Here is a 57671-nt window from a genome sequence, read left to right as displayed (position 1 = left end):
GCACTTCGATTCTTGGTTGTTGTTGTATGGATAGGAGTTGTTGTCGCAGAAGTCGGCCGAGTCGCCGAAGTTGCCGCCGCCGCTGAAGGCCGCGTGGCCGGTGACGCCGCTGTAGCTGTACGATTGATTTACGTTAGCGATGGCTTGGGCAACGTCTGCCAATTCGGTCACGACGGAGTCGCGGACGCTCTTCAGGCCGACGATGACGCCGAGCACCAAAATGGTCGCGATGAGCATGATTTCCGCCGACACGATGGCACCGACTTCTTCGTTCCACAAACGTGCGAATGCAATCTTCATAACGTAAATCCCCGGTTGTTTTCATCTTCCGGACCGAAGCCTTTTCCGATGTTCGGAATATGAAGGCGTTGCGGCGTGAGAACCGGTTGATGACGGAAGAGACTAAAAGCAGAAGGTGTGCCGAAGTCCGTGCCGGAATCTGAGAAGTCGCGTGAAATGCCCTGTTTTACGGCGTTTTATGCTCTGCCGCCCGCTGCGAAAAATCGTGCGGTCTGTGTATTGCCACATTCGGCGTTGCTCTGCGGCAACATGCGCCGTTGCCGCGTGTTGCCGGTTGGCATCGTCAGGGCTCGTACGCCGCATCCTACAATCGTTACCACGCGCATTCCCGCGGGCTCGATCGTCGATAGTCGACCGTGATGCCGACGAAAACGTAAGGTAACTTTGTAGGCCCGATTGTTTTCGTCGGGCTCATGCTTCAGAGAGTTCTCGAGCGACGTCTCGCTATGTGTACCGACGCGATCGGAAGTGTCGTTCAAGCGAAGGCCGATATGGTGTCGAACCAAATCGGCATCGCCGTGGCGCGCAAGTCGCTCGACGCGCAGCAATTGCAAGGAGACGCTGCCGTAGAGCTCCTGCAAACCGCGACCGAGATCGCGAAGCAACTCGGCAAGGGCCTCGAGTTCGATGCTCGCGCTTGAGCTCCGACAACCATTCGCTTCTCGCGCGACGTTATGAAGCTCGTCTGCTTTCCTCCGCTCGATGAAGCTCGCCGGCAGCGCGTCGCAGATGTGCTGACGAGCTCGACGTTCGTCAACGCCGCGACTCAGGACGAAGCGGTTACCTCGATCGTCGAGGCCGATGCCTTTTTCGGCAAGCTTACGCCGCCGCTGCTAGCCGCGGCTCGACAACTCCGTTGGGTCCAATCCCCGACGGCAAGCCTCGAGCATTACGTGTTCGACGAGTTGGTCCGTCATCCCTGCACGCTCACGAACATGCGCGGGATCTTCTCCGACGTCATTGCGGATCATGTGCTGGGCTACATTCTCTGCTTCGCGCGCAACCTGCATCTGTATTTGCGGCAACAGCAAGCGGGGCGTTGGCAACCGATCGGCGGCGAGCAGACTCGGCCCGACTTCGCCGTCGGACCGGGAATCGTCAGCTCGATGGATCGGGCACATCTGCACTTGGCCGATTGCACGCTGGGAATCGTCGGCCTCGGGGCGATCGGCGAGGAGACGGCTCGACGCGCCGCGGCGTTCGGAATGCGCGTCGTCGCGGTCGATCCGCAGCGAACCGCTCGGCCGGATTGCGTCGAGCGTTTGGATTCCTTGAACGGGCTCGACGCGCTGTTGGCGACGAGCGATTTCGTCGTCGTCGCCGCTCCCCACACGCCGGAGAGCGTACGGATGTTCGAGCGCCGTCGGTTTCAACAGATGAAACCGACAAGCTACTTCATCAATATCGGGCGAGGTGCGATCGTCGACTTGGCGGACCTCACCGCGGCGCTCGAGGCCGGCAAGATCGCCGGAGCGGCGTTGGATGTGTTCGAGATCGAGCCGCTGCCGGCGGAGCATCCGCTCTGGCGCATGCCGAACGTCTTACTCACGCCGCACGTTGCCGCATGCTCGCCGAGAATCGCCGAGCGCCATTTGGAAGTGCTGCTCGACAACTTGCGCCGCTTCGAAGCAGACGAGCCGCTGCGGAACGTCGTCGATAAGAAAGCTTGGTTTTAAAACCAGAAATCAGAAACTAGAAACCAGAACAGCCGCATTCCTCTTCTGGTTTCTAGTTTTTGGTTTCTGCTTTTCTAAACACTGCGCCTTGGTCGACTTCGTTGAAGCCGAGCTTCTTATAGAGCCCGAGTGCCGGAGCGTTGTGAACCATTGTCTGGGTCTCGACGAGCGAGACACCGTAGTTGCGCAACTGTTGGAACGCTTCTCCGAGGAGAAACATTGCCATCCCTTGCCGCTGAAACTCCGGCTTCGTCTGCAACTCGATCAGCCCTGCGGCGTGGACACCCCAAGCGGCCGAGATCGTCTCCATCATCCAGAACGTAACGGTTGCGACCGCTTGCAGAGCCGGTTGCTTCAAGTCGAGCTCGAAGCGAAGTTGTGCGAAGTCTCCTTGTGCGCCGGCTTGCCACCAAGATGCCGGCGCAGGATCGTTGATCGTGCGGATCGAAGCGTTGCGGCGCAGCTGCATGAGCCGGCGGTCGACCGGCGGGCGAAAGCTGCCGGTTTCTCGGTGTAGAACCAACGTCCGATCGATCTCGCGGTAACCCGCCGAGCGAAACAGGCATTGCGCGGCGTGGGAAGAATCGAGCACGCCGCCGAGTTCGCTGCCGCCGTACATGCCGAGGTAGAAGCCGTTGAGGGGGCCGATTCCGCCGGCGTAGAGCAGCTCCGCGCCGTTGCGCCGCAGGTATTCTTCGGAGTGCGTCAGGAGCTCGCTGCCGATGCCGCGGCGTTGGTAGTGCGGTCGGGTCATCACCAGATGCGTCACGCCGAGCTGTGTATCGACGCCGGAGCCATCGGCCGTCGGGCCGAACGCAGCATGCGAGAAACCGACCGGAAGATCACCGTCCCAAGCGATCGTGAGCCCGGCAGGATCGAAGTACTGTTTCGCTAAGACCAGCTGATCGAACAGCGCCACCGACATCGGCTGCACCAGCGCTCGCTCGGGAGGCTGCGAGCGCCAGATGTCGACTAAGTGCGGCGGATCGGAATTGCGAAACGTACGGTAACGGATCGGCAAGCTAAGGCCTCGGCGGAGCGAAAGACTTCTGCAAATCTCGGGGGGTGCGATCCTGAGATTATCCGCAGAAGCGCGTCGGCAGCAAGGCGCGGGGTAAGTGAGAAGTCAAAATGCAAAATGCAAAAGTGAAGGCCAACTGTGCGCACTTTTGCATTTTGCACTTTGACTCTTGCGTTTCAGACGTCGACTTGAACTTCTTCTCCCATCACGCGCACCTGCAAGCACGGCTGCACTAAGCTGGGGCGTGTTTGGAATTCGCCATTCGTTACGTCGAACTGCCAGCCGTGCCACGGGCAGACGACGATGCAACCGCGGAGCGCTCCTTTGCCGAGCGGGCCCCCTTGGTGTGGGCAGACGCCGTCGAGCGCGTGAAATTCCCCGGCGACGTTGAACAACGCCACGATCTGATCGCCGGCGACGACTTCGCGCGAGCTGCCCGGCGGACAATCGGCGACTTTAGCAACCGTGGTCCACATCGGTTACTTGGCGACCTTGAGCTTGCGCGCGTTCAAGGTCGGGTCTTTTTCGAGCGGCAAGTAAACCGGCTTGCCCGACTCGGCGGCTTTGTAGATGCCGAGAATGATCTCGACCGAGCGACGTCCTTCGCGGCCGTCGACGCTCGGCGTCTTGTTCTTCTTCACGGCATCGAGCAAATCCTCGAACTGCCGCGAGTGACCGTGATGGCCAATCGCCGTCGGATCCGCCGCTCCGCCGCCGGTGCTCTTGTGAGAATTCATCGCTTCGAGAATCATCTTGTCGCGCTTGTCGGCCTTGGCGAAGTCCCATTTGACGAGGTCTTCTTCCTCCATGCAGGCCGAGCCTTCGGCGCCGTGAATCTCGATGCGCTTCAAGTAGCCGGGATACGCGGCCGTGGTCGCCTCGACGACGCCGAGCGCTCCGTTGGCGAATTTCAACGTGGCGACGGCCGTGTCTTCCACAGCGATCCGCTCGTGCGCGAGCGTGGCGACTTGGGCCCGAATCTCGACGACCGGGCCCATCAACCATGTCAGCAAATCGACGCAGTGGATCGCTTGGTTCATCAGCGCTCCGCCGCCGTCGAGCTCCCAGGTGCCGCGCCATTTTCCGGCGTCGTAGTATTGCTGCGTGCGAAACCATTTCACGTAGGCATCTCCCATCGTGAGCTTGCCGAAGCGCTCGGCTTCGATCGCTTTTTTGATCTCGCGGCTCGAATCGTGGAAGCGCGACGGAAAGATGGCCGAGAGCTTCACCTTGTTCCGGTCGCACGCCTCGATGATGGCATCGCAGCGTTTGAGCGTGATCTCGAGCGGCTTCTCGACGATCACATGCTTACCGGCCTCGGCGGCCATGATGGCCGGCTCCATGTGCGCTCCGCTCGGAGTGCCGACGGTGACGACGTTCACGGCCGGATCGGCGAGCATGTCTTCGAGCTTCGCGTAGGCCTTACACTTGTACGTCGCCGCCAGCTTCTCGGCCGCGGCCGGATAGTTGTCGAAGCAGGCGACGAGCTTGGCTCCCTTAATGTCGGCGATCGCTTTGGCGTGGAAGTTCGCGATCATCCCGCAACCGATAATGCCGAAGCCGAATGCCATACGAGAAAGCCCTTGGTAGTAGTTTCAAGTGGTGCGGAGAAACGTCGAAGCGCCGCCCTGGATGCGGACGGAGCGATTATAGGACCGCCGAGTCGGCGCAGCAACGAAGCAACCGCCGCGGTCGGATAATCCGACGGTCGCAAGCAATAGCCCTTTGCCGCTTGGGCCGAGCGCGCTAGAATTCCGCACCATGAACGCCGTCGCCGACACGCAAGCCGGTGCGGCCGAGAGATTACGATCGCTCGCACGCCGGTTGGACGCAGAACAAGGTTTCGACGACGTGATCGCCAGCCTGAAAGCAGGGCATGGCGCAACGCTCGACGGAGTCCGAGGGTCGAGCTGCGCGCTCGTCGTGGGAGGCTTGGTCGAACATAGCCCTGGGCCGTTGTGCGTGGTCTGCCCGCACCCGGCCGATATCGATGAATTTTGCGACGAACTCGCGCTCTTCACTTCGCGGCGCACGGAAAAGTTTCCGGCGTGGGAAACGCTGCCGGCCGAGCTCGTCGTGCGCGACGAGATCTACGGCGACCGAATGCGGCTGCTCAAGAAGTTCGGCGACGATGCCGTGTCGCGACAGGCTGGGCCGGAACTGATCGTCACCAGTATTCAGAGTTTGCTGCAACCGGTGCCGCCGCCGGAGTTGCTGGCCCGACAGACGCGCAAGATCGTCGCCGGCGAAACGATCGACCCGGAACTGTTGGCGCGGTGGTTGGTCGAGCAAGGGTTCGAGCATACGGGAGCCGTGCAGTTGCCGGGCGAGTTCTCGCTGCGCGGCGGGATCATCGACTTGTTCGCTCCCGACTGGTACGACCCGGTGCGCGTGGAGTTCTTCGGCGATCAGGTCGAGTCGATTCGCAGGTTCGATCTCGCGACGCAACGAAGCCTCGCGCCGCTGGCGATGATCGACGTCACGGTGCTCAAGCCCGAGAACGCGCGCGGCGATCATCTCACGACGTACCTCCCGGCGAACACTTGGGTGTTGCTGATCGAGCCGGGGGAGCTCGAAGAGGAAGGACGCCATTATCTGTCGCGGCTCGATAAGACCGACGGCTTGTTTACGGTCAACGAGACTCTGTCGCGACTTTATAAGTTCCCGTCGGTCACGGCTTCGGCGATCTCGACGGCCTCGCTCGAAACGACATGTCACTTGCGGATCGAATCGGTCGAACGGTTCAGCGGCGACATCGGCAAGGTGCGGGGCGAGTTGGAGAGCGTGGCGGAAAATCAGGAGTTGTTCATCGTTTGCCAGACGGAAGCGGAAGCGACGAGGCTCTCGGATGTGTTCGCCGGCACGAAGCCCGCGGCGGCAGGCAAGCTGCACTATTGCCTCGGCTTTCTGCGAACCGGTTTTCGGTTGCTCAAAGAACGGATGACGCTGCTCAGTGGCGGCGAGTTGTTCCATCGTGAAGAGGTGCGCAGGCCGTCGCGCCGCCGGCTCGGCCGGGTGATCGATAGCTTTCTCGATCTGCGCGAGGGGGACTACGTCGTCCATATCGGCCACGGCATCGGCAAATATCGCGGCATGCGGCTGCTCGAGAAAGACGATCGGGCCGAAGAGCATTTAGAGCTGGAGTTCGACGGCGGCACAAAGATCTTCGTACCCGCGACGAAGATCGATCTCGTGCAGAAGTACGTCGGCGGTCAGAAGACTCGGCCGGCGCTGGCGAAGATCGGCAGCCCTTCGTGGGCGAAGAAGAAAGCGTCGGTGCAAGAAGCGGTGCTCGACATGGCCGGCGACATGCTCGACCTGCAGGCCGCGCGCTCGGTGCGGCAGGGAATCTCGTTCCCGCCCGATACCGAATGGTGCCGCGAGTTCGATGCTTCTTTTCCTTATACCGAAACGCCCGATCAAGCCGTCGCGATTCGGGCCGTGAAGGAAGATATGAGCCTGCCGCGGCCGATGGATCGGCTGATCTGCGGCGACGTCGGCTATGGGAAAACCGAAGTCGCGATGCGCGCGGCGTTCAAGGCGGTCGACTCCGGTTATCAGGTCGCGGTGCTCGTGCCGACGACCGTGCTCGCCGATCAGCATGGCCGGACGTTTCGCAAACGAATGGCGGAGTTTCCTTATAAGATCGGCGTGCTGAGTCGCTTCTGTACCGGTAAGGAAGAACGGGAGATCCTGCAAGGCATGGCCGACGGCTCGCTCGATATCGTCGTCGGGACGCATCGACTCGCTTCGCAAGACGTCAAGTTTCATAACATCGGTCTGTTGGTGATCGACGAAGAGCAGCGCTTCGGCGTCGGCGTGAAGGAGCGCTTGAAGGCGTTTCGCCATGTGGTCGACGTGATGACGCTCAGCGCCACGCCTATTCCGCGCACGCTGCATATGTCGCTCTTAGGGCTGCGCGATATCTCGAACCTCGAAACGCCTCCGGCCGATCGGATTGCGATCGAAACGCGCGTGACTCGTTTCACGCCCGACATTTTCCGCTCGGCCGCGCTGCGCGAGCTGAATCGCAACGGGCAGATGTTCTTCGTTCACAACCGGGTTCACGACATCAAGCAGGTCGCCGATAAGCTCCAGTCGATCGTGCCGGAGATGCGCATCTGCATCGGCCACGGACAGATGCCGGAAGGGGAGCTCGAAGAGGTGATGCTCGACTTCATCGCGCACAAATACGATTGCTTGCTCGCGACGACGATCATCGAATCCGGCCTCGACATCCCGAACGCGAACACGATGTTCATCGACGATGCCGACCATTACGGGCTCGCCGACTTGCATCAGCTGCGCGGACGGGTCGGCCGCTACAAGCATCGCGCGTACTGCTATCTGCTCTTGGATCCGAACAAGCCGCTGACGACGACCGCCGCGAAGCGCTTGGCCGCGATCGAAGAGTTCAGCGAGATGGGGGCCGGCTTTGCCATCGCGATGCGCGATCTGGAAATCCGCGGCGCCGGAAACATTCTCGGCACCGAGCAGAGCGGCAATATCGCGTCGGTCGGCTATGAGCTGTATTGCGAGTTGTTGGAGAAGACGGTTCGTCAGTTGCAAAAGCTGCCGCCGAAAGAGCACGTCGAAGTGAATCTCGACTTGCCGGGCGAAGCGTATCTGCCGCGACGTTACGTGCCCGACCAGCGGCATAAGATCGATCTCTATCGACGGCTCTCGCGTGTGTCGACATTTCAAGAGTTGGATGAATTAGGAACTGAGATGCTCGACCGGTTCGGGCCTCGGCCGGAAGTGGTCGATCGTTTGTTGCGGCGCATGCAGTTGAGAGTGCTGGCGCACCGCTGGGGCGTGGAGTCGATTCATTTGGAAGATGCGTATGTCGCGTTCGGCTACAACGACAGCGCTAAAATGGACCGGTTAGGCAAAATTCTCAAGGGTCGATTACGAATCGCCGATAGGAAAAGCGCCTACGTGACGATGCCTCCGAAGACGAAAGACCCTGACGTGATTGCGGAGTTCATCAAATCACTGTTGCAGCCGGAATAGGGTCTCCTTATACTCCGCCGCGGTGAGGCCTTAGGAAAACTCCGACGCTCCGCAAGCGTGCGACTTTTCCCGGCCCGACGACGTTTGCACGAGGCAAACGGATGCGGAGTTCCGAACTCGCGGACACATGGAAGTGCCCGGTGACTAGAATCTTTTATCTTGTGATGGCGAGTCTTACGCTGACGGCTGCCGCTGCGCAGTGGTTGCCGCACGAAGGCTTATCTTCGACCGACCTGAACTTCGTCGGGCTGGAGCGCGCACGCGCTCAATCCCCTTCGCCGTTCCCGTCCACGAGCGCTGCGAGCGCTTCGTTTCCCACGACGGCATCGCCCGCTGCCGCACAGCCCGGCGGTTATTCGCAGCCGCCGGTTTATGCACAACCGCCTGCACAATCCACTATTCAGTCCATCGCTCAATCGCCGATCGCTCCCGTCGCTCCGGTGGCGTCTTCGCCCTATCAAACACAAGCCACGTCGTACGTCGCTCCGGGAGCCGCTACCGCTCCGGCAATCGCAGGTCCGGCGTTCGGCGCTGCGCCGGCTGCTTCGATGAGCTCGGTGCTGGCTCCTTCGGCCGACACGACGGGACTACAGTTTCCGACGCAAGAGCTCGAAGGAACGAAAGTGTTGGCGCGCGTCGGCGGCGATGTGATCTTCGCCGGCGAGGTGCTTTGCTCCGTGAACAGCTATTTGGCGCGCAACGGCGTCGATTTCAAAGATCCCGAAGTGATTCAACAGCGCGAACAGTTGGTGAAGATGCGTCTTCAACAACTGATCGACACGCGGATCATCGTCAATGAAGCGAAGCGCAAGATTCCCGAAGCGGGCTTCGCCAAAGCGATGGAGAAGTTCGACGAAGAGTTCGACAAAACGGTCGTTCCGCAAATGCTCAGCGATCGTAAGGCGAGCGATCTACAGCAACTCGAAGCGATGCTGCGCCGCGACGGCACGACTTTGGAACGTGAGAAGAAAGCCTTTGCCGAGTCGGTGTTGCGCAGTTCGTGGATTTCGCAGAACGTGAAGGTTACGCAAGAAGTGACGCACGAGCAGATGCTCGCTTACTACCAGTCGCACTTGGCGGAGTTTGAATTCACGGGGGCTTCTCGGTGGGAACAAATCTCGATGAAGTTCGAGAACTTTCCCACGAAGCAAGCCGCTTACGCCGAAGCGGCGAAGGCCGGCAACCTCGTCGTCGATGGCCGTCCCTTCGAGCAAGTGGCGAAAACGATGTCGCAAGGTTCGACCGCGGCCCAAGGGGGCGAAGTGAATTGGACGAAGCGAGGGAGCCTCGTTTCGCAGCCGCTTGATACGGCCGTATTCACGCTGCCGATCGGCACGCTCAGCCCGATCATCGAAGACGAACGAGGCTTTCATATCGTCCGCGTCATCGATCGCCGCGATGCGGGCCGGAAGCCGTTTACGGAGGTGCAGGGAGAGATCAGAAAGAAAATCACCGAAGAACGAACCGTGGTCGCGAAAGTGAAGTACGTCGAAGAGATAAAAAAGAAGACCACGGTCTGGACCGTGTTCGATGATGAGAAGCCGAAGGGGATCGCCGGCGCAGGGGGCGCGTCCGCCGCCGAGAGCGCTCGGTATCCGACCCCGACGATTCGCTAAGCCGAACGGCTACGCAACTCCGACCGTCACGGCTACAATCTCGAAGCGTTTCTTGTTCGCTTCGAGTTTTTCTTGAGCTTCGCGCTCGCCCGGTCTCCCGCAATGTCGCACGCTGCGCGCAATATCGAACTCAAGGCGCGGCTCTCCGACCCGAGCGGAGCGATCAAGATCGCACAGTCGCTCTCGACCGAGCCGCCCGAGAAGCAGCACCAGATCGACACCTATTTCAAGTCGCCGTACGGACGCTTGAAACTTCGCGAGGTGTTCGGGCAGACGGCGCAGCTCGTCTGGTATGCCCGTGCCGATCAAGCAAGCGCCAAAGGGAGCGACTATCGGCTGGTGCCGGTCGGCGAACCTGAATCGCTTAAGCGAGCCTTAGCGTCTGCGATGGGGGTGCTCGTCGTCGTCGATAAGCAACGTTTGGTTTTCCTGTACGGCAATGTCAGGATCCATATCGACGAAGTCGCCGAACTGGGGAGCTTCATCGAATTCGAAGCGGTTCTCGGGCCCACGATCGACGACGCGGCGGGGCGAGCGCAAGTCGAATTTTTGCAAACCGCATTTCAGCTTCATGCGGCTGATCTCATCGAGCATTCGTACTCGGATATGATGCCGCGATAATTTGCAAGACCTTGCGGATTCGCAAGATTTTCCGGTGCGCATCCTCACCCCTGCAAACGGTTTGAAGAAACGCATCCCGACCGTTACACTGCTAGCTTCTGTTGCGGTAGGACGTTCGTATGCGTTCGACCGGTCGGTCGGTATTTCGTCGTCAGAAGGAGAAGCCTCGATGGGCGAGGTCGCTAAGTTACGCGTCGAAGGAAAAGAGATCGAATTTCCTACCTTGGAAGGAACCGAGGGAGAAAAGGCGATCGACATCTCGGCTCTTCGCGCGCAGACGGGCTACATCACGCTCGACGAAGGCTTCGTCAACACGGGCTCGACGCAAAGCGCCATCTGCTTCCTCGACGGCGAGGAAGGAATTCTGCGTTATCGCGGCTACCCGATCGAGCAGCTGTGCGAGAAGTGCGATTTCGTCGAAGTGAGCTACTTGCTCATCTACGGCGAACTGCCGAATACGGAGCAGTTGGCGAATTTCCGCGCATCGCTCGGTCGGCACACGATGCTGCACGAAGATATGCGGATGTTCTACAACGGCTTCCCGCGCGATGCCCATCCGATGGCGATCCTGAGCTCGGTCGTCGGCGCGCTTTCGACGTTCTATCAAGATTCGCTCGACCCGAAGAATGCGGTCGAGGTCGAAATGTCGATCTTCCGGCTGATGGCGAAGCTCCCGACCATCGCGGCGTTGAGCCATAAGAAGTCGGTCGGCCAGCCGTCGATCTACCCGAAGAATTCACTCGGCTACGTCGACAACTTCCTGCACATGATGTTCGCGGTCCCCAGCGAAGAATATCAGGTCGATCAAGACTTCGTCGACGCGTTGAACCTGCTGTTCATCGTGCACGCCGATCACGAACAAAACTGCAGCACGTCGACCGTCCGCATGGTCGGCTCGAGCGATGCGAACCTCTTCGCTTCGATCTCGGCCGGCATTTGCGCTTTGTGGGGCCCGCTGCACGGCGGGGCGAACCAAGCCTGCGTCGAAATGCTCGAAGCGATCAAGGCCGACGGCGGCAACAGTAAGAAATACATCGACATGGCGAAGGACAAGAAGTCCGGCTTCCGTCTGATGGGCTTCGGCCACCGCGTTTATAAGAACTACGATCCGCGCGCCACGATCATCAAGCGCACCTGCGATAAGCTCTTGAAGAAGCTCGCGATCAAGGACCCGATTTTCGATATCGCGCAAGAGCTCGAGCAAGCCGCGCTGAGCGATTCGTACTTCATCGAACGGAAGCTCTACCCGAACGTCGACTTCTACTCGGGCATCATCTATCGCGCGATGGGCTTCCCGGTGGAAATGTTCACGGTGCTGTTCGCGCTCGGTCGGCTGCCGGGCTGGATCGCCCATTGGCGAGAAATGCAGATGTCGCCGTCGAAGAAGATCTGTCGTCCGCGGCAGATCTACAACGGCAAGACGAAACGCGATTTCGTACCGCTTGCGGAACGGAAATAGATCGTAGGGTTCAACGGCCGGTTTACACCGGCCGCTCGCCTCGGGCAGAAGTTGCCGTCGCTAGGCCGGTTTGCTGATGGCGAAGAGGTGGTCGCAGAGTTCGCGTTCGGCTTGCGGCCAGCGCGACTTCACGACGGCCGATAGCGGCACGTAGAGCGCTTGCGAGCGGATCGACTGGAGAAATTGTTGCAGCACCGTGCGCCGTTCGGGCTCGGTGTTGAGCAGCCAATGGACCCAGGCCCAGCTTTCGGCGTAGTCTTCTTGGCGCATGTCGCCGACCGACGTCAGGTTCTCCAGCCTTGCCATGTCGGGCCGGCGGGCCTGGGTGATGAGGAGCGTGAGCAACTGTTGGGCGTGCGGTGGGTTGAGCCCCCCTGCTCCGCGCGGCACCTCGAAGTATTCGGCTAAGCCTTCGTCGATCCAAAGCGGAATGTGGCGGACGACCGAATGCAGGTAGCCGTGCGCCGTCTCATGGCGCAGGTCTTCCGCTACCCGATCGCCCCAGAAGGCAAACACGGAGAGCTTCGTATCGCTTTCGACGAAGAACGCGCGGCGGGTCGGAAAGTTCGGATGCTTGCGGCGCATGAACTCGTCGAACGCTTGCTCCGTCTCGAACAGATAGACGTGGATCGGCTCGTCGGAAGCGGGCAGAGCCAAGGTCTGGAGCAAGTCGACGCGCAAGATGCGCAGGTCTTCCAGCAGGCGATGTTGTTCGGGAAGGTCGACGTTCGAGTGGATGACGAGCTGATCGTAGGTCTTCGCGTTACGCTCCGGGAGCACTTCGCGCCGGTCGCCGACCGTGGAGCAGCCCCACACGGCCGTGGTGACGAGTCCGCCGAGAAGCGAGCGACGCGTGATGAGCGGCCTACCGATCAAACTGCGCTCCTCCTGACCGTGCGGAACTTCGTAACCCAATTCGATGAGTGCCGGCGGAGCATATCAGGATCGCCGAAAGCGGGAAAGCCGAGCGCGCGAGCGAGAAAAAGGGCTCGAATCGCGAGCGACCGCCGGCAAGATGCGAGCAACGAAAGGTAACCATCATCGGGCTTCGGAAATGGGCCTCGAAGATGGGCCGCGGGGAATTCCGGTTGCGTCCGGTTGCGTGGGCGGGAAAATAACGGCTTCCGTTACCTTCGTAGCAATGTGACGTAATCCGTTCGTCCAGCGCCTGCTAGCGTCGCTGCGAGTCTCGTCCGGGATGTCCTGTTTTCGCTTCGAGTTAGGAATTGCACGATGTTCTTTGGTTCGATCTTGGGTTCGTTCGCCCCGACGAAGGCCTGCCGTATGTCACGGACGACGCGTTGGAAGCTCTGCGTTTTGCTGGTCGCCTTGCTGCCGGCATTTCTTAGCGAGACGGCACGCGCCGAGGTCGAGCTCGATGGCTTGTTTAGTCCCGGCGGGGTGCTGCAACGAGACGTGAAGGTGCCGATTTTCGGAACCGCGGACGACGGCGATACGATCACGATCGCGATTCAGAAGTTCAACGTTTCGACCGTCGCCAAGGACGGTAAGTGGAGCGTCGAGGTCGGGCCGCTCGAAGCCGGCGGGCCCTATACGATGTCTCTGTCGGGCACCAGTTCCCTCAACGTCAAGAACGTGTTCGTCGGAGATGTTTGGGTCTGCGCCGGCGAATCGAACATGCAGTCGACAGTGCAAAACTCGAGCGACTTCTCCGCCGCGATTCTCTCGCGCAAGAACCGCGAACTCCATTTCTTCAACGTCAAGCGGTCGGGCTCCGAGACCCCGCGCCAATCCAACGCGACGCGGTGGTCCGAAGGGGGTGCGGCTTCGGTCGGGGCCTTTTCCGCCGTGGGATATTATTTCGGGCGCGACATTCAAGCGGCGACGAAAGTGCCGATCGGTTTGATCGCCTGCAATCATTTCGCCTCGTCGGCCGAAGCGTGGACGACGCGCGAATCGATCCTCGCCGAACCGAAACTCCAGCGCCTCGTCGAGGATGCCCCGCCAGGAAGGCTCGACTCGCAAACGCCCGGTCGGCTCTTCAACGGCATGCTCAGCCCGATCTCGAGATATCCGATTCGAGGCGTGATCTTCTATCAAGGGGAAACGAACGTCGAGCGGGCGGAGGATTATCGCCTCTTGTTTCCGCTGTTGATCGCCGATTGGCGCAAGGCCTGGAACAATCCCGACCTGCCGTTTCTGTTCGTGCAGATCACGGGCTTCAAGCCGGGAAGCTTTAAGCCGAACGAAAGCAAGATGGCCGAACTGCGCGACGCGCAGCTCGCCACTTGGCAGCAAACTCCCAACACTGCGATGATCGTGTCGACCGATTTCGGCGACGCTTATAGCTCGGTGCCGAGGGTGAAGGAGCCGATCGGCAAGCGGCTGGCGTTTGCGGCGCGAGCACTGGTCTACGGCGAAAAGATCGGATACTCCGGACCGGTATTCAAAGATGCGACGCTCAGGAAAAACGTAGCGACCCTTACGTTCGACCATGTCGGCGACGGTCTGCTGGCCAAGGAAGGAAAGGAAGGAAAACTGACCGGCTTCTCGATTGCCGGAGCCGACAAAGAGTTCGTCGCTGCCGAAGCCGAGGTCGTGGAGAATAAGGTCGTCGTGAAGAATCCGGAGGTGAAAGCCCCGAAGTTCGTACGCTACAACTGGACCGATTTTCCGATCGGCAACCTCTGCAATAAAGACGGCTTCCCTGCCTCTCCGTTTCGAGTAACGCTCGGCGAACCGGAGCCCGAGCCGGTTGTAGTGGAGGAAAAGAAGCCCGAAGATAAATCGCCCGAAGAAAAGAAACCTGCCGAAAAGCCGGACGAAAAGAAACCCGAGTGATCAAGGCCTGCGGGCCTCGGATCGGCATGAAACTCGATGTTGTATCGAAGCGGTTTTCCAGCTAGCATGCAGATCAGGTAATACTGATGCGTTATTCCGGTCGATAGTTTGCTGTAAACGCACGCCTTCGATCCCCGCCCGCAACTCGCCCGCGCCTCCCTCCCTGGCGAAAAACGCTCGCTCCCGCACCCCTGACTTTCCCCGCTTCGCATCGGAGCCTTGCATGCTGACGATCTTCGGCCGTTCTCGTCGTCGCGAAGCCGGAAGTTGCGACCAATTCAGTCGCCGCAGTTTTCTCACGGTCGGCGGCATGGCGATGGGGGGCATCTGCCTGGCCGATACGCTACGGGCCGAATCGAAGCGGGCGACGAGCCGTTCGCACAAAGCGATCATCAACATTTACCTGCCCGGTGGTCCGTCGCATCTCGATCTTTGGGATCTTAAGCCCGACGCCCCGGCTGAGATTCGGGGCGAGTTCCGGCCGATCGCGACGAACGTACCGGGGATCGAGATTTGCGAATTGTTTCCGCGCATGGCGCAGATGATGGACAAGTTCATCCCGGTTCGTTCGATCTGCGATGCCGACGGCGCGCACGACGGTTACCAGTGCATGACCGGTCATAAGAAAGCCGAGCGCGTCCCGCCGGGAGGCTTCCCTGCGGCGGGAGCTTGGGTCAGCAAGCTCCAAGGCAAAGTCAACACGGCGATGCCCCCGCACGTGGCATTGATGTACAAGACAGGCAACGGCCCTTGGGGTCAGCCGGGCACGGGCGGATTCTTGGGCGTGCCGCACAGTCCGTTCAACCTCGTCGGCTCGACGGCCCGCAGCAAAGCCGAGAGCATGGTGCTGAACGGAATCAACCTGGAGCGCTTGCGCGACCGAGCGCAGCTGCGCGGCGCTCTCGATAAGCTTCGCCGCGACCTCGACATCACCGAAGCGATGTCGGGAGTCGACAATTATCTACAGCAGGCGCTCGACATCCTAACCGACAGCAAACTCGCCGACGCGCTCGATCTCTCCAAGGAAGATCCGCGCACCTTGGCGCGCTACGGCACGAGCGATGAGAAGTTTCAACGGGACGGCTCCCCGCGCATGATCGAAAACTTTTGCGTCGCCCGGCGGTTGGTCGAGGCCGGCGCTCGATTCGTTTCGCTCAACTACAGCCGCTGGGATTGGCACGGCGTCGATGGAATGAACTTTCCTTTGTCGCGCGAAGAATTTCCGCGGCTCGACCAAGGCTTGTCGGCGCTCGTAACCGATCTGCACGAGCGCGGGCTCGATCGCGATGTGTCGGTCGTCGTCTGGGGTGAGTTCGGCCGGACCCCGCGAATCAACAAGAACAACAGCCGGGATCACTGGCCGCAAGTCAGCTGCGCCATGCTCGCCGGCGGCGGCATGAAGGCCGGCCAGGTGATCGGCTCGACCAACCGCAACGGCGAGTACGCCGCCGACCGGCCGGTGAAGTTTCAAGAAGTGTTCGCCACGCTCTACCATAACATCGGGCTCGATGTGGAACGGATTCGGGAGTTCGACGTCAGCGGCACGCCCCGAAATCTGGTCGCAGACGGGATTCACCCGATCCGCGAGTTGGTGTGAGCTTAGGCCGAGGGACCATGCCCCGCCCCCCGGAATCCGCTCGCGTATGCAGGCGTTTTCTCGGTTTGCGAGCGGCCGACGCCGGTCGGAGTCGGAAACACGGTGCCGCCCCTATTTCGCAACTTTTCCGCTTGATCGGAGCGGATTCGCGATAAGTCGATACGGGCTCGGGCATTTGTGTTGATTTTTCTTTTCAAAACCGTGATAATTCTTCGTAGCTACGGTCTGCATTCGTAGCTCCCACCTAACACCCCACCGCTTGCTTGCTCTGTCTCTCTGGGAGGATCCCGCATGCCCCGCTTTGGCTTTGAAGCACCCTGCCGTCGTTTCGTTATCACGCTGCTCTCGATGCTCGGCATCGCCGGCATCGTTGCGCCGATGCAGGCAAGTGCGAACGCACCGGCCTCGGCGCAGCCTTCCGTTCCCGCTGCGAAGAACGACGATCACGGCCCGGTGACACAGCTCTCGATTATGGCCGCCGGCGACGGCACGAAGGCCGCTCCGCTTCGCGGACAAGACGCTCAGGCGCAGCTCGTCGTCACCGCGGTTTATGCCGACGGCGTCGAGCGAGACCTGACCCGCACGGTGAAGTTCACCGCCGCGCCGGCCGGCATCGTGGGTGTCGATGCGACGGGACTCGTCGTGGCTTTGGCCGACGGCACCGCCACGATCACCGCGACCGAAGCCTCGGGCAAGACTGCTTCGCTGCCGATGACGGTCGAACATTATAAGAACTCACCGCTCGTCAACTTCCCGAATCAAATCACGCCGCTGTTCACGAAGTTCGGCTGCAACGGCGGCGGTTGCCACGGCAAGGCCGGCGGTCAAAACGGATTCAAACTCTCGTTGCTCGGCTTCGAGCCTACGGAAGATTTCGAACATCTCGTGAAGGAAGGTCGCGGTCGCCGGCTCTCGCCTGCCTCGCCCGACACCAGCTTGCTACTCACCAAGGCGGTGAACGCCGTTCCCCACGGCGGCGGCGCACGCATGGAAGCCGACTCGTTGGAGTTCCGCCTGTTGCGACGTTGGATCGTGCAAGGGATGCCGTATGGCAACGAGACCGATCCGCAGGTCACGAAGATCGAAGTCTTCCCGACCCGTCGCACGATGGCCCCGAACGGCGAGCAACAGATGATCGTCACGGCGCACTATAGCGACGGCTCGACGGCCGACGTCACGCGCATGGCGCAGTTCGATTCCAACAGCACGGAAATGGCCGAAGTCGCTCGCACCGGTTTGGTGAAGACCACGGACCTGGCCGGCGATGCGGCGATTATGACCCGTTTTCAAGGGCTCGTTTCGGTCTATCGCGCCACGGTGCCGATGGGTGCCAAGGTCGATCAACTGCCGCCGACGAAGAACTTCATCGACGACCTCGTGTTCGCCAAGTTGAAGCGGCTCGGCATGCCGCCGTCGGCGGTTTGCGACGACTCCAGCTTTATTCGCCGCACTTCGCTCGACATCGCCGGACGTTTGCCGACCGCGGCCGAAACCACGGCCTTCCTCGCCGACAAAGACCCGGCGAAGCGCGATCGCCTCGTCGATCGCCTCGCCGACAGCTCCGACTATGCCGACTACTTCGCAAACAAGTGGAGCGCCGTATTGCGCAACCGCCGCAAGGGCCCGACCTACATGCGCGGCACTTACGGCTTCCATGCCTGGATTCGCGAGAGCCTGTATGCGAACAAGCCGTACGACGAGTTCGTGCGGGAAGTGGTCGGGGCATCGGGCGAAATGAGCGAGAATCCGCCGGTCGCTTGGTATCGCGAAGTGAAGGATATCGATCAGCAAGTCGAAGACGCGGCGCAATTGTTCCTCGGTTTGCGGATTCAATGCGCCCGTTGCCACCATCATCCGTTCGAGGCTTGGAGCCAACGAGACTATTACGGCTTCTCGGCGTTCTTCTCCCAAGTCGGCCGCAAGCCGGGCGTGGATGCCGATGAAGAACGTGTGTTCCACAAGCGCGGCTTAGCGAAGGCGACGAATCCGAAGACGACGGAAGTCTTAGCTCCGAAGGGACTGGGAGGTCCGTCGCTCGAGATCGCCGCCGAGCGTGATCCGCGTCAAGCGTTGGTCGATTGGATGTCCGATTCGCGGAATCCGTTCTTCGCGCCGGCGTTGGTCAACCGCTATTGGAAGCACTTCTTCAATCGGGGCATCGTCGATCCGGAAGACGACATGCGGTTGACGAATCCGGCGACCAATCCGGAATTGCTCGAAGCGCTTGCGAAGCACTTCATTCAATCGAAGTTCGACCTTAAGGATCTCGTGAAGACGATCTGCAAGAGCCAAACGTATCAGCTCAGCTCGGAACCGAACGAGTTCAACGTCAAAGACAAGCAAAACTTCTCGCGCTACTATCCGAAGCGCTTGAACGCCGAAGTGTTGCTCGACGCGCTCGACGCCGTCGCCGAAAGCACGACGCAGTTCGCCGGTCTGCCGTCCGGCACGCGCGCCGTGCAGATTCCCGACAACGGCGTGAATTCGTACTTTCTCACCGTGTTCGGCAAGCCGGAAGGTGCGAGCGCTTGCGAATGCGAGCGATCGACCGATGCCAGCTTGGCGCAAAGTCTGCACCTGCTGAATTCGCAAGAGGTGCAAGGGAAGCTTTCCGGCAACGGAGCCAGAGCCGCGAATCTCGTGAAGAACACCGAGCAACCGGTGAAGGAAAAGATTCGCATGTTGTACATGGCGGCCTTCTCCCGCGCACCATCGGCGGACGAGACGGCCACGGCCGAGGCCTACATCGCCCGCGCCGATGCCGCCAATCAGCGCCAAGCCTACGAAGACATTCTGTGGGCCTTGCTGAACACGAAAGAGTTCTTGTTCAACCACTAGTCTCGTAATCGATCCCGCTTGGGCGATTCGCCAGCGCGAGTCGCCCAAGCCGATCACGAGACCTGCTCGTATCGCTGTTTCCGTTTGCTCCTCCCGCCCGCCTACCCGCCTAAATACCCATGCTCTGCAATCGCCACATATTGACGGCCGCGCTGATCGTGTGCGCATCGGTCGGCTCCGTTCGAGCGCAACTTCCCGCCCTCACACTTTCCGCGATCCAGCCTCCCGGAGGCCAAAGCGGCACCACTTGCGACGTACTCCTGACGGGCGTCGTCGACGGCGAGGGAGTCGATCAGTTGCTCTTCTCACATCCCGGCATTCGCGCGGTTCCGGCCGTCGATCCTTCGCCGATCGAAGATGGGAAGACGATCGTCGTTCCGAATAAGTTCAAGGTCACGATCGCCGCCGACGTTCCTCCCGGCGTCTACGATGTGCGGGCCGTCGGCACCTTCGGCGTCTCCAACCCGCGGGCCTTTGCGGTCGATGAATTGAAGGAACTGGTCGAACCGGCGACGAACATCGCTTCGGCCGCCGCAATGCCGATCGAAGTCGGCTCGGTCGTCAACGGCTCGGTCGCCGCCAACGGCGAAGACTGGTTCAAGTTTCCCGCCAAGAAGGGGCAACGGCTCCTAGTCGACATCCTCGGCCAACGGCTCGACTCGAAGATCGACGCGACGCTCGTGCTCTACGATGCGAAATTGCTGGAAGTGGCTCGCAGCCGCGATGCGAATCGCCGTGATCCGCTGGTCGATTTCCTCGTCCCTGCCGACGGCGAATACTTTCTCAAGGTCTACGACTTCACCTACGGCGGCGGCGCCGACTACTTCTACCGCTTGGCCGTGCATACGGGCCCTTACATCGACTTCGTCTACCCGCCGGTCGTTACGGTCGGTCAGAAGAATAAGCTCACGGTCTACGGTCGCAATCTGCCAGGCGGCACGAAGGCCGAGGGAATGAACCTCGCCGGTCGACCGCTGGAAAAAGTCGAAGTCGAACTCGACGTTCCCGCTTCCGAAGTCATCGACCAACGCGCGGCGCCGTCGCTGGTGCGCGGGGCCGAAGTGTTTATCGACGGTCGCGAGTATCGGTTAAAGTCGTCGGCCGGCCGGTCCAACGGGTTCGTGCTCGGCTATGCCGAAGCGCCCGTGGTGCTGGAGAAAGAGCCGAACGACGCCGACGGGAAGAGCCAAGCCGTGACGATTCCATGTGAGATCATCGGGCAGTTCATGCCGCGCGGCGACGTCGATGGGTTCACGTTCTCGGCGAAGAAGGACGACAGCGTGGCGATCGAGGCCGTGTCGCAACGGCTCGGCTTCAAGTCCGATCCGGTCGTGGTCGTGCAGCAGATCGTGAAAGATGCCGAAGGGAAGATCACTTATAAAGACGTGAAGGAAATCGACGACGAGCCGAAGAATATCGGCAGCGTCGCCTTCGACGCGCGCAGCAGCGATCCCTACTTCCTCTTCAAAGCGACCGTCGACGGCGATTACCGCGTCATCCTGCGCGATCTCTACGGCGATTCGCGCGGCGACCCGCTCTTGATCTATCGCTTGATCATGCGCAAGCCGGTCTCCGATTTCCGCCTCGCGGTCATGCCCGTGGCGATCGGTGCGGAAAAGGTGAACGTCTCGGGCGTAAACTACAAGCCGGCCGGCACCTACGTTCGCTCCGGCGACATCGCGGTGCTCACCGTGTTGGCCGCTCGCCGCGACGGCTTCGCCGGCGAGATCACATTGACCGCCGAAGGGCTCCCGCCCGACGTCAAATTCACCCCCGCCGTGATCGGCGCCGGTCTGGATAGTGCGCCGTTCTCGTTATCCGTCGCCGATAAGGCGGTGCGTTGGAACGGTACGTTGAAGATCGTCGGCCGTGCGACGGTCGATGGCCGCGAGATCGTTCGTGCGGCCCGCCCGGTTTCGATCATCGCGCAAGGTGGTCAGGCGAAGCCGGCCGAAGCTCGGCTCGCGCAGCAAATGTTGTATTCCACCGGCGGCGTCGAGCAAGTTCCCGTGGCGATCCATCTCGGGACCGGCGCGCCGATCGTGATCGATCGCAAGGGGAAGGCGGTCGAGGTGCCGATTCGAATCGAGCGCCGCGACGGCTTCGCCGAGGCGCTCGTGATCAATGCGATCGGTGTTCCGGCATCGCTCAAAGTCGCGCCTCTGACGATTCCCGCCAACGCGAAAGAAGGGAAGCTGGTGGTCGAGCCGACTCCGGCCGCTCCGCTCGGCGACTTCAGTTTCTATGTCTCCGCGTCGACCAAAATGAATTACGTGCGCGATAAGGCCGGTGCCGAAGCGGCGATGAAATCGAAGCTGGCCCTGGATAAGACTTCGACCGATCTCACGGCCGCCGCCGAAGCTGCGAAGAAAGCGGCCGCCGCAGCGCCGAAGGAAAAGAAGGCCGCCGCGGATCAAGCCGCCGCAGCCGCCGCGGCGAAGGCGAAAGCCGCCGCCGACATGGCCCGCGTGGCGACCACGGACGCCGACACGAAGCAGAAGGCCGCCGTAGCGAAGCCGCTCAACAACGTGTTGATCGTCTCGACGCAGACGATCGTGCGCGTCAACGAAACGAAGGAAGAGCCGAAGAAGACAGCCGGGAAGTAATGTCGGCCGTAAGTAACCCCTGGAAGTGAATCGCTGCTTCGCGGGCCTTCCGCGGCGCACCCCCGAAGTAATCGTTTTCTCCCGACGTTCGGTTGCGCATAATCGAATCATCGGGTCCCACCTGTTCCGCCCCGCCCCATCGAGAAGGTTTCGCGATGTCTCCATCTTTCCGACTTCTCCGTTGCTCGTTGTTGCTCGCCGCGTTCGCAGCGCCGGCGTCTTCCGTTTTGCCGGCGATCGGGGCCGATTCCGCTCCGACGGCGATCGCGGAAGTGAAACACGACGGGCCGGTCGATTTCCAACGCGAGATCTCGCCGCTGCTCAAAAAGAACTGCACGGCTTGCCACAACGCGTCGAAAAAAGAAGGCGATTTGAATCTCGAATCGCCGCAATCGATTCTCAAGGGAGGCTCGGCCGGACCTTCGGCGATCGTGAAGAAGGGGGCCGAAAGTTTGCTGCTCGCTCGCGCCGCGGCGACCGACGACGAACAGATGCCGCCGAAGGACAACAAGGTCGGCGCCAAGCGTTTCACCTCGCAAGAGCTCGGCTTGATCAAGCTCTGGATCGATCAAGGAGCCATCGGCGCCGCGGCCACGGCCGAGAAGATCGAATGGCAACCCCTGCCGCCGGGCGTGCAACCGATCTACGCCGTCACGCTGTCGTCGGACGGTCAATACGCCGCCTGCGGTCGTGCGAATCAAATCTTCATCTACCATGTTCCGACGAGTCGCTTCGTCGGCAAGTTGACCGATCCGGCGCTCTTGAAGTCGGGCCTATACACGAAGCCCGGCGTGGCCGACTTGGACCTGGTTCAGTCGCTCGCGATGAGCCCCGACGGCAAGATTCTCGCCTCGGGCGGCTTCCGCACGATCAAGCTCTGGAATCGTCCGCGCGATGTGAAAGAGCCCGCACTCGACGGCACGTTCGCTGCCGCTCCGAAGACGCTGGCGGTCTCGCCAGACGGCGTTTGGGCCGCGCTGGCACTCGGCAACGAAATTCGCTTGTGGAACTTCACCACCAAGAAAGACGGCCCGAAGCTCGTCGACGCCAAGGGAGCCGTGAACGCTTTGGCTTGGTCGGCCGACGGTACGAAGCTCGCTGCGACGGCTGCCGATAAGACGGCGCGCGTCTGGACGATTGCCGACGGCAAGCTGGCCGCGGCCGTCGAAGTACCGGCCGTCGAGCTCACGGCCGTCACGGTCGTCGGCGACGGTTCGCAGATCGCGGTCGGAGCAAGCGACGGCAAGATTCGCGTCTTCGGTTTGAAGGCCGGCGATCCGAAGCTCGCGCCTGTCAAAGAGTTTCCGATCACGGGCAAGAAGGTCAACATCCTCACGACCGTGCCGACGGCCCGGACGCAAATCATCTCGGGCGACGAGCTCGGCAACGTCGTGATTTGGAACACGGTCGACGGTAAAGCCGTGAGGCCGTTGAAGCATGGGGGCGAAGTGACCGGCCTCGCGATCCGGCCCGACGGCACGCGCATCGCCGCGGTCGGGCTCGATAAATCGCTCCGCGTGTGGAACTTCGCCGACGGCAAGCAACTCGGCGAGTCGAAGGGTGACGTCCGTACGACGCTGCAACTCGCGACGCTCGATCGCTCGGTAAAGCTCTCGATCGCGCGTGTCGCGGCGGAGAAAGCGGCGATCGTCGAAGCGGAAAAGAACGCCAAGACGGAAGCCGAAGCGATCAAGAAAGCGGAAGAGTCGAAGGTCGTCGCCGAAAAGACGTTGAAAGAGAAGGCCGACCTAGCGACGAAAGCAACCGGCGAAAAGAAAAAGGCGGAAGCCGATTCGACGCTCGCCGCCGCAGAGCAAAAGAAAGCCGACGACGCGAAGCTCGCGGCCGAAAAAGTCGCGACGGATGCCGAAGCGGTCGTGAAGACGGCCACGCAAAAAGCGACCGAAGCTCAAGCCGCCGTGGCGAAGGATGCGAAGAATAAAGCACTCGTCGATGCGAAGACGGCGGCCGATAAAGCGGTCGTCGACGAGACCGCGAAAGCGAAGACGGCTCGTGCTGCGGCCACCACGGCGACCCAAGCCGCGGCCGCCGCCGCTGCGAAGGCGAAGACCGCTCTCGACACCGTCACGCGTCTTACCAAGCCGGCCGAAGATGCCGAGAAGGCGAAGCAAGACGCCGATGCGGTGCGTCAATCTTCCGAACGAGCCATCGTCTCGGCGAAGAATTCGTCGAAGCGGGCCGATGAAGCGGTTCCTTTGGCGCAGGCCCGGCTCAAGACGGCCGAAGCGACGCAAAAAGAACTCGAAGCCAAACTCGTCGTCGATACGAAAACGGCCTTGGACGCGCAACTGCCGCTCCGCTCCGTGACGTTCTCGAACGACGGCAAAACGATCGTCGCCGGCGGCGACGACAAGCTCGTACACACCTACAACGAAGACGGGCTGGCGCTCGACGTCTGCGTCGGCCATGCCGGTGCCGTCGAATTGGTTGCCTTCTCGGGCGAGAAGCTGATCTCGGTTTCGGCGGACAAGAGCGTCCTCGCTTGGACTCTCTATCCCGAATGGACCTGGCTCCGCACGATCGGCGATCCGGCGAGCGAAACCTTGGTCGACCGTGTGACGGCTCTCGATTTCAGCCCCGACGGCAAGCTGCTGGTTTCCGGCGGCGGCGCTCCTTCGCGCAGCGGCGAGTTGAAGATCTGGAACGTCGCCGACGGCAAGCTGGTTCGCGAAGTGGCCGACGCGCATAGCGACGTCGTATTCGGCGTTCGCTTTTCGCCCGACGGCAAGATGCTCGCGTCGTGCGGAGCGGATAAATTCTTGAAGACGTTCGATGTCGCCACGGGCAAATTCATCCGAGGCTACGAAGGGCACACGCACCATGTGTTGGGCGCGGCTTGGTCGTCGGACGGGAAGACGATTGCGACCGGCGGTGCCGATTCCGTCGTTAAGACCTGGGACTTGGCATCGGGCGAGCAAAAGAAAACGGTCATCGGCTTCGGCAAGGAAGTGACCTCGGTCATCTACGCCGGCGACGGCCCGAACGTCGTCGCAACCTGCGGCGACAAGACGCTCAAACTGCTCAACGGCGACGGCGGCAACGTCTTGAAGACCTTCAGCGGGGCCACCGACTTCCTCTACTCTTGCTCCGTTACGGCCGATGGAAAAGTCGTCGCCGCCGGGGGGCAAGACGGCACCTTGCGGGTTTGGAATGTCGACACGGGCTTGGAAGTTCGCAATTTCCCGGTGCCGACGGAAGTCAGCACCGAACAGGCTAGCCGCAAGTAAGCGGTAGTTTTCGGCCGGTTATAGCGTTCCTTCGGCGTTCGACGTCGTGCTCCCGGGCAGCCCTGCGCCTAGGCGGCGAAAAGTTCCGCCCTGCCGCGGAACTTGCCGCAACCCTCGGGGTATCATTTCCTCGGAGATGCTTGCCGGCGCGCATTGTTTGCGTGAAGCCGTTTGGTTTCCGCGTCCGCCGCCCCTTCACTGAACCATTCCATGAGCCGAGGTAGCCCTATGTCGCACGTTTGGATTCGCTCGACGTTTGTCGTGTTCTTGTCGCTCGCACTTGGAACCGTGGTGCAAGCCGAAGAAGGAAAACCAGGGGCCGAAAAGGGGGCGAACAAAGGCCAAGAAGGTGGGCCGGGAAAGCGCGGCGGAAAAGGCCCCGAGATGACCCCGGAACGGAAGCAAGAGTTGATGAAGCGCTTCGATAAGAACAACGACGGCACGCTCGACGACGGAGAAAAGTCGGCGATGCGCGAAGCTTTTCAAAAGACGCGCGAAGGGAAGCCGGGTGAAGGTAAGAGCGGAGACGGCAAGCCGGGCGAAGGTCGCGGAGCCGACATGATGAAGAAGTTCGACAAGAACGGCGACGGCAAGCTCGACGATACGGAACGCGCCGCCATGAAAGAAGCGATGGGCAAGTTCCGCGGCAACGGAGATCAACCCGGCCTAAAGGGCAACGGCGACAAGCCGGGCAACAAGGGCAACGGTGACCAGCCCGGCAATAACAAAGGCAACGGTGATCAACCGGGCAATAATAAAGGTAATGGTGACCAGCCCGGCAATAATAAAGGGAATGGCGATCAACCGGGCGGCAAGAAGCCCGAAAAGAATTAAGGGTCTTGTAGGACTCGCGTTCGATTAATCACTGCGCGGCTACCGCTTCCCCAATCGGAGGCGGTAGCCGTTTGCATTTCGGCACGCAGCGTTGCCGCTCGGCAGCGACTTAAAAGTCTCTCAGCGGCCGCCGAGCGCTTCCTGCAATACTTCGACGGTGCAACCGCTCGGAGCATCGACCTTAGCGATGCGAGCCAACGTCGGGGCGATCATCGGCGGCGAGACCATCCGATCGAAGCGGCCGGCCTGAATGCCCGCGCCGAGCAGCAGCACCGGCACATGCGTGTCGTATTCCCAGGGGCTGCCGTGCGTCGCCGTCGTGCTGCCGGCGATGTAGTACGGCTTCAAGCAGTACAGCACGTCGCCGCTGCGCCGCGCATAAAAGGCCAGCGTCATGCGATGGAACAACTCCGTTTCGTTTCCGCCGCGCACGAGTTCGTCGCGCGTAAAGGCGATCGCCACGGCATCGTCGGCCGTCACGATATCGCGCACGATGCGCTGTGCGGCGGCATAATGCTCTCCTTGCAGTTCCGCGAGCCCGCGGTCGAGATACACGGTGCTCGAGTCGAAGCTTTGCACGTACTTTTTCTTTCCGTCGGCGATCGTGCCGAACTGCAGGCTGAGCGCCGCTTCGATGCGTGCCCGCAAAGCGGCGAAATGCTCGGAAGATACGCGCCGCGCGGGGAGCTTCATCGTTACGGCATGCTCCGGCACCGGCGCGACTCCGTGGTCCGATGAGAGCGCGAGCGTCCAGCGCCCGGCACCGACCTTGAGATCGAGAAACTGGATGAACTCGCCGAGCAGCCGATCGGTGCGATAGGTCATATCTTGCACTTCGAGGCTATAGGGCCCGAAGGCGTGGCCGACGTAATCGTTGCTCGAAAGATTGACGCACAGCAGATCGGTGTCGTCGTCGAGGCCGAGCTTTTCTTCGGTCAACACCAGACGGGCGACGGCCAGCGTCATCTCGCTGCCGCGCGGGGAAGTCGTGATGAGCTTGGCGAAGCCGTTGTCGTCGGCCGTCGGTAAGGGGTGCGGAAACGCTCGGCCGAGGACCGGCAAGTTCGCCTCGAACGGCGCGTCGTCGGCATAGTAGCGCTCGTAAAGCTCGGGTGCCGCCGACAAGTCCCACGTGCCGCCGCTGTATCGTTTGGTTTGCCCCGTCGCGTTGTAGGCTTCGAGATAGTCGGGGAGTCGAGGGCGATAGTAGGTGCTCGTCACCCAATGGCCCGAGTTCGGATCGTACCAATAGGCGCCGTCGGCGGCGTGGCCCGCCATGAGGATCGAAGCGCGATCCTTCAGCGCGACGCCGACGACCTTGCTTCGTCCGTTCGACGCGAGCTTGAGCTGGTCGCCGATCGTGCCGACTTCGAGATTCTTCGGCGACATGCCGCTCTTGCCGGCCGCACCGACGATGGTCGTGCCGGAGTCTGCGACGCAGTACATCGTCTTGCCGGTTTCGCGATCGAACCAGTCGTTGTCGATAATGCCGGTCGTGTTCGGATACGCCCCGGAACAAAGCACGCTATGGCCGGGTCCGGTGAGCGTAAACGCTTGGCCGTGGTGGGCGTTGGCGTAGGTCGCTCCGTCGCGCGCGATGGTGTTGAAAAAGCCGTCGGCGGCGAAGCCCTTCCGCATCCGTAGGAGATACTCGAACGGAAACTGATCGATGCTGACGACGACCAATAATCTCGGGCGAGACGCGTCGTCTGCCGCTGCCGCTGCCGCGCTGAGTCGCGGCGCGGCTCCGCAGCCGATGTAGCCGGCGATGAACGACAACAAGATTCCACAGACAACATGCAGGCGCGTCATCGCGAGTAAACTCCGAAGTCGAGGGGAATGACGCTACTCTAGGCCTGGCGCGGGGAGTTCGCAACCGGCCCCGGGTATTGCTTGTGTCGGGCCGGTCGCTATGCTCCGATTTCACCCAGACGTTAGGAACCTTAGCCGCCGCCGATCGATCACTCACGGAAACGAAACACCGCCCGAACGATGAACTCTTTTTTAGATAACCTTACGACCGACCGCCCCACGTTCGTCTCGCATCTCGAATGCGGGCTCACCGGAAAGCGCTACGAAGCCGATCGGATCCACGGTCTCTCCGAAGCCGGCCGCCCGTTGTTGGTTCGCTACGATCTTGCGGCGCTGGCCGGTGCCGTCTCGAAAGCCGCGCTCCGCGATCGCCCGCACGACTTTTGGCGCTATCGCGAATTCTTGCCGGTAAGGAAGACCGAGAACATCGTCAGCCTCGGCGAAGCGTTGACGCCGTTGATACCGTGCCCGACTCTGAAAACCGGCACCGGCGAGCTTTTCATCAAAGACGAAGGACGTTTACCGACCGGCTCGTTTAAGGCACGCGGCTTGTGCGTGGCGGTATCGATGGCGAAGGAACTCGGGATTCGCCGCGTGGCGATTCCGACCAACGGCAACGCGGGGGCTGCGTTGGCCGCCTATGGTCGTCGAGCCGGGATGGAAGTGTTTGTCTTCTGCCCTGCCGATACGCCGGAAGTGAACGTGCGCGAGATCGCCGCGCAGGGAGCCAAGGTCTGGCGCGTCAACGGCCTGATCAATGATTGCGGCCGCATCGTCGGGCAAGGGAAGGAACCGATGGGCTGGTTCGATTTCTCGACGTTGAAAGAGCCGTATCGGATCGAAGGAAAGAAAACGATGGGGCTCGAGCTCGCCGAGCAATTCGCTTGGCAATTGCCCGACGTGATTCTCTACCCGACCGGCGGCGGTACCGGGTTGATCGGCATGTGGAAGGCATTTCAAGAGTTGCAAACGATCGGCTGGCTCACCGGCAAGCTGCCGCGCATGGTCGCGGTGCAAGCGACGGGCTGCGCGCCGATCGTGCGCGCGTACGACGATAACGCGGAGTTCGCCGAGTTGTTCCCGAACGCTCATACGGTCGCCTCGGGCATTCGGGTGCCCGTCGCAGTGGGCGACTTTCTGATGCTCCGCGCGATTCGCGAAAGCCGTGGCTTCGCGACGGCCGTAGACGATGAAGCCATCTTGGCCGCGCGCAGCGAAGTGGCCGAGCGCGAGGGCTTTCTTATGTGTCCCGAAGGAGCCGCCGTCTATGCGGCGTATCGCCGAGAGATCGCCTCGGGGCGCATCGCATCGAGCGAGTCGTGTGTGTTGTTCAATTGCGCCAGCGGGCTCAAGTATGAACTTCCTCGTGCCGATGCCGTGCTCGATTGCACGCAACCGATCGACTTCGCAAAATGGAATCGTTAGGCAGGCCGAACTTACTCTCTTGTGTATCTTTGAGGTGCTCGCGATGTCGATCGAAACGAAGCTCGCCGAACTCGGCTTAATACTCCCTGCGGCGCCGAAACCGGTCGCGGCGTATGTGCCGTGCGTCCGAACCGGGAGCCTTGTCCTCGTCAGTGGTCAACTGCCGATGGCGGCGGGGAAGCTTTTGACGACGGGAAAGGTTCCGTCGGTAGTCGACTTGGAGCAAGCGCAAGAGTGTGCCCGACAATGCGTCCTCAACGGCCTAGCGATACTCAAAGCGGAACTCGGCGGCGATTGGTCGCGGCTGGTCCGTGTGGTCCGTGTCGGCGCGTTTATTCAGAGCGACGACGGCTACGGCGGACAGCCGCAAGTGGCGAACGGCGCGAGTGAGTTGCTCGTAGCGCTATTGGGCGATGCCGGGAAGCACGCGCGGGCCGCGGTCGGAGTGAACGCTCTGCCGCTCGACGCACCGGTCGAGATCGAATTTACTTTTGAAATTACGCCGTAACGAGCGCCGACCCCTTCTACTCGGAGACTGACTTTATGAGCGACGTTCGCATGTTCGGTGCAGCAGGCGACGGACGAACCGACGACACCGAGGCCATCGAGCATGCCTTGAAAGACGGCGAAGGGACCGTCGATTTCAGCCGCGGCGAATACCTGATCACGCGCACGATCAAGATCGAGCTCGATAAGCTCGGTCGGATCGGACTCGTCGGTTTCGGCGGCACCCCGACGATCGTGATGGCGGCGGCCGGGCCGGCGTTTCACATCGTCGGCACGCACGGCGCCACTGCACAACCGACCGGCTTCAAGCCCGAGATCTGGCAGCGACAACGAATGCCGACGCTGATGAACCTCGAAATCGAAGGCCGGCACCCGGAAGCTTGCGGCGTGCTGCTCGAAGGGACGATGCAGTCGACGTTCGAGGGAGTGTTGCTGCGCAAGCTCAAGCATGGGCTCCACATTCGCAATCGCGCTCGCAACGTCCTCGTCTCGCATTGCCATATCTACGACAATTCCGGCATCGGCATCTTCTTCGATCATCTGAATCTGCACCAAGCGATCATCGTCGGCTCGCACATCAGTTATTGCAAACGGGGCGGCATTAAGATCCTCGCTTCCGAGATTCGCAATCTGCAAATCACGGGCAACGACATCGAATACAATTTCGATAAAAACGAGAAAGAGTCGGCCGATATTTGGATCGACTCGACCGACGACAAGGCTTCGGTCCGCGAAGCGACGATCGCAAGCAACACGATTCAGGCGACGTTAAGCCCCGGCGGCGCGAATGTGCGGATCGTCGGTCGCGATCCCGAGAACAATCAAAAGGCCGGGCTCACGACGATCGCCGGCAATCTGATCGGCAGTCAAGAAGTGAACGTCGATCTGCAAGCGGTGCGCGGCGTCGTGCTGTCGGGCAACGTGATCTATAGCGGGCATCGCCGAAACTTGGTCGTCGAAGGTTCTCGCAACATCGTGCTCAACGGGAATTGCTTCGATCATAATCCCGACTACGCCCCCAACGAGCTTTGCACCGGCATTCGCATCGTCGATAGTTCCGATGTCGCGATGAGCGGCACGGTGATTCAAGATAGCCAAACCGGCAAGCACACCGTGAAGAACGCCGAACAATACGAGCGCGATGCGTTGGTCGAACTGATTCGTTGCCGCCGCGCGACGCTAAGCGGCTGCCACATCGTCGACGGTGTTCCAATCGGTTTGTTGTTGGACGGTTGCAGCCGCACGTCGGTGACAGGCTGCCAGATCGCGGAGTCGCGCACCACTAAACTCACGGTAAGTTCGCTGGTTTGGCGCGGTGCGGGCCAGGGAAACTTTCTCGACGGCAACTCCATTCAGCCGGGAACTTCGGGCGCGATCGAGATCGATCCCGCGGCCGACGTAAGGCTGGGAACGAATCGGCTCGATTAAGTTGCCCCCGCTTGGGACGAATCGCTAGAATACGGGCGTGGCTCGTAGGATGGTGTAGGATCGTGGCTCGATTCGCAGCGGTTCGTTGTGCGGAGGCACATCTGATGTGGAAAGCTTTGCCCCTCGTGATCGGTGCGTCGGTCTGGGCGTCGACGGTCGGCGCGCAGCAACTGCCGCATCAGGCCGAGTTGCATCCACACGCCGCCGGAGAAGTCGTCGGGCCGCCGTTGATGATCGCCCCGCACGCAGCAACCACGGTGCAACTGCCGACGTTCAACTTCTTCACCATTTCGACGACGGTCCTCGTTCCGGATTCCGGCACCGCCTTCATCGGCGGCGTCGGCGGTGCGGGAAGCGGTACGCGATCGAACGGCCTCGGCTCGCGCGCCGGGGCGTCGGGTGTCGATGCCGGCGGAATGTCGATCAGCGTGCAAGTTCATGATCTCCGCGCGATGGATCGGGCCTTGCTCGGCGACAGGAAACCGCCAGATGCTCAAGCCGTGGCCGAGCAGCGCTGGATCGCCAGGGTCGAGCGAGCGAAGGAAAGTACCGCCGGTCGTCCGACGATGAGCGTCGCCGAAGCCCGGCGCAAGGCCGGCCTCGCGCGCTAACGACCGGCCTTGCAATGTTCGATTGCGGGCCGTGCCGCACAAGCTTCACTCGTGCTCGGGCGTCGACTACGATAGGCGGATCGCCATCTCTCTTTGCATCTCGCCTTTCGTTGAGCGCCCGGAATGTTTCGCTCATGTATCTTGGTCTGCGTTGCACTTTCGTCATGGGGTTCCGTCGTCGGCGCCGAGGAGAAGCCTGCCTCGGAGTTGTCGCCGCCGAAGCCGGTGCCTGCGATGCAGGTCGAGCCGCTGCCGCACTCCGAAGCGCGGTTTCTCCACCACGATCGGGAGTTGATTCGCTACCACTTCGCCGCCGACGATAGGCGTCCGTTCTTGTACCCGGTCGTCGGTCCCTCGGGCCGTTCTCTAACGCGCATGGGCCATCCGCGCGACCCGGTCGGCCATAGCCATCACAACTCGATTTGGATCTCGCACCATATCGTGAACGGCGTCAATTTCTGGGGCGATGCCGGCCCGAAGCTCGGGCGGATCGTCACGAAGCAGATCGAACAACTCGACGACGCCGACGACTCCGCCTGGCTGACGGCGTTGAATCACTGGATCGACGAGGAAGCTCGCACGGTGTTGCTCGTCGAGCGAAGGCGGATCGAGGTCCGCCCGCTTAATGGGAAAGATTACCTCATCGTCGTCGATCTCGAACTCTCGGCCGATAAGCAGCCGACCGTGCTCGAGAAGACGCCGTTCGGTTTGGTCGGCGTGCGGATGCGGAAGACGATCGGCGTTCACGACGGCGGCGGCCGGATTCTCAATTCGGCAGGGGCGGTGAACGAAAAAGGTATCGCCGGCAAAGACGGTGTGTTTTGGAAGCCGGCCCGTTGGTGCGACTATTCCGGCCCCGTTACTGCCACGGCGACCGAAGGTCTGACGCTTTTCGACCACCCGATGAATCCGAACCATCCGACCGTCTTTCATGTGCGCGACGACGGCTGGATGGGAGCCTCGCTCACTTTCGCCGCTCCGCGCACGTTGGAGCCGGGCAAGCCGCTCCGATTGCGCTATGGGTTCTACATCCACGACAAACTACTCGACGTGCCGACGATCGACGGCCAATGGCAAGCCTTCTCGAAGTTGCCGTCGCTCGATACGTTGGTGAAACCGAAACCCCCGCAGAAATAACCTCCTCGCAATCCCGCTCGGCGCATCGTCGACCAGCCCTACGGAGTCTGCCATGTTTTACCGCCTTGTCGTCGCTCTTGCTTTGATCGTGGCCGTCGATGTCGCACGTGCCGCCGACGACTATCAGCTGGGGCCCGATTCGCAGCGCCAAGCCGACGTGCCGCAAGGGAAAGTGACGCAACACGAATGGAAGAGCGAGGTCTTCCCCGGCACCGTGCGCGACTATTGGGTCTACGTTCCGGCGCAGTACGATGCCGCGAAGCCGGCGAGCGTGATGGTGTTTCAAGACGGTCAGAGCTATCTGAACGAGAAGGGACAATTCCGCTCGACGATCGTGTTCGACAACCTGATCCATCAAAAGAAAATGCCCGTCACGATCGGCATCTTCATCAACCCCGGTAATGTGCCTGCGAAGGATCCGAAGAGCCAGCCGATTCGCAATCGGAGCTTCGAATACGATACGTTGAGCGATCAGTATGCTCGGCTATTGCTGGAAGAAATGCTGCCGGAAGTCGGCAAGTCGTACAACTTGACGACCGATCCCGACCAGCGCGCGATCTGCGGGATCAGCTCCGGCGGCATCTGCGCGTTTACGGTCGCTTGGCAAAGGCCCGACGCGTTTCGCAAAGTGCTGAGCCATGTCGGCAGCTTCACGAACATTCGCGGAGGCCACAACTACGAAGCGATGATCCGTAAGACGGAGCGAAAACCGATCCGCGCCTTCCTGCAAGACGGCTCCGGCGATCTCGACAACGAGCACGGCAACTGGCCCCTGGCGAATCAGCAAATGGCGGCGGCATTGAAATATAAGGGCTACGACTACCGCTTCGAGTTCGGCGACGGCGGACACAACGGCAAGCAAGGAGGCGCGCTCTTGCCGGAATCGCTCGAATGGCTGTGGCGCAAATCGGACCCGGAAAAGACCGCCGCGCCGGCTGCGAAGTAGTCGGAGGCCGGCCGGCTAGACCGTGTGAATGTCCGCCCCCGCAGGGCTCGGCCGCGCGATCGTGAAGTCGTATTCATACGCATCGGGCCAGAGCGTGCGATCGTCGAGAAAGCGTTCGGCGGCGTCGACCGAGGGATGCAAAGAAAAGAGCGTCGGCCCCCACGACGACTGCCCGACTCCGCGCACTCCGGCGCCTCGCACGCGCTCGACGAGCCGCGCGAGTTGCTCCGTCGCATAGACGCCGGCTTGATGACTTTTGAAGCATTGGCCGGCCGCGAGGCCGAACCGATAGAGCCCTTCGGCGAACGTCGCGAAGTCGGAGTGCCGCGCGGCGGGCACCAACTGGTCTAAGGCGATTCGCTGCAGTTCTTCGGTAATCGCGGTCGGCACCGGCGGCAGCGCGGCGAACGCAGCCCGTTCCGTTTCTCCCGACAGGCCCTCTTTGTGGCGCGGGCAGATCAGCACGAACCGCCAATTGCCGGGCACCGCGGTTTGCGCTAAGAGCGGCGCCACTTTCTCCTGCGGGAGCTTCCCCGCTTCGACGATCAAGCCGCCGTTGAGAAACCCGTGCAGACCGACGGACGAGCGTTTCGCGCGCCCCGAGGTTTCGCCGAGCTCGAGCGCGTCGAGCGGCGGGAGCTTCGCGAAAGCGCGCAAGCCCGCCACGACGGCGAGCGCCGTTTGCGTTCCGCTTCCCAGACCGACGTGCGATCTCGGCGCGGCTCTGAGCGAAAGTCGGCACGGAGGAACGGCGGAGCCCCAGGCCGATCGCCGCACGATCTCGAGTGTTTGACGGAGCCGCTGCGCATGTGTTCCCACGCATTCGTCGACGCTTGCCGGTTCGATGCGCAAGCTCGTCACCGGTTGATCGATCATCACCCCTACGCCGCCGAACTGTCGCGATTCGGGCACGCCGAACGAAAACATACCGAAGTGCAATCGGCTCGGCGCGATAACGGTGACTTCCTTGCCGTCCGGAAGCTTGCCGCTCGTAAGCTTATCAGTCATGCGCGACCTCGGTCCGGTCGGCGCTGCGCTCAAGGTCGTTGAGCGGAGCTACTCCGTCGTCGGCCTCGCGGATGAACCGTTCCAAGAAGGCGAAGGCCCGATGTTCCGCCTCGCCGCCGGTTTTTTCGACCAGCGGTTTCAAGTCGGCGAATTGTCTTAAGATCTCGGCTTTGGAGAGTAGATGCAGCCGTGTGGCTAGGATCGCCCCTTCGACGACGGCGTGCTTCGCGCGATTCAACCCGAAGAAATCGCGCAGCGTTCCGCTAGCGACGGCCCGCATCGTGATCGTCGTGCGCGGGGCGGAATCGTCGAGCGATTCGACGCGCAAGGCGAACCAACGGCACGCGCCGCTGAGAATGAATCCTTCGACGGCGTCGGCTTTCTCCAGCGGCGGCAACGGTGAGAGCTTGCCGACGGCGGCGCGCGCCAGCAGCTCGACGTCGTCGGTCACGTGGAACACACCGACGCCCGAACGCTTGACGTTGCGATAGGTGGTCGAGGTTTGAAACGGCCGTAAGACGAACGTCTTCAATTCGAGATCGACGCGCGGACCCATCGGCGACACGTTCGGCGTGCCGTCGGCGTTGATCGTCGTCATCAGGCCTTCGAGGATCATGCGAACTCAGGGTTGCTTGCGAAGGATTAAAACGTGACGGGAGAGCTCGGCAGCGGGCGTTCTTCGATTTTCACCAGCAAACGCTCCTCGTTCAACGTCGGAAGTGTTGCGGAAATCGGTAATCCGGCCAATGAGCAAAAATTAGCCAACAATCGATAGCCTCCCTCGGTCAGAACCGACTCCGGATGAAACTGCACGCCGAAGACCGGCAGGCTTTCATGCTCGACGGCCATGACGACGCCGTCCGGCGCATGGGCCGTGGCGCGGAGCGATTTCGGGAGCGTTGCGGCTTCGGCGCAGAGGGAGTGGTAGCGGCAAACCGTAAGGGGCGAGGGGAGCCCGGCGAAAAGCCGTCGTCCGTCGTGTGTGATGTTCGCCGTCCGGCCATGTACCGGCACCGGCGACCTGACGACCTTCCCGCCGAACACCTCGGCGATCGCTTGATGCCCGAGGCAGATTCCTAAGATCGGAACTTCGCCTGCCAACTCGCGTACGACCTCCAACGTGCAACCGGCTTGCTGCGGTGTGCAAGGGCCCGGCGAAAGAATGATGGCGCAAGGGCGCAAGCGGCGAATCGCCGCGACGTCGACGGCATCGTTTCGCACGACTTGCGTGTCGCTGCCGAGCCGACGCACGTAACGCGCGAGGTTGTGTACGAAGCTGTCGTAGTTGTCGATGAGCAGAATCATGCGAACGCCGTTGTCTGGAGGGGAGCCTAAGGCTTAAAAGCTCGCAACATTCCCTCGGCCTTGTGCCACGTCTCTTCGTATTCTCGCGCGGGATCGCTATGCGAGGTAATTCCTCCACCGACCGGAGCCTGCCACCAGCCGCCGCCGGCGGTAATCGTACGGATGAGAATGCTGGCGTCCATCGAGCCGTCGAAACTAAAGTAGGCGAGCGAACCGCAATAGGGGCCGCGAGCCGTCGGCTCTAGTTCCGCGATGATCTGCATCGCGCGAATCTTCGGCGCACCGGTGATCGATCCGCCCGGAAACGAAGCGATTAAAGCATCGAGCGCGTCATGCTCGGGCCGCAACAACCCTTCCACGGAAGATACCAAATGCTGCACGTATTCGTAGCTCTCCAGTTTGCAAAGTTGCGACACAAACACGCTGTCGTCGGTGCAAACCCGCGAGAGATCGTTGCGCAGGAGGTCGACGATCATCACGTTTTCGGCCCGATCTTTCTCGCTTTCCATGAGCTCGAGCGCGGAGTAGAAATCGGCTTCCGGCAACGAGGTACGAAGCCGTGTCCCTTTGATCGGGCGTGTCTCGACGTGCCGGTCGACGACGCGCAAGAATCGCTCCGGCGAAGCGCTGGCGATTTGCGAAGGCCCCCAGTCGAAATAGCCGGCGAACGTGGCTGGGTTACGCCGCCGGAGCCTTAGATACAGGCTTCGCGTGTCATCGGCGGCCGGATAGAGCAAACGCTGCGCAAGGTTGACTTGAAAGATATCGCCGGCGCGAATGTATTCGATCGCACGTCGCACGGCCTCGATATAGCCGGAGGCGCTCATGTTGCTCGTCAGGCCCGGCATCGCAGACATGGGAAACTGCGGCGCTAGATTCGCCGCGCCGATGTACGCGGTTCGAGCGTGTTCGGTCGGCGGCAGATCGCTCGCCGGGTTCGGAAGCGGTGCGGCTAAGATGTCGCGAAAGTACCGTATCCTTTGTTCCGCTCGTTGCCGTCGGGCCGCGAGATCGATTTCCGGAAAGCCTTGCGAGATCAGCCACGCTTGGTTTCGCTCGTGGTCCCAGGCGACGACCGTATCGTAGAGCCCGAACGCGAGTGCGGGAGAGGAGAACTCGTCGATCGCGGCAGTCGGCAGCGTTTCCAATTGTCGCCCGAGTTCGTAACTCAGCATCGCCGCGGCACCGGCCTGAAACGGCGGCAATTCGGGCCGGCGAACCGCGGGGTAGCGCGCGAGCGAGGCCCGGAGCGCGCCGATCGCATCGGTATCTTCGGCGGTCTTGCTGACGAATTCGAACGGCTCGGCAGCGAGGAACGAATAGCGGCCGAGCTTCGGATCGCGCCGCGCGCTATCGAAAAAAACGCAATGTCGAAGCGCCGCGAAACGAAGAAACGCCACTTCCGGATCGGGAGGGGGAAGTAATTCTTCCACGAGTGGAAACTCGGCGACATCGTGAGGACGCTGCGTGTCGAAGGAAGTCAACGCTCGGGCTCCTCATTGCCCGAGGCTTCTTCGCTGCGACGGCGCTTCCGCTCCCGATGGCTCTCTTCCGGCTTCGTAAGAAACCCCCAATCGAGCGCTTGGTCTTGGCGATATTCCTTGCCGAGCGTGAGCGCCGTCATGGCCTTCGCCATTTCATAGCCGAGATAAAAAGCATGCGAAGGTTCGAGCGGTTTGCGCCGTGCCGCGGTCATTTCCTCGAACAGATCGAATGGGTCGACGCCGTGGCGATGTGCGCCGGCCGCGAGCACGTGCAACTCTCCTTGCTCGGCGAAGATGCGATAGTTGTCGTCTCGAATTTCCGCGGCGAGTTGGTCGAGTTGATCGGAACCATACTCAAAAAGCTTCGCATCGCGCAGCGTGACGAGGCTTTCATCGACCCGCTTCGGCAAGTTCTTCGTCGCGACGGCATAGCGCACGAGCCGGCGCGCGAGATCGCACTCCTTGACGCTGGTGCGCGCCCAGTTGATGACCTGCATCGTCAGCACGCTGCGGATTCCCAACTCCTGACAGAAACCGAGCAGCAGCACGTTGATCGGCCCGCTATCGGCATCCGTAAGTTCGGTGAGGTTGCCGATTCCCATCATCATCTCGGCGTCGGGATAACGGCGTCGCACGTCGAGGTAGCGCCCGAGACTCTGCGCAAATCCGAAACCGATCGGCTCGAGAATCGCGTCGATTCGAAGGGGAACTCCGGCGTCGGCGACGCGCTCGATCGTCGCTTCTAGGCCGGTCAACAGATGAGGATCGTCGGGCACGATCACGACTTCGCAGCCCCAATCGGCGGCGCACTCGGCGTTGGAAGAATTGACGCTGAGCACCAACTCGGCACCGGCTCGAACGGCCGGCCCGATCTCGGCGGGGTTCAAGCTGTCGATGGAAACGCGAAACCCTTCCTCGCGCAGCATGTGAACCACGTCGCCGACCTCGGACCAAGGCTCGCCGGGATCGCAGCCGACGTCGATCAGATCGGCACCCGACGCTTTCAGGTCGTGCGCCATCTGCAGTATTCGAGCCCGCGATAGACGAGGAGCGTGATTAATTTCGGCGAGGATCTCGATGTCGTACTTGCCGTAGTCTTCCATCGCCGAAGGCTTGCGACCGAAAAAAGCGGGGAGCGCTCGTAGATCTTTCGGACCGCGCTCGACCGGCTTGCCGCAAGCCGCCGCGATGACGGAAATGTCGCCGCCGCAATAGCCGGGAATCAAAACACGATGCGCCTCCGGAACATGCGCAATCCGTTTCGCGATCCATGCGGGAGTCATCAACGCGGCGACCGTGATGCCGAGAACGTCGATCGTGTAATCGAAGCCGACTTGCGGCGCAAGCGCTTCAAGCATCTTGCGTAAGGAGAACTCGGCCAGGCGACCGGTAACGAATTGAATATGCTCGCGCGTCATAGCAGGCTAAGTCCGCGAGCGCTAAAAGGAGCGGCCATCGTTCGTCGATGGATCGGCGGCCGAATGACTGGGAGAACCTGGATACGCCGCCGAGCGACGGAGTCCGCCGTTGACCGGCAAGACGTGCGCAGTCACGAAGTCGGCCGCGGGGGAAGCGAGAAAGCGAACGGCGCGCGCGACATCTTGCGGCGCGCCCCAACGCTCGCGCAGCGATTCGCCGATGGCGCGGCGCTGCCAATAGTCGGCGGCGTCGTCCCCCCATTCGGTTTTGATCCAGCCCGGCGCAACGCAATTGACACGCACTAGAGGAGCGAGCGAATGCGCGAGGCTGCGCGTAAACGCAATCACGGCCCCCTTCACGGCGGCGAACATCTCGCCGCTGTCGCCGGCCATGCCCGTCTCGGCTTGGTCCCAGCCGATGTTGATGATCGTGCCGTCGTTGCCGCGTTCGCGCATGCGCGGGCCGACGATGCGCGAGAGGCGGATGGTCGCCGCGACGTCGACTTGCCAGAGCGCGGCGAGCTTCCGATCGAACGACCACTTCGCGGCGTCGCCGGTGAGGACGTCGACGCCGGCATTGTTGACCCAAATGTCTAGTCCTGTGCGCCAGTTCCAGGCGGCGTCGGCGAACGCGGTCGAAGCGGCTTCGTCGGCCAAGTCGGCGAGCAGCACGGTAGCGGCTCCGCCGCCGGCGCGAATCGCGGCGGCAGTCGTTTCCGCCCCTTCCGGATTGCTGCGGCCATGCACGATGACGGCCGCGCCTGCGGCGGCAAGTTCGAGAGCGATGGCCTGTCCGATTCCGCTGGAAGAACCTGTGACGACGGCGGTTCGGCCTGTCAGTTCGTGATTCACGGCGGAAGGCATTCGCGGGGTATAATAGAGGGGCAAGAAGAGGGACTCGGAGCAGCTTTCGTTGTAGTTGGCCGTGGCAAGAACGGCAAGCGGCACGCCAAGCCGAACCTGCGACATTCGCGTTGATCTACATACCGGTTTTCCAGCGATTTCCTTCCCGGACGGGCTGTGCCTATGCCGACGACTTGGACGCAGCATATCGGTTCGACCGCGCTCGCTTTTCGCGGCTACAACCTGACCAATCTGGGGCGGACACCGGAGTTGCTCGCGCATCCGGCGTACGGGCCGATCGTGGAACGCCACTTAAGGCTCGCCGGAACGATTCATGCCGAAGCGACGCATCGGGCGACCGACTTGGTCGCGCGGGTCGCGGCGCGGCGCGAGAGCACCTTGGATTCGTTTTCCGAAGACATCGCGCTCATCATCGCCGCCGAGATGGCGCAGCTGGAATTACTCGATCAGTTTTTCGACATCGATTATCGCGGCGCGCGGATATCGCTCGGTTACAGTCTCGGCGAGATTACGGCCCTCGTCGCCGGCGGGACGTTCGTCGTCGAGCAGGTGCTGCCGCCGCTGGTGAGTTTGGCGGGCGATTGCGCCGCCTTGGCCCATGATCTTTCGATGGGAATTCTCTTCTCACGCGGGCCGGAACTCGACCTCGCGGCCGTGCATCGGCTTTGCATCGAAGTCAACATGGAAGGCCAAGGCGTCATCGCCGTTTCGTCTTACCTGTCGCCGAACACCGTGTTGCTGCTCGGCCAACGTGAGACTCTGGCGACGTTCAAAGCGCGCGTGCCGACGGCCCTGGGGAAGCGCGTGAACCTGAGGAAAGCCGATGGTGCGTGGCCGCCGTTGCACACGCCGATCCTTTGGGAGCGAAACATACCGGCGCGCGCGGGTCTTGCTCTGCACACGCTCGGCGGAGGCCTGACGGCACCGCATCCGAACATTGTTTCGCTCGTCACCGGTAAGTTGAGCTACAACAATTACAACGCGCGGGAAACCATCGTGGCTTGGCTGGAGAAGCCGCAGCGCTTGTGGGACGGCATCTGCGAGATCCTGGCTAGCGGTGCCGAAACTGTCGTGCATATCGGTCCCGATCCCAATTTGCTGCCCGCTACGTTTCAACGCTTGAGCGACAACGTGCGAGCGCAGATGGGAGGCAACTGGCTCAATCAATGGAGCAAGCAAGCGGTTTCGTTGATCGCGCGCCGCGCGTGGCTGGCGCCGTTGTTGTCGACGCGCGCTTCGCTGTTGCGAGCTCCCTACGTGCAGCAGATCGTGCTCGAAGATTGGCTGCTGTCGCAAGACGTCCGGTAAAACAGCTCGATCGAGCTCGTTATTGATAACCGATTATCAGCCAACCGTCGCGACATTCGAGTTGCTTGAGGTTGATATTTCCGAGCGGGCCGAAGCCGTCTCCCTTCGGCAGAATCAAGCTGTTGAAACGTCCCTGCTCTTGCATAAACGCGGCGAGTTTCTCTTCGATGTGCGGCAAGAGAGTACGCCGCTGTTCGTCGGTCCAGGGCTTGCCGTCGAGCGGGGCGATCTCGTAATTTCCGACGCGGTTGAACGTCATCCCGAGCCGCGTGTTCTCGACCGCGTACTTCACATGCAGGTCGATCTTGCGGTCGAATCGCTGCTCACCGATTTTCCAACCGACGGTGTGGATCGTCAGGTCGATGCAGCCGTTCTCGAAGATCAAGGTGGTCGGATGATCGACGTCGATCGTGACCGACCAAGGGGTGCTGTTGGAAAAGACACGCAGCGCCGGCGGAACGTGCATCGTCGCTACTTGCGAATAGTGCTCGATGTCTTCGTCGGTGATTTCCGCTCCGCCCCAAACGACCCGCGCCGAGCCGTTGTTTAAGATCGATTGATGCAGAGCGATACCGACGGCCGTTGCGGAAGCGAGCTCCGGCGGTGGGCCCGATGCCGCGAGTTGCGAGTTGCGCGCTTGGCTGATTAGCAGCTCGATATATTTCGAGGTCGAGCGCGAGCCGACCAGCGGCACTTCGTCGATCCGGAGCGGGCGGCGAATCATATAGTCTTGGTAGTAGTCTTGCGCTTTCTTGAGCGGCTCGATCATTTCCTCATCGAGACGTTGCTCGATCCGCCGACTGATCAACCTGGCGACTTCTTTTTCGACGGCGTTTTGCTGCTCCTTCGCTTTGCTCCAGGCGGCTCGTGTGAACGCCGGCTTAAGCAAACTGCTGAGGACCGGCGGAGTAACGTCGATCTGGCGAATCCCGATCGAGGCATTGCAGCGAGTGTCGGCAGGGGCGGCGGCGAGACCCTTCGAGGGGTCGAAGAAGAGGACCTTATTCGCATCGAAATGCGAGCTGCTGCTGCTGTAGATCACGGCCGGGCCGTTCGTGCCGACGTTGCTTGCCGAACGGGTGTTGCCGGCCATTCGCAGCACGACTTGCGCCTGGCGTGGGTTCTCGATCGAGACCAATTCCAGACGCCCGAAGGTTTGCGATGGGCCGCGCGTTTGCGTGCCGAGAACATTGGCCCGCTGCATGCTGACTTCGTTGATGTCGCGACCGACGTATTGGCTGATGAAGTTCGTATCGATCCGAACGACGGCGTTGGGATACGACCAGTGACGCCGCATTGCGGCGACGAGATCCGGGGCCTGTCCGGCATCTTCGAGCCAAGCGAGAGCGACCCCGATACGTTGCTCGGCTGCTTGATGAGCGCCGGTCCGATGGAGTCGGATCGCCGCACGGAGCTCTTGCAGTTGCTCGAGATACGCGGCTTGTAAATTCGTCGAATTTCTCGCCAGCGCCGAGGCGTAGTTTTTGGCGGCCGTTCTCAACGCGACGACTTCATCGCTTTCCAAGCCCTCGACGTCGGCCGTGAGGCTGCGACGGACCAGTTCCAACGTCGCCGCTTGATCGGCATGGCTTCGCGTGAACGAATCTTCAAGGGCTTCCGTATGCAGGTAGCTTTCCCAAGCGTTGCGCGCAGCTGGAGCGAGCGAGGCCAGCGCGCCGCGCAAGTGCGTGATCGCGGCAGACAAATCTTGGCGTCGAAGTTCGAGATCGTTCGCGGTCGGCGAAACGGGTGTCGCTGCGGCGTCGACCAGCAATCGTTCCCAAGCGGCGACCGTGGCGGGCGCAATCTCGGAGCCGTAGCTTGCGGTTCCGTAATGACTTAGCAAGCCGGTGAGGAAAAAGACTCTTATGAGCCGTCTGAGGCACAACATAGGGAGTTCTTTTCTGCTCGATTCGAGGGAACGAGATTCCGCGCAACGATAAGTACGCTTACCGGGATAGATTCGCCCTAGAGAGTCGCCGGGATGAAGTGATTGCCTTAAATTCGGGTTGTAGCAGCCACGACACCCCCTCATTTTAGCGCGTTTAATCGAAAGAAACGCGTGGCATTGGATTTACCGGCCCGCTTCGACCGATTTTAGAGAAGTGAAGCTTCGCGCACGAACGTACGCGCTGCTATCGCAAGATGGTGATACTCCGCCGGCCTGCCCTACGAGCGACGATTATGGCGATTCGATTCCTACGGTTTTCGATGCTCTTTGCCATCTGCTTGGCTAGCTGTGCGGCATTCTTCGCTCGCTGTGCGACGGCTGCCGAGACAGGCTCCGCTTACGCCACTCCGGTCTTGGTCGATCGGTGGGGAGTCGAGCATCTTTGGTCTACCGATCTCACGTCGCTGCCCGATGGACCGGCGCGGGGTTATGCCGTCGTTTTTCTCGACGTGAATTGCCCGATCGTTACGCGCATGGCTCCCGTGTTGAACGAACTCAGCGGACGCTACCTTGCCGAGCGGGTGCAGTTCATCGGAGTGTATTCCAACGCCGGGCTGACGCGCATGAAAATGGCGAGCCATAAGCAAAAACTCGACCTAGCGTTTCCGGTGTTTCTCGACGTCGACGGCGGCCTCGCGCGGCTCTTGAAAGCTCGCGCTACGCCGGAAGCGTTTTTGCTCGACGAGAAACTCGCCGTCCGCTATCGGGGCATGATCAACGATGGCGGCTGGAAGAAAAGCCCCGGCGCGAAGAACACCGATTATCTGGCCGACGCGATCGACGCCTTGCTCACCGGCGGCAAGGCGATCGCCGAGACCCGGGCTCAGGGATGCGAATTGCAACTCCCCCCCGTCGAACGGAAGCTCGCCGCGAAGACTCTGACCTATCACGACGACGCCGCTAAGATCATTCACAAGCGTTGCGTTAGTTGCCACTATCCGGGCGGGATCGGACCGTTCGAGCTGTCGACGTTCGAGTCGGTCCGCGATGAAGCGGCGACGATCCGTCGCGAAGTCGCATACCAACGGATGCCGCCGTGGCACGCCGACGATTCGCGCGGCTTGGCGATCGAAGATGTGCAAGCGCTGACGGACGAAGAGCGACGCACGATCATCGATTGGATCGATCAAGGATTGGCCCGACAGAAGAGCGGCGAAGCCGAGTGGCTGGTCGCAGGAACCCCGCCGGCGGTTCCTTTGGCATTGCCGAAACTCCCCAAGCCGGGCGAGTTCACGATCGGCAGCGGTAAACCGGATTACGTCGTGCGGATGCCGAAGCCGTTTATGGTGAAGGCGTCGTCGGTCGTCGAGTATCAATACTTTTGGGTCCCGAACGATCTCAACGAAGATCGCTATATTCAGGCGCTGGAGTTGTTGCCGGGGAATCGTCGCGTCGTGCATCACATGCAGGCGTTCTTGATCTCGAAGAAACAGCGACCGGCCGACACGACGAAGCCCTTGAGCGGCGCGTTCATGATGGCGAAGGTGAACGGCTACGGCGGCAAGGATTGTTGGCGCATCGGCAGCTATACACCGGGCGATCAATATAGCGCCCGGACGTTTGCTCCGGATGAAGGAGTACACTTCCCGGCCGGGTTCGATCTCGTATTCGAGATTCATTACACGTCGATCGACGAAGACGCTACCGATCGGTCGTCGGTCGGCATCGTGTGGCGCAAGAATTCACAACCGCCGGCGAAACTGATCGCCGATCAGTTGTTCCTCCGTCCGCGCAATATCGACATCGAGCCGCACGCCCCGCATACGCGCACGGAGTGGCTGCCGTACTTCAAGCAGAACGTCCTGTTGATCGATGTGCGCCCGCACATGCACTTGCGCGGCGGCGATGCTCAGTTGACAGTCGTTTATCCCGACGGCCGCGAAGAGTTGTTGGTCGTCGTACCGGCGTTCGACTTCAACTGGCAGCGGCGCTATCTGTTTCGCGAGCCGGTGCGGCTGCCTGCCGGATCGACCTTAAAATTCGTCGGCCATTGGGACAACACCCGACTGAACCCGAACAACCCGAACCCGGAATCGCGGGTCTTGTTCGGCGAAGAGAGCACGGATGAGATGTCGAACCTCGGCGTGACGTATCGCGTCGATACGGAAGCGGAGATGCAGGCGCTACGAAGAATGGCACCGGTCACGAAGTAAGCCGAGGTGCGAGCTTCGTTCGTCGATACTTGTTCGCTATCTATTCGCTTTCTTTCAATTCGTTCTTCGTGAGCCGTAGCTCGTTGAACTCCGGCATCTCTTTGTAGTAAGGGTCGAGCGGATAGCAGCCTGAGATGATGCCGTTGCGAGGGGCCGTGGTGCAGTCGCTGAAGGTGCGGCAGACCTTCTTGCGCGCCGTGGTGCCGAGCTTCAAGCAATCGTCGGGCAGTTCGGGATACGAGAGAACCATTCGACCCAGCCCGACGGAATCGATCCAGCCGGCTCGCACGACCGCTTGCGCGACGTGCGGCAGATAGTCTTGCAGATAGGAGTAGCCGGTGCCGATGAGCGGCAATCCCGGCACCGCTTCTTTGCAGAGTCGTGCGGCGTGGATTTGTCGCGCGACGCCGACCAGCGGATCTTCCGGCGGTTGATAACCATCGCTCGGTGGGAAGATCGCCGGGCGTTGGATGTGGGGATTGTAGTAAGGGCTGCCGCACGAAAGATTCACCATCGCGACTCGCGCCGCTTGGAGCATTCGCAACAGCTCGAAGGTCTCGCGCAGGTCGTAAGCGAGCGGGTTTTCTGTGTCGGTGCCGAAGCCATATCGATATGGAAGCGCATCGGCGTAGTCCATCGGCTCGCCGACTTCGCGACTGGTTCGATACGGCACGAAGTCGAAAGCGCTCAGGCGGACGCCGATCATGAGCCGGGGATACTCGGCTTGGATACGATCGATGATCGTGAGCAGAAGGCGAGCCCGACCGGCTAAGTCGCCGCCGAAGCGGCCCGGGCGCGTACGAGCGCTGAGGAATTCATGTAGCAGATAGCCGTGGCAGGCCTTCACGTCGACGAATTGATATCCGACGTCCGCCGCGAGCCCCGCCGCGACGACGAAGCTTTCGATGAGGCGTTCGAGGTCGTCGTCGGTCCACACCACCGAGTCATCGTCTGGAGCGATGCCGAACTTGGCGTCGAGCAACGGGTGATGGTAAGCGATGCGCGGCTCGAGTTGCTTCGAGTGCGGGCGCGAGAAGCGGCCGGAGTGCGTGAGTTGAAGGCCGACCAAGAGATCGTCGGTCGAGTCGAAGCGCTCGCGATGTGCGACGAGCAACTCTTCGCGCAACTCGGCGAGGCCCGACTTGTTCGCTTCGACGGCGAGCGTTTGGCGCGGGTTCGCGCGGCCGTCGGGTTGCACGGCCGCGGCCTCGCCTCCCCAGATGAGCTTGGCGCCGCTCAGACCGAAGTTGCGCCAGCGACGCAGTGTGTGGGGCGAGGGAGAACCATCGCGTTCGGCGTCCCAGCCTTCCATCGGATGGATGCACCAACGATTGCCGACGCGTAACGTGTTGCCCCGCGAGTCGTGAACTTCGAGCGGTGCGGCAAGGGGCGAGCCTTGCACGGCGGTGAGGATCTCGTCGTCGACCGGCAGCTCGATCCGTAAGGCAGCTAGCCGCTCACGAAGCGCGCCGACGGACTTTAATTGCGCGACTTTAGGATAGGAGGTCACGAACCCTCATGCCTCGCCGAAGACTTACTGGTTAGAAAGCGAGTCGGCTTAGATCGAAGAAGAGACGAGGCGATCGAAGAGGCCGGAGCGAAGCGTGCTGAGGAAATAGGTTAGCGGGCGTGCTTGCGGCTTTTTTCCATCGTGACCATGTTGCCGACGTCGTTGTACTCGACGAACGACATGAAATTGCGCATCAGCATGATGCCGCGCCCGGAACACTTGTCGAGATTCTCTTCCTCGGTGCAATCGGGGACGTCGTCGATTTTGAAGCCGGGCCCTTCGTCGCGAATGCGGATATACAACCGCTCGGGCGAAAGCTTGCATTCGACATGGACCGACTTGGCTTCATCCATCCGATTGCCGTGTTTCACGGCGTTGACTAAGGCTTCTTCCAAGGCGAGATGCACGCCGAAGATGTCGTGCGGAAACCAGTTTTCCCCCTCAAGCCGCGCGAGGATGCTTTCGAGAATGCGCTTCGCCTCGGCCGTGCGGCTGGGAAACGACTCCTCGAGGTGCCAGATCCATTCATCAAGCGACATAGACATCAGGGCGATGCTCAAGTTTCCGTATGATGGGAGGTCGCGCCGTCTTTCAAGGTGCGCGGGAATCGATCGCAAGCGGGAAGAACGACAGGGTGAGTCGTGATCGGTTTCCTTAAGCGCTGAAAGCAGCCAGGGCCTCGGCCTCTTCGTCGCGAATATCGAACAGCTTATTCAAACGGGTGATGGCGAACACTTCGTAGATTTCAGGCTTGATGTTGCTGAGCAACAGCCGGCCGGTGTGTTGTTTGACCTTCTTTTCCAGCTTAATCAGCTCTCCGAGCGTTTCGCTCGAAAGAAATTCCACGGTCGTAAAATTGAGCAAAAGCTTCTTCTTGTTCTGCTCTTCGACGAGCGCGAACAGCTCTTTGCCGAGCTCGTGAATGTTGGTCACGTCGAGGATTTTTCGATCGACGAAGCGGACAACCGTGACATCTCCGACTTCCGAGACTTCCAAACGACGACGACCGGCCATGGAGCGTATATCCTGCTGAAAACGAACGGAGTCGGGATCAAGGAACGAGCCCGTGAACGATCCGCGACCGGATGCCGGCACGGAAATTCAACGACTCGTTAAGCGGAAAATCCTTCTGCTCGCGACGCTTCTTATTTACTAAGCACGTCGTAAGCCATTACTCCGTCTGATGATATACCGCCCCCTTGGGGTGTCAAGGAGTTTCGAGCGCTCGCGCCGTCAGCAATTATCGCGGCGCACTCGGCTAGGTAAAGGGCTAGGGCTTCGCCGGGGCCAAGGGGCTGGAAGCCAGGGGATCGGCCAACTTGCGCGGCTCCCCTTTCGCCGGGAGCGATTTCACCAGGGCCCGAGAAATCTGCAAATAGTTCGAGGCGCGGAACTCCGTGAGGGTGCCGCTGACGCTCCACTCGAGCTGCGAGCCGGACTCTTCCAAAACGCGTGTAACCCGTTCCAGCGACAAGTTTTCCAAGACGACGAAGTGGGCATCCGGATTCGTCGCTAGGAAGATCACTCGGTCGCCACGCAGCTCGAATCGTCCCCGCCGGTCGACGAGCTTGGCCCCCTCGCGCTGCCGGAGTCGGGGCCTGTTGTCGTCGTCTACCGCAGGCAAGCTCCCGGCTTTCGGACCGGCCAGGACATTGTCGACTCGGTCGGGATCGACGACCGTCTGCGGCGTGGCAGGAGAATTGGCTGCTGGCCGTGCCGGGGCACCGGCTGCCGGTGGCTGTTCGCCCCTGGCGGGATTCGCTTGCTCGCCAAGAGCGACGAGCCCGAACGACAGGAAAAGCACTCGGGTTGTCGTCGCAATGACCTTACGGATGGGGAAACGCATAGGGAGACCTGCGGCAATGCGAGCGGTACGAAACGAGGCATCCATGAGGCAGCTACTAGCTACTACTATCCTCGGCTACGCACAGGCCCGGGTTGCAGGAGAACGGGGAGATATGGCTGCATGAGGGTTCGACGAATGATGCGAAAATGCCACGTCCGCTCCGGAGCTAGGCGTTCCCGGAAATCTCCACGCGCGAGCTTAAGTCGTTGCCCAGTCATCGCTTTCGGAGCGTTCGGCATGGCGTGGGAGCTTGGCTGGTATCGCGTTTGCTTTTGGAATCAGCCGTCGCCGGTTGCCCGATCCGCAAACTCCGCTGAGATTCATGTCACGTCTTTGCAACCATCGCTGTGTTCGAGCCGTTTGCCGTTTCGGCTTCGTGTTCGGCGTTGTCTTGGCGATGGTACCGCAAGCGTTGGCCGAACCGGTCGTGGTGCATGTGAAGAGCGGTCGGCGATTCACGGCGGAGATCGATCCTCGCTCGGACGCCTCGCATCTTTGGCTCCGATTCAGCAAGGAAGCCTCGGCGATCTTGCGGCCGATCGAATGGTCGGCCATCACCGAGCTGCGCCAGGGAAACACGGTGCTGCCGATCGAGCGTGTCCGCGACCAAGCGATCGCGCTGCGGAAAACCCTGCCACTGAAAAAGACTGCTCCGATTGAAAGCCGAGCGGTAGTCGGAAGCGCCGCTAAAGGGACGTTCCGGACGTGGCCGACCGTGCCCGCCTCGGCGACCGCACCGCTAAGCGAATACTCACCCGTCCGAAGTATCAGCGTCGAGGCGTACCTCGCCAATTGGGATGCCGATGTCGAGTCCGACGGTCTGCTCCTCTCGCTTGCAGCGCTCGATGGCACCGGCCTTTCGATGCCGATCAACGGCACTCTCGAAGTGGAGCTCATCGGCGATCGGCAACCGCCGCTTTCGCGAGGCAATGCGTTTCCCGTGCTGGCTCGTTGGTCGCGCCAAGTCACCGTGGCCGAGATGGAAGCCTCGGGCGGCTACTTCAAGACGCGGCTTGAGTTTCAGGCGTTGCATCCTGAATACCAGCTTTGGCTCAGCAACCACGCACTCGTACACGTCCGGTTGTTGGTGCCTGGAGACGGAGCGTTCGAGGCGAGCATCGACGCCGTGCCGATGCGAAGATTCTCGCCGGTTCGCGAACGGGCGCAACAAGCCTTCGGTACGCGGTTTTTACCGAACGAACAAACCGGACGGGGCCACCGAGAGTCGTCGAGCTACGGTCCCTAGTCCGCTTAGCCGCCGCCCGGCTTGGGCATCGCGAGGCTATGCAGAATTAAGACGGAACCGAGCGAGATCGCGGCCCAACCGATCCATTGCGGCGGCACGACCGTTTTTCGCGGCAAAGGGCCCGCGGCCGGAAACAGCTTCGTCGTCGTGTTGACGATTTGCACGCTCGGTTCTTCCGACTGTTCCATCAGCCAACGGGTCGACTCTTCGTTGAGCACGTACGACTCGACCATCCGTAGTTGGATGCCGACGAGCAGGATGAAGATTCCTGCGATGAAGTAGTGGTAGCGATTCAGTTCCACGGAACGTCTCCGAAACGGCGAACCGGCGGGGTGCGTAGAGGTGCGGTCGCGCTCACGACGTACCCTCAAGATCGACCACGCAAGCGGCGTTACTTCAACGCTCCGAATCAGGTAGCGAATGCGCCGATTCTAGCGACCGCGCCGGGCCACGGTCGGGCTAGCGCTGCGGATTCGCCGGGGCTCGGCCGAATTGATCGACGAAGCCTTGCGCGGCGTCTTGGATCTGATGCACGGCTTGGCCGCCGATAACTTTCTCGAACTTATTGGCCTGCGTGATCGCGGCCGTGAGCTGTTTGTGTTGGGCCCAGTCGGTCGGACCGAATGCGCGGCAATCCACGTAGGTTTCCGTGAACGTCGGAGTGAGTTTCGGAATCATTTCGACGCCGTCTTTCGTTTGCACGAAGTGGTACGACAACGACGCGAACACCGCGACGCCCCCGAAAATGCATCCCATGAGAAACGGGCCGAAACCTCTCATCTTCACGTCTCCTGCCTGCGATAGTCGGTGGAACGTCGCCGAAAAGTCCGATTGCGTGGTCGGCATCGGAATTGGGTGCGGGAGTCTAGCGAAGTCGCTGCTTCGTGAGAAGGCTGAACCGTCGGAGGCGGTAGGCGACTTAGCCGGCGTTCGTATTCACAACGCTTTCCACTTGTCGCGTTGACGCCCGACAGGGGGGCACTTAGATTGTGATTTCCGGCAAAATTCACGGCCTGTTCTCTCCTGCCCGGCTCCGGACCTCCGCATTCTCTCGCACCGTTAGGACTTCTATTTTTTCCGGCATGAAGGCCCCGCCCACTCCTAGCTCAGCTCCTGCTGCCGTCGATCGTAACGAACTCCTGAGTCGTAGCTTTCTCGCGCTCGTCGTGACCCAATTCTTAGGGGCGACGAACGACGCTTCGCTGCGCTACATCCTGCCGACGGCCTGCGCCGCCCTGCTCTCCGAGCAGCGGCAAGCCCTCGCGATCGCGATGCCGGCAATTTGCTTTCTCGTTCCCTGGATCATTCTGTCGCCGGTCGCGGGTTATCTGGCCGATCGGGTGTCGAAGCAACGCGTGCTCGTCGCTTGCAAGATTTCCGAGCTCGTCTGCATGGTCGGGCTCGTGGCGGCGCTGCTGAGCCGGCTGCCGGAAGCGATCTGCATCGTCGCGTTTTGTTTCGCGGCGACGCTTGCCCTTTGCAACCCGTCGAAGCTCGGCTCGATTCCCGACATGGTTCGCTTCGAGCGCATTCCGGGAGCGAACGCCGTGATCGGCTTGGTTACCGTGATCGCATTGGTCGTCGGTTACGGGCTCGGTAGCTGGCTGTTTGCGTTTAGTTTTTCGCAGTATGGGTCGACTTCGTTCGGCGACGACGGCGGCGATTGGTGGCTGATGGCGATCGCGTTCGTTTGCATCGGCGTCGTCGGCGTCGGCGCATCGCTCCTGATCAAGCAACTGCCCGCGGCCGACGCCACGGTTCGGCTATCGTGGAACTTCCCGCGCACGATGGCTGCCGATCTCCGTTCGTTGCGAGTCAGCAAACACATGTCGATGGTCGTCGCGACGTATGCTTTCTATTGGTCGCTCGGCACCTTCTCGTCGCTGACGACGCTCTCGTATGCCGCCGAGATATTGCACGTAAAAGACTTGGATCGGGGCATGTTGCTCGGAGCGCTCACGCTCGGGGCCGGCCTGGGAAGCGTTGCTGCGGGCATCCTCTCCGCCGGGATCATCGAACTCGGGCTGGTGCCGATCGGGGCGTTGCTCTTCTCGCTGGCGAGCGCGGCCCTGTATTTCACATTCGATTCCTACGCCGCCACGGTCGTGGCGCTGCTCGTGCTCGGCTTCGGCGGCGGCTTGGTCAACGTGCCGCTCTACTCCTACATCCAAGGTCGCAGTCCGCCCGAGAAACGGGGCTCGATTTTAGCGGCCAACAACTTCGTCGCCTTTCTCTCGATGTTGGCCGCGACCGGCTTCTTCTACCTGTTGCTCTCACAAGATATCTTCGTCTACCGAGAGCCGCTCCTCTCGCCGCGCGGCGTATTTCTTTCGGCCGGGTTGTTGTCGTTGCCGCTAGCGCTCTTCGGCTTTTACGTGGCGCGCATGATGGTGGTGCGCGTGCTCGTCGGCATGTTGTTTCGCTGCTTCTTTCGCGTCGAAGCTTACGGCCGCGACGACTTACCGCGCGGCGGCGCGCTCTTGGTATGCAATCACCTGTCTTGGGTCGATGGTCTGTTGATCGGCATCACGTGCCCGCGCCCGCCGCGAATGATCGCCTATGCGGCTTACGTGCAGCATCCTGCCACGGCTTGGTTTTGCAAATTTACGAATGTGATTCCGATCGAGCCCGGGACTCGGCAAGCGGTCGGCGCGATTCGAGAAGCGCGCGAAGCGATCCGCAACGGTGAGTATGTCTGCATTTTTGCCGAAGGATGTTTGTCGCGAACCGGACAGCTCTTGCAATTTCAGCCCGGCCTCCTCAAAGTGCTGAAAGATACCGGCGCGCCGATCGTGCCGATGTATCTCGAAGGCTTGTGGGGGACCATCTTCAGCTTCTCCGAAGGGAAGTTTTTTTGGAAGCGGCCGAAGAAATGGCGACACCCTTTGGCCGTTCACTATGGGCCGCCGCTCGTCGGCACGGAGGAAGTCGCACCGGTGCGCCGAGCGGTGGAAATGGTTTGGCAGCACGCCGATGAACTACGAAAGCCTCATACCATGATTCTTACGCGACGTTTTCTGCGCGAATGCCGAAAGAGCCGGAGCCGCTCGAAAGCGGCCGACACGATGGGAGCCGAACTCACCGGCGGCACGATGCTGCTCCGGACGCTCATGCTCGAACGCTTGTTGCGCCGGCACACCTTGGCCGCCGACGAACGCTTCGTCGGCGTGTTGCTTCCCCCTTCCGTCGGCGGGCTCTTGGCGAACTCGGCGCTGGCGCTCGGCAAGCGTGTTTCTGTGAACCTGAACTACACGATGTCTGCCGACGTGATGAACGCCTGCATCAAGCAAGCCGGCATTCGCCATGTGTTGACGAGCCGGAAGGTGATGCAGAAGCTCGATATGAAGTTGGACGCCGAGATCGTGTATCTCGAAGACTTCCGCGATAAGGTAACGACGCTCGATAAGGTCGTCGTCGGCGCGCAAGCCTATGCGCTGCCGGTTGCATTGCTCGAACGAATCTTCGGCCTCACCACGATTTCGCCCGATGACTTGCTCACCGTGATCTTCACGTCGGGCAGCACCGGCGAACCGAAGGGAGTGATGCTCTCTTACGACAACATCGGCACGAACGTCGCGGCGATCAATCAAGTGGTTCACTTGCGCGAATCGGACGTGATCGCCGGCATCTTGCCGTTCTTTCATTCGTTCGGCTACACCGTCACGCTTTGGACGATCCTCACGCTGCCCCCTAAAGGGGCTTATCACTTCTCGCCGCTCGACGCGCGCCAAATCGGCGAGCTTTGCCGCACCCATAAGGTGACGATTCTGCTCGCGACGCCGACGTTTCTCCGTTCTTATCTGCGCCGCTGTCCGAAAGAAGATCTCGCGACGGTCGACGTCGTCGTTGCCGGGGCGGAGAAACTGCCGGTCGATCTTTGCGATGCGTTCGAGAAACAATTCGGCGTTCGCCCCTCGGAAGGCTACGGTTGCACGGAGCTTTCGCCGCTGGTGTCGGTCAACGTTCCTGCTTCGCGAGCGCCGAAGCAAGATCAAGCAGTTGCGAAAGAAGGAACCGTCGGGCGCGCGGTGCCGGGCGTCATTGCGAAGATTACCGATCTCGACACGGGCGAAGAGCTGCCGGCCGACAAGCCCGGCATGCTTTGGATCAAAGGCCCGAACGTGATGCTCGGATACTTGCATCAACCGGACAAGACGGCGCAAGTGATTCGCGACGGTTGGTACATGACGGGCGACGTCGCCCTGCTCGACCGCGACGGCTTCATCAAGATCACCGGCCGTGAAAGCCGGTTCTCGAAGATCGCCGGCGAAATGGTGCCGCACATCAAGATCGAAGAGACGCTCGCCACGATCATCAAATCCGGCGAAGACGAGACCAGCTACGTCGTCACGGCGGTGCCCGACGATAAGCGGGGCGAGCGCATCGTCGTGGTGCATACGAAGCTCGAACAAACTCCCGACGCGATCGTGAAGGCTTTGCAAACTTCCGGTTTGCCGAACCTCTGGATCCCTTCCGCCGACAGCTTCATCGAAGTCGAGAAGATTCCGGTTCTAGGGACCGGGAAGCTCGATCTGCGCGGCATCAAAACCGTTGCGTTGGAAAAGTTCGGGCCTCGCTAAACGCTTGAGCGGCTCCTTGAGCCTGCCCCGAACTGCCCAATTCCGGCATTTCTCTCCATCGCGAGCGGTTTGTTCTTGCGCTGCAAACGCAGGAAAACAGCGATCCGGCAAAGGGGATGCGGGAAAATCGTCAAGCTCGGCACAAACCGCGTGCTAGAGTTAGAGGACGATTTTCCGTTTCGGAGTTTTCCAGATGCGCTTTCGCCCACTAGCGATGCTTTGCGGTTTGTTGCTCGGCTTCGCCGACGCGGCCTCGGCACGTCAGCTTTACATCAGCAACATCGCCGGCGACGACCAAGCGGACGGAACCTCGCCCGAGTCGACCGTGAACGGCGGGCCCGTCCGCACCATCGGGCGAGCGATCCAGCTTGCGCGGCCGGGCGACCTGCTGGTCGTCGCGAATACCGGCATCGCTTACCGCGAGAGCTTGAGTCTTTCGTCGGCCGATCAATCGGGTAGCGCGGTTCAGCCTTTCACGATCTTGGGCAACGGCGCCGTGCTCGACGGCACTTTGCCGATTCCGGTCAAGGCTTGGGAGGCGGTTCGAGGCGATCTTTATCGCTTCCATCCTCCGCAAGGCGGATGGCACCAACTCTTCTTCGCCGACGGAAAGCCGGTCGCGAAGATTCCGGTCGAAGCAGCCTCAGGCAAGCTCCCGACGCTCGCTCCGGGGCAATGGTGCTCGCACGACGGATACATCTATTTCCGTTTGGAACCGAGCAAGATCCCGCACGACTATACGCTCTACTACGCCGCGCTTCCGGTCGGCATTACGCTCTATCACGTCCACGACGTGCGCATCGTCGACCTGACGATTCAAGGCTTTCGTCGCGACGGGGTCAACGTTAACGACGGCGTTCGCAATGCCCGTCTTGGCGGCTTGATCCTACGCGGCAACGGTCGCGCCGGGCTCGTCGTCGGCGGTAGTTCGCAAGTCGAAGCCGACGGCTGTTTGTTGGGTAATAACGGCTCAGCGCAAACCATCGTCGACGGCTACTCGACGCTGAGCCTGAAGCAGTGCGAGCTGCTGGAAAACCCCGCCCCGCCAATCGTCCGCACGGGCGGCCACAACCGATTATTCGTCAACGGAGAAATGAAACCGTAAGCGAAGCGGTGTCGTATCCTTCAAGAGCTTTCACGCTGTTGCCAAAGCGGCCGTGCAAGCATGGACGCAACACCGGAGAAGGCCGAGTTTCGGTTAAGCGGCAGGGCAAAGTCGGTTGCAGATCAGGACTTGCCGAACTTCCGCGATTGATTTATCTTATTCCTACTACTTTCCCCGATAGCTCAGTTGGTAGAGCGCGCGACTGTTAATCGCAAGGTCCAAGGTTCGAGTCCTTGTCGGGGAGCTTGATCGTTCGTACAGTATCGTAAGCCCTCGTAATTCACCGGAATTGCGAGGGTTTCTGTATTTCTATCCGGCTCGCTACGAGCCGAACCCGCCGCGTACTGCACCGGATTTTGCAGCGCGCTTTCGGTCGTTTCGACGACCTTCGCAGCCTCGGGCGTGCGAGCCTTCGCGGCCCGCTCAAACTCCGAGTCGGGCACTTGGAAGTAGTGCTTATTCGCGACCGCTTCGGTGTTTCCGATCCACGCGCAGACGATATGCGGCGCGAATCCCTGAATCACGAGCTCGCTTTGCCGAGTGCTGCGGAGATTCTGGAAGAGCTTTTCCCATGGCGTCAGGCCCGCGCGGAGGATGATTCGCTCGAAGTGAGTGCGAAGATTCACCTTCGCCGAGCGATACCGCGTGATAACGAAATCAGAGCTCTTAGGCGCTTGTGCGAAGGATGCTTCGAGATGCGGTCGAAGCTCGGGGAACAGTGGAACCATGCGCGATTCTTTCCCTTCGTGATGCTCGGTCTTCGGCGACCAAACGCGCATGCGGTTCTTGCCCCAGTCGATATCGCTCCACTTCAGCAGCAGATGCTCCGAAGGACAACGCAAGCCGCCGAAGCGACTCAGGGCGAAGATCAACCGCCATTCGGCATCGGGGCAAGCGTCTAAGACCTTTGCGGCATCTTCGGCCGTGAGATAGTAGAAGCGACTCGGGTTCCCTCTGACGTTCGACACGATATCAACGAACTGATTCTTCGCGACGAAGTCTTTCCGAATCGCCGCATTCCAAAACTGCTTCGCCCGACCGCAGTGCCGCCGAGTCGTGTTCTCGGCCATCCCTTCATCGAGCAGCATCGTGCGGAACTGCTCGGCGTCGGTCGGCCCGATCGATTTCAAGTCGCGATCGGCGCCGTAACACTCGACGAGCTTTCCGGCCGATTGCCGAATGTGCATCATCGTCGACGGCTTGAGATCCTTGCGGCCGGCAATGTACTGGTCGAGAAACGGCTTGAGCTTGATATTATTCCGCCGCGGCACGAGTTCGACATCGGCAAGCTTGTCGTGCAGCGACTGATCGAGCTTCGCGAGCCATCGCGAGGAATCGTTGTCGATCGCATGCCCGGCGATCTTGGCCGTGATGAGATACTCGACTCGAAGCTTGAGCGTCTCGGCGTCCTTGATCGTCATCTTGCCGAGGCGGATACTCTTCCGCTTCTGCCCGCCGATCTTGAATTGAATCGTGCGACGGTCGTTCTCTTCGCTCGTGATGCTTGCCATAGCTTTGAATCCTAAAAGAAAAAAGCGGGCGCCGCCGGGACACGACGACGCCCGCTCCCAAGATCATACCGAATCGGAACTCCGTTTGGCGATGAACGCCTCAAGGTCCGCAACCGCATATCCGTGATATCGCCCGCGAGTCCGGATTGAGGCTCGAGGATGCTCTGCATGGATGCAACGGTCCGCAAACGTTTCGGGATTTGACTGAACTTACGTCGCTCAATCAGATCATGGCATTAGAAGGCTTGGCGAGCTGTTTCCGCGCGGGGAGAATCCGGCAACGATTAATTCGTGGAGGCACGGCTGCTGCCGGCACATGGCATTACTCCCTGGCTCACTCTGCAACAGCGGCTGCCTAGTACGAGCCTGAACACGTCAACGGACTTCGGTCCCGTGCGGAGGCGCATTTCTTGCTTTCGCACGGGACTTTTCATTCTGCGACGACTTGCGAATGTTCACGATCACGCCGCTGAGCACTTTCGCACTCAATGAGGCACCGCGCGAACCGTGATCGGAGCCCTCGCATAATTCACGCAATGCATCGACTGTGAGCTCCGAATGACGGGCTCATCAGATCCAGGGCGATCTTATGTTCCCAACCACGAAGAAATCACGGTTGAAGTAATCGCAAATGCGAATACCAATCACGCTCGTGGAATTGCGATTCGAGTGACGCGATGTATCTCGTCTCGCAAGTGTCGTAAATAAGTAACAGCTGCTCCGTAGAAAACATCGGATAATATTCGTCAGCTAGCAAGGGTGGTTCGGCAACTCTCGTCGTATGAAGACGACGAAGAGTCCGCGTCGGGTGTTGCGGTTCGCGTTGGCGACGGGCCTGTTGGAGTTGCCCGCTTGCTCGCATCGCTCGAGCCCGCATAAGTTCAC

43 protein-coding genes, 1 tRNA gene and 1 pseudogene (1 of these 45 running past the window's edge) are annotated in these 57671 nt (G+C 61.0%); 25 read left to right on the top strand and 20 right to left on the bottom strand.

Features of this window, described 5'->3' with window-relative positions; translation table 11 throughout:
* A protein-coding gene (locus tag K8U03_11095; GenBank protein ID MCE9605433.1) for a hypothetical protein crosses the window boundary here: on the bottom strand, positions 1-300 show its 5' portion. It extends 36 nt beyond the left edge of the window; only the first 300 of its 336 coding nucleotides appear in the window; it begins with the start codon at positions 298-300; its stop codon lies beyond the left edge, outside the window.
* Positions 301-746: 446 nt separating this feature from the next.
* On the opposite strand from K8U03_11095, the gene K8U03_11090 reads away from it, so the two are divergent.
* Both K8U03_11090 and K8U03_11085 read left to right on the top strand, forming a co-directional pair.
* Positions 747-941, top strand: coding sequence for a hypothetical protein (locus K8U03_11090; protein ID MCE9605432.1), 195 nt, complete (start codon positions 747-749; stop codon positions 939-941).
* A gap of 33 nt (positions 942-974) precedes the next feature.
* Entirely contained in the window at positions 975-1976 is a 1002-nt protein-coding gene (locus K8U03_11085) for a D-2-hydroxyacid dehydrogenase (GenBank protein ID MCE9605431.1), read from the top strand.
* Positions 1977-2028: 52 nt separating this feature from the next.
* Here the strand turns inward: K8U03_11085 and K8U03_11080 are convergent, their stop codons facing one another.
* From K8U03_11080 to K8U03_11070, 3 genes are all read right to left on the bottom strand, one after another.
* Complete coding sequence (locus tag K8U03_11080; GenBank protein ID MCE9605430.1) at positions 2029-2997, bottom strand: GNAT family N-acetyltransferase; 969 nt, start codon at positions 2995-2997, stop codon at positions 2029-2031.
* Positions 2998-3173: 176 nt separating this feature from the next.
* Positions 3174-3473 (bottom strand): Rieske (2Fe-2S) protein, encoded by a 300-nt coding sequence (locus tag K8U03_11075; protein ID MCE9605429.1) that lies wholly within the window; start codon positions 3471-3473, stop codon positions 3174-3176.
* Between the two features lie 3 nt (positions 3474-3476).
* Positions 3477-4568: a Gfo/Idh/MocA family oxidoreductase gene (locus K8U03_11070; GenBank protein ID MCE9605428.1), complete on the bottom strand. Its 1092-nt coding sequence runs from the start codon at positions 4566-4568 to the stop codon at positions 3477-3479.
* Positions 4569-4758: 190 nt separating this feature from the next.
* On the opposite strand from K8U03_11070, the gene mfd reads away from it, so the two are divergent.
* From mfd to K8U03_11050, 4 genes are all read left to right on the top strand, one after another.
* A complete protein-coding gene (gene mfd / locus K8U03_11065; protein MCE9605427.1) occupies positions 4759-8010 on the top strand; it encodes a transcription-repair coupling factor in 3252 nt (1083 codons plus the stop codon).
* A 140-nt stretch (positions 8011-8150) separates the two neighbouring features.
* The gene (locus K8U03_11060; protein MCE9605426.1) at positions 8151-9626 is read left to right on the top strand and encodes a peptidyl-prolyl cis-trans isomerase; all 1476 of its coding nucleotides are present in this window, start codon (positions 8151-8153) and stop codon (positions 9624-9626) included.
* A gap of 102 nt (positions 9627-9728) precedes the next feature.
* Positions 9729-10247, top strand: coding sequence for a class IV adenylate cyclase (locus K8U03_11055; protein ID MCE9605425.1), 519 nt, complete (start codon positions 9729-9731; stop codon positions 10245-10247).
* 169 nt (positions 10248-10416) lie between these two features.
* Positions 10417-11706, top strand: coding sequence for a citrate synthase (locus K8U03_11050; protein ID MCE9605424.1), 1290 nt, complete (start codon positions 10417-10419; stop codon positions 11704-11706).
* A 60-nt stretch (positions 11707-11766) separates the two neighbouring features.
* Here K8U03_11050 and K8U03_11045 read toward each other — a convergent pair whose 3' ends face one another.
* On the bottom strand, positions 11767-12582 hold the full coding sequence (locus K8U03_11045) for a DUF1570 domain-containing protein (GenBank protein ID MCE9605423.1): 816 nt from the start codon (positions 12580-12582) through the stop codon (positions 11767-11769).
* Positions 12583-12990: 408 nt separating this feature from the next.
* Here K8U03_11045 and K8U03_11040 point away from each other — a divergent pair, with 408 nt between their 5' ends.
* From K8U03_11040 to K8U03_11015, 6 genes are all read left to right on the top strand, one after another.
* Complete coding sequence (locus K8U03_11040) at positions 12991-14508, top strand: sialate O-acetylesterase (protein ID MCE9605422.1); 1518 nt, start codon at positions 12991-12993, stop codon at positions 14506-14508.
* A gap of 223 nt (positions 14509-14731) precedes the next feature.
* The gene (locus K8U03_11035; protein ID MCE9605421.1) at positions 14732-16105 is read left to right on the top strand and encodes a DUF1501 domain-containing protein; all 1374 of its coding nucleotides are present in this window, start codon (positions 14732-14734) and stop codon (positions 16103-16105) included.
* A gap of 348 nt (positions 16106-16453) precedes the next feature.
* The gene (locus tag K8U03_11030) at positions 16454-18943 is read left to right on the top strand and encodes a DUF1553 domain-containing protein (protein ID MCE9605420.1); all 2490 of its coding nucleotides are present in this window, start codon (positions 16454-16456) and stop codon (positions 18941-18943) included.
* A 119-nt stretch (positions 18944-19062) separates the two neighbouring features.
* Positions 19063-21549 (top strand): PPC domain-containing protein, encoded by a 2487-nt coding sequence (locus K8U03_11025; GenBank protein MCE9605419.1) that lies wholly within the window; start codon positions 19063-19065, stop codon positions 21547-21549.
* A 155-nt stretch (positions 21550-21704) separates the two neighbouring features.
* On the top strand, positions 21705-24797 hold the full coding sequence (locus K8U03_11020; GenBank protein MCE9605418.1) for a hypothetical protein: 3093 nt from the start codon (positions 21705-21707) through the stop codon (positions 24795-24797).
* Positions 24798-25025: 228 nt separating this feature from the next.
* Positions 25026-25631 (top strand): EF-hand domain-containing protein, encoded by a 606-nt coding sequence (locus K8U03_11015; protein ID MCE9605417.1) that lies wholly within the window; start codon positions 25026-25028, stop codon positions 25629-25631.
* 120 nt (positions 25632-25751) lie between these two features.
* Here the strand turns inward: K8U03_11015 and K8U03_11010 are convergent, their stop codons facing one another.
* Positions 25752-27443, bottom strand: a complete 1692-nt coding sequence (locus K8U03_11010; GenBank protein ID MCE9605416.1) for an alkaline phosphatase family protein — start codon at positions 27441-27443, stop codon at positions 25752-25754.
* Between the two features lie 180 nt (positions 27444-27623).
* Between K8U03_11010 and K8U03_11005 the strand changes: the two genes are divergently transcribed.
* From K8U03_11005 to K8U03_10980, 6 genes are all read left to right on the top strand, one after another.
* Positions 27624-28868: a threonine synthase gene (locus tag K8U03_11005; GenBank protein ID MCE9605415.1), complete on the top strand. Its 1245-nt coding sequence runs from the start codon at positions 27624-27626 to the stop codon at positions 28866-28868.
* Between the two features lie 43 nt (positions 28869-28911).
* Positions 28912-29376 carry a RidA family protein gene (locus tag K8U03_11000; protein MCE9605414.1) on the top strand — a complete coding sequence of 155 codons (465 nt, stop codon included), beginning with the start codon at positions 28912-28914 and terminating at the stop codon, positions 29374-29376.
* A gap of 35 nt (positions 29377-29411) precedes the next feature.
* Positions 29412-30803 carry a right-handed parallel beta-helix repeat-containing protein gene (locus tag K8U03_10995; protein ID MCE9605413.1) on the top strand — a complete coding sequence of 464 codons (1392 nt, stop codon included), beginning with the start codon at positions 29412-29414 and terminating at the stop codon, positions 30801-30803.
* A gap of 104 nt (positions 30804-30907) precedes the next feature.
* Positions 30908-31414 carry a hypothetical protein gene (locus K8U03_10990; GenBank protein MCE9605412.1) on the top strand — a complete coding sequence of 169 codons (507 nt, stop codon included), beginning with the start codon at positions 30908-30910 and terminating at the stop codon, positions 31412-31414.
* Positions 31415-31537: 123 nt separating this feature from the next.
* A complete protein-coding gene (locus K8U03_10985; GenBank protein MCE9605411.1) occupies positions 31538-32551 on the top strand; it encodes a PmoA family protein in 1014 nt (337 codons plus the stop codon).
* A gap of 52 nt (positions 32552-32603) precedes the next feature.
* Positions 32604-33497: an esterase family protein gene (locus tag K8U03_10980; GenBank protein MCE9605410.1), complete on the top strand. Its 894-nt coding sequence runs from the start codon at positions 32604-32606 to the stop codon at positions 33495-33497.
* Positions 33498-33512: 15 nt separating this feature from the next.
* Here the strand turns inward: K8U03_10980 and K8U03_10975 are convergent, their stop codons facing one another.
* From K8U03_10975 to K8U03_10950, 6 genes are read right to left on the bottom strand one after another with little or no spacing between them, the layout of a single operon-like run.
* Entirely contained in the window at positions 33513-34505 is a 993-nt protein-coding gene (locus K8U03_10975) for a beta-RFAP synthase (protein ID MCE9605409.1), read from the bottom strand.
* Complete coding sequence (locus K8U03_10970) at positions 34498-35121, bottom strand: DUF447 family protein (protein ID MCE9605408.1); 624 nt, start codon at positions 35119-35121, stop codon at positions 34498-34500. The genes K8U03_10975 and K8U03_10970 overlap by 8 nt, the downstream gene beginning before the upstream one ends.
* Positions 35122-35147: 26 nt before the next feature.
* Positions 35148-35810: an aminodeoxychorismate/anthranilate synthase component II gene (locus K8U03_10965; protein ID MCE9605407.1), complete on the bottom strand. Its 663-nt coding sequence runs from the start codon at positions 35808-35810 to the stop codon at positions 35148-35150.
* A gap of 26 nt (positions 35811-35836) precedes the next feature.
* On the bottom strand, positions 35837-37294 hold the full coding sequence (locus K8U03_10960; GenBank protein MCE9605406.1) for an anthranilate synthase component I family protein: 1458 nt from the start codon (positions 37292-37294) through the stop codon (positions 35837-35839).
* Positions 37291-38712: a DUF6513 domain-containing protein gene (locus tag K8U03_10955; protein MCE9605405.1), complete on the bottom strand. Its 1422-nt coding sequence runs from the start codon at positions 38710-38712 to the stop codon at positions 37291-37293. Before K8U03_10955 ends, K8U03_10960 begins: the two co-directional genes overlap by 4 nt.
* Positions 38713-38733: 21 nt before the next feature.
* Positions 38734-39576, bottom strand: a complete 843-nt coding sequence (locus K8U03_10950; GenBank protein ID MCE9605404.1) for an SDR family oxidoreductase — start codon at positions 39574-39576, stop codon at positions 38734-38736.
* 162 nt (positions 39577-39738) lie between these two features.
* On the opposite strand from K8U03_10950, the gene K8U03_10945 reads away from it, so the two are divergent.
* Positions 39739-40884: an ACP S-malonyltransferase gene (locus K8U03_10945; GenBank protein MCE9605403.1), complete on the top strand. Its 1146-nt coding sequence runs from the start codon at positions 39739-39741 to the stop codon at positions 40882-40884.
* Between the two features lie 19 nt (positions 40885-40903).
* Here the strand turns inward: K8U03_10945 and K8U03_10940 are convergent, their stop codons facing one another.
* Entirely contained in the window at positions 40904-42775 is a 1872-nt protein-coding gene (locus K8U03_10940; GenBank protein ID MCE9605402.1) for a hypothetical protein, read from the bottom strand.
* A gap of 293 nt (positions 42776-43068) precedes the next feature.
* On the opposite strand from K8U03_10940, the gene K8U03_10935 reads away from it, so the two are divergent.
* On the top strand, positions 43069-44988 hold the full coding sequence (locus tag K8U03_10935; protein MCE9605401.1) for a redoxin domain-containing protein: 1920 nt from the start codon (positions 43069-43071) through the stop codon (positions 44986-44988).
* A gap of 40 nt (positions 44989-45028) precedes the next feature.
* On the opposite strand, the gene K8U03_10930 is transcribed toward K8U03_10935, so the two are convergent.
* From K8U03_10930 to K8U03_10915, 4 genes are all read right to left on the bottom strand, one after another.
* Positions 45029-46498 carry an NADH:flavin oxidoreductase gene (locus tag K8U03_10930; protein MCE9605400.1) on the bottom strand — a complete coding sequence of 490 codons (1470 nt, stop codon included), beginning with the start codon at positions 46496-46498 and terminating at the stop codon, positions 45029-45031.
* A 110-nt stretch (positions 46499-46608) separates the two neighbouring features.
* Positions 46609-47037: an ATP-binding protein gene (locus tag K8U03_10925; protein ID MCE9605399.1), complete on the bottom strand. Its 429-nt coding sequence runs from the start codon at positions 47035-47037 to the stop codon at positions 46609-46611.
* 115 nt (positions 47038-47152) lie between these two features.
* On the bottom strand, positions 47153-47512 hold the full coding sequence (locus tag K8U03_10920) for an STAS domain-containing protein (GenBank protein MCE9605398.1): 360 nt from the start codon (positions 47510-47512) through the stop codon (positions 47153-47155).
* Between the two features lie 256 nt (positions 47513-47768).
* The gene (locus tag K8U03_10915; GenBank protein ID MCE9605397.1) at positions 47769-48344 is read right to left on the bottom strand and encodes a hypothetical protein; all 576 of its coding nucleotides are present in this window, start codon (positions 48342-48344) and stop codon (positions 47769-47771) included.
* A 322-nt stretch (positions 48345-48666) separates the two neighbouring features.
* Here K8U03_10915 and K8U03_10910 point away from each other — a divergent pair, with 322 nt between their 5' ends.
* Positions 48667-49590, top strand: coding sequence for a hypothetical protein (locus K8U03_10910; protein ID MCE9605396.1), 924 nt, complete (start codon positions 48667-48669; stop codon positions 49588-49590).
* A gap of 5 nt (positions 49591-49595) precedes the next feature.
* On the opposite strand, the gene K8U03_10905 is transcribed toward K8U03_10910, so the two are convergent.
* On the bottom strand, positions 49596-49892 hold the full coding sequence (locus tag K8U03_10905; GenBank protein ID MCE9605395.1) for a hypothetical protein: 297 nt from the start codon (positions 49890-49892) through the stop codon (positions 49596-49598).
* 157 nt (positions 49893-50049) lie between these two features.
* Entirely contained in the window at positions 50050-50370 is a 321-nt protein-coding gene (locus K8U03_10900) for a hypothetical protein (GenBank protein MCE9605394.1), read from the bottom strand.
* Between the two features lie 386 nt (positions 50371-50756).
* On the opposite strand from K8U03_10900, the gene K8U03_10895 reads away from it, so the two are divergent.
* From K8U03_10895 to K8U03_10885, 3 genes are all read left to right on the top strand, one after another.
* A complete protein-coding gene (locus K8U03_10895; protein MCE9605393.1) occupies positions 50757-54170 on the top strand; it encodes an MFS transporter in 3414 nt (1137 codons plus the stop codon).
* Positions 54171-54363: 193 nt separating this feature from the next.
* On the top strand, positions 54364-55275 hold the full coding sequence (locus K8U03_10890) for a right-handed parallel beta-helix repeat-containing protein (GenBank protein MCE9605392.1): 912 nt from the start codon (positions 54364-54366) through the stop codon (positions 55273-55275).
* Between the two features lie 171 nt (positions 55276-55446).
* A tRNA-Asn gene (locus tag K8U03_10885) sits at positions 55447-55519 on the top strand.
* Positions 55520-55748: 229 nt separating this feature from the next.
* Here K8U03_10885 and K8U03_10880 read toward each other — a convergent pair.
* A pseudogene (locus K8U03_10880) lies at positions 55749-56363 on the bottom strand (tyrosine-type recombinase/integrase).
* Positions 56364-56570: 207 nt separating this feature from the next.
* On the opposite strand from K8U03_10880, the gene K8U03_10875 reads away from it, so the two are divergent.
* Positions 56571-56801 carry a hypothetical protein gene (locus K8U03_10875; GenBank protein ID MCE9605391.1) on the top strand — a complete coding sequence of 77 codons (231 nt, stop codon included), beginning with the start codon at positions 56571-56573 and terminating at the stop codon, positions 56799-56801.
* Positions 56802-57671: the final 870 nt, after the last annotated feature.

The organism is Planctomycetia bacterium (assembly GCA_021413845.1).
Classification (GTDB): domain Bacteria; phylum Planctomycetota; class Planctomycetia; order Pirellulales; family PNKZ01; genus PNKZ01.
The sequence above is the reverse complement of the archived record's forward strand: the minus strand, read 5'-3'. Positions and strand labels throughout refer to the sequence as shown.

Bases quoted from the DNA above. Each gene is read 5' to 3' on its own strand.
- K8U03_11090 (MCE9605432.1), top strand. From the start codon at position 747: ATGTGTACCGACGCGATCGGAAGTGTCGTTCAAGCGAAGGCCGATATG.
- K8U03_11085 (MCE9605431.1), top strand. From the start codon at position 975: ATGAAGCTCGTCTGCTTTCCTCCGCTCGATGAAGCTCGCCGGCAGCGC.
- K8U03_11075 (MCE9605429.1), bottom strand. From the start codon at position 3,473: ATGTGGACCACGGTTGCTAAAGTCGCCGATTGTCCGCCGGGCAGCTCG.
- K8U03_11070 (MCE9605428.1), bottom strand. From the start codon at position 4,568: ATGGCATTCGGCTTCGGCATTATCGGTTGCGGGATGATCGCGAACTTC.
- mfd (MCE9605427.1), top strand. From the start codon at position 4,759: ATGAACGCCGTCGCCGACACGCAAGCCGGTGCGGCCGAGAGATTACGA.
- K8U03_11055 (MCE9605425.1), top strand. From the start codon at position 9,729: ATGTCGCACGCTGCGCGCAATATCGAACTCAAGGCGCGGCTCTCCGAC.
- K8U03_11050 (MCE9605424.1), top strand. From the start codon at position 10,417: ATGGGCGAGGTCGCTAAGTTACGCGTCGAAGGAAAAGAGATCGAATTT.
- K8U03_11040 (MCE9605422.1), top strand. From the start codon at position 12,991: ATGTCACGGACGACGCGTTGGAAGCTCTGCGTTTTGCTGGTCGCCTTG.
- K8U03_11035 (MCE9605421.1), top strand. From the start codon at position 14,732: ATGCTGACGATCTTCGGCCGTTCTCGTCGTCGCGAAGCCGGAAGTTGC.
- K8U03_11030 (MCE9605420.1), top strand. From the start codon at position 16,454: ATGCTCGGCATCGCCGGCATCGTTGCGCCGATGCAGGCAAGTGCGAAC.
- K8U03_11025 (MCE9605419.1), top strand. From the start codon at position 19,063: ATGCTCTGCAATCGCCACATATTGACGGCCGCGCTGATCGTGTGCGCA.
- K8U03_11020 (MCE9605418.1), top strand. From the start codon at position 21,705: ATGTCTCCATCTTTCCGACTTCTCCGTTGCTCGTTGTTGCTCGCCGCG.
- K8U03_11015 (MCE9605417.1), top strand. From the start codon at position 25,026: ATGTCGCACGTTTGGATTCGCTCGACGTTTGTCGTGTTCTTGTCGCTC.
- K8U03_11010 (MCE9605416.1), bottom strand. From the start codon at position 27,443: ATGACGCGCCTGCATGTTGTCTGTGGAATCTTGTTGTCGTTCATCGCC.
- K8U03_11005 (MCE9605415.1), top strand. From the start codon at position 27,624: ATGAACTCTTTTTTAGATAACCTTACGACCGACCGCCCCACGTTCGTC.
- K8U03_11000 (MCE9605414.1), top strand. From the start codon at position 28,912: ATGTCGATCGAAACGAAGCTCGCCGAACTCGGCTTAATACTCCCTGCG.
- K8U03_10995 (MCE9605413.1), top strand. From the start codon at position 29,412: ATGAGCGACGTTCGCATGTTCGGTGCAGCAGGCGACGGACGAACCGAC.
- K8U03_10990 (MCE9605412.1), top strand. From the start codon at position 30,908: ATGTGGAAAGCTTTGCCCCTCGTGATCGGTGCGTCGGTCTGGGCGTCG.
- K8U03_10985 (MCE9605411.1), top strand. From the start codon at position 31,538: ATGTTTCGCTCATGTATCTTGGTCTGCGTTGCACTTTCGTCATGGGGT.
- K8U03_10980 (MCE9605410.1), top strand. From the start codon at position 32,604: ATGTTTTACCGCCTTGTCGTCGCTCTTGCTTTGATCGTGGCCGTCGAT.
- K8U03_10975 (MCE9605409.1), bottom strand. From the start codon at position 34,505: ATGACTGATAAGCTTACGAGCGGCAAGCTTCCGGACGGCAAGGAAGTC.
- K8U03_10970 (MCE9605408.1), bottom strand. From the start codon at position 35,121: ATGATCCTCGAAGGCCTGATGACGACGATCAACGCCGACGGCACGCCG.
- K8U03_10965 (MCE9605407.1), bottom strand. From the start codon at position 35,810: ATGATTCTGCTCATCGACAACTACGACAGCTTCGTACACAACCTCGCG.
- K8U03_10955 (MCE9605405.1), bottom strand. From the start codon at position 38,712: ATGACGCGCGAGCATATTCAATTCGTTACCGGTCGCCTGGCCGAGTTC.
- K8U03_10950 (MCE9605404.1), bottom strand. From the start codon at position 39,576: ATGCCTTCCGCCGTGAATCACGAACTGACAGGCCGAACCGCCGTCGTC.
- K8U03_10945 (MCE9605403.1), top strand. From the start codon at position 39,739: ATGCCGACGACTTGGACGCAGCATATCGGTTCGACCGCGCTCGCTTTT.
- K8U03_10940 (MCE9605402.1), bottom strand. From the start codon at position 42,775: ATGTTGTGCCTCAGACGGCTCATAAGAGTCTTTTTCCTCACCGGCTTG.
- K8U03_10935 (MCE9605401.1), top strand. From the start codon at position 43,069: ATGGCGATTCGATTCCTACGGTTTTCGATGCTCTTTGCCATCTGCTTG.
- K8U03_10925 (MCE9605399.1), bottom strand. From the start codon at position 47,037: ATGTCGCTTGATGAATGGATCTGGCACCTCGAGGAGTCGTTTCCCAGC.
- K8U03_10920 (MCE9605398.1), bottom strand. From the start codon at position 47,512: ATGGCCGGTCGTCGTCGTTTGGAAGTCTCGGAAGTCGGAGATGTCACG.
- K8U03_10915 (MCE9605397.1), bottom strand. From the start codon at position 48,344: ATGCGTTTCCCCATCCGTAAGGTCATTGCGACGACAACCCGAGTGCTT.
- K8U03_10910 (MCE9605396.1), top strand. From the start codon at position 48,667: ATGTCACGTCTTTGCAACCATCGCTGTGTTCGAGCCGTTTGCCGTTTC.
- K8U03_10900 (MCE9605394.1), bottom strand. From the start codon at position 50,370: ATGAGAGGTTTCGGCCCGTTTCTCATGGGATGCATTTTCGGGGGCGTC.
- K8U03_10890 (MCE9605392.1), top strand. From the start codon at position 54,364: ATGCGCTTTCGCCCACTAGCGATGCTTTGCGGTTTGTTGCTCGGCTTC.